Annotated in this window: 66 protein-coding genes and 1 other annotated feature (2 of these 67 cut by a window edge); of the genes, 10 read left to right on the top strand and 56 right to left on the bottom strand. The window is 45.2% G+C overall.

Going from position 1 to position 55839, the window contains the following annotated elements; genetic code table 11:
• Both ispG and L2D08_RS09115 read left to right on the top strand, forming a co-directional pair.
• A protein-coding gene (ispG, locus tag L2D08_RS09120; RefSeq protein WP_242233492.1) for a flavodoxin-dependent (E)-4-hydroxy-3-methylbut-2-enyl-diphosphate synthase crosses the window boundary here: on the top strand, positions 1 to 348 show its 3' end. 747 nt of this gene lie to the left of the window's left edge; only the last 348 of its 1095 coding nucleotides appear in the window; its start codon lies off the left edge, out of view; it ends in the stop codon at positions 346 to 348.
• Between the two features lie 5 nt (positions 349 to 353).
• Complete coding sequence (locus L2D08_RS09115; protein ID WP_242233444.1) at positions 354 to 950, top strand: hypothetical protein; 597 nt, start codon at positions 354 to 356, stop codon at positions 948 to 950.
• Positions 951 to 979: 29 nt separating this feature from the next.
• Here L2D08_RS09115 and L2D08_RS09110 read toward each other — a convergent pair whose 3' ends face one another.
• The 3 genes from L2D08_RS09110 to L2D08_RS09100 are packed head-to-tail and all read right to left on the bottom strand — an operon-like array spanning position 980 to position 3024.
• On the bottom strand, positions 980 to 1396 hold the full coding sequence (locus L2D08_RS09110) for a Fur family transcriptional regulator (protein WP_242233443.1): 417 nt from the start codon (positions 1394 to 1396) through the stop codon (positions 980 to 982).
• Positions 1397 to 1412: 16 nt separating this feature from the next.
• The gene (locus L2D08_RS09105) at positions 1413 to 2243 is read right to left on the bottom strand and encodes a metal ABC transporter permease (RefSeq protein ID WP_242233442.1); all 831 of its coding nucleotides are present in this window, start codon (positions 2241 to 2243) and stop codon (positions 1413 to 1415) included.
• Positions 2244 to 2256: 13 nt separating this feature from the next.
• Positions 2257 to 3024, bottom strand: a complete 768-nt coding sequence (locus L2D08_RS09100; RefSeq protein ID WP_242233441.1) for a metal ABC transporter ATP-binding protein — start codon at positions 3022 to 3024, stop codon at positions 2257 to 2259.
• 105 nt (positions 3025 to 3129) lie between these two features.
• Here L2D08_RS09100 and L2D08_RS09095 point away from each other — a divergent pair, with 105 nt between their 5' ends.
• Positions 3130 to 3396: a DUF2624 family protein gene (locus L2D08_RS09095; protein ID WP_242233440.1), complete on the top strand. Its 267-nt coding sequence runs from the start codon at positions 3130 to 3132 to the stop codon at positions 3394 to 3396.
• On the opposite strand, the gene L2D08_RS09090 is transcribed toward L2D08_RS09095, so the two are convergent.
• Positions 3386 to 4288, bottom strand: a complete 903-nt coding sequence (locus L2D08_RS09090; RefSeq protein WP_242233439.1) for a deoxyribonuclease IV — start codon at positions 4286 to 4288, stop codon at positions 3386 to 3388. The genes L2D08_RS09095 and L2D08_RS09090 overlap by 11 nt on opposite strands.
• 14 nt (positions 4289 to 4302) lie before the next feature.
• Complete coding sequence (locus L2D08_RS09085; RefSeq protein ID WP_242233438.1) at positions 4303 to 5616, bottom strand: DEAD/DEAH box helicase; 1314 nt, start codon at positions 5614 to 5616, stop codon at positions 4303 to 4305.
• A gap of 139 nt (positions 5617 to 5755) precedes the next feature.
• On the opposite strand from L2D08_RS09085, the gene L2D08_RS09080 reads away from it, so the two are divergent.
• The gene (locus L2D08_RS09080) at positions 5756 to 6121 is read left to right on the top strand and encodes a YqfQ family protein (protein ID WP_242233437.1); all 366 of its coding nucleotides are present in this window, start codon (positions 5756 to 5758) and stop codon (positions 6119 to 6121) included.
• Between the two features lie 61 nt (positions 6122 to 6182).
• Positions 6183 to 7139 carry a 4-hydroxy-3-methylbut-2-enyl diphosphate reductase gene (locus L2D08_RS09075; RefSeq protein WP_242233436.1) on the top strand — a complete coding sequence of 319 codons (957 nt, stop codon included), beginning with the start codon at positions 6183 to 6185 and terminating at the stop codon, positions 7137 to 7139.
• Between the two features lie 34 nt (positions 7140 to 7173).
• Here L2D08_RS09075 and L2D08_RS09070 read toward each other — a convergent pair whose 3' ends face one another.
• The 35 genes from L2D08_RS09070 to gpr form a co-directional block, all read right to left on the bottom strand.
• Positions 7174 to 8295, bottom strand: coding sequence for a Nif3-like dinuclear metal center hexameric protein (locus L2D08_RS09070; RefSeq protein WP_242233435.1), 1122 nt, complete (start codon positions 8293 to 8295; stop codon positions 7174 to 7176).
• Positions 8282 to 8989, bottom strand: a complete 708-nt coding sequence (locus L2D08_RS09065) for a tRNA (adenine(22)-N(1))-methyltransferase (RefSeq protein WP_242233434.1) — start codon at positions 8987 to 8989, stop codon at positions 8282 to 8284. The genes L2D08_RS09070 and L2D08_RS09065 overlap by 14 nt, the downstream gene beginning before the upstream one ends.
• Positions 8990 to 9085: 96 nt before the next feature.
• A complete protein-coding gene (gene cccA, locus L2D08_RS09060; protein WP_242233433.1) occupies positions 9086 to 9460 on the bottom strand; it encodes a cytochrome c550 in 375 nt (124 codons plus the stop codon).
• A gap of 134 nt (positions 9461 to 9594) precedes the next feature.
• Positions 9595 to 10128, bottom strand: coding sequence for a hypothetical protein (locus tag L2D08_RS09055; protein WP_242233432.1), 534 nt, complete (start codon positions 10126 to 10128; stop codon positions 9595 to 9597).
• Between the two features lie 99 nt (positions 10129 to 10227).
• Complete coding sequence (rpoD, locus tag L2D08_RS09050; protein WP_242233431.1) at positions 10228 to 11355, bottom strand: RNA polymerase sigma factor RpoD; 1128 nt, start codon at positions 11353 to 11355, stop codon at positions 10228 to 10230.
• Between the two features lie 32 nt (positions 11356 to 11387).
• A complete protein-coding gene (dnaG, locus tag L2D08_RS09045; protein ID WP_242233430.1) occupies positions 11388 to 13205 on the bottom strand; it encodes a DNA primase in 1818 nt (605 codons plus the stop codon).
• Positions 13206 to 13443: 238 nt separating this feature from the next.
• Complete coding sequence (locus L2D08_RS09040) at positions 13444 to 14256, bottom strand: pyruvate, water dikinase regulatory protein (protein WP_242233429.1); 813 nt, start codon at positions 14254 to 14256, stop codon at positions 13444 to 13446.
• A gap of 20 nt (positions 14257 to 14276) precedes the next feature.
• Entirely contained in the window at positions 14277 to 14912 is a 636-nt protein-coding gene (gene ccpN / locus L2D08_RS09035; protein WP_255821899.1) for a transcriptional regulator CcpN, read from the bottom strand.
• Positions 14913 to 15003: 91 nt separating this feature from the next.
• Entirely contained in the window at positions 15004 to 17070 is a 2067-nt protein-coding gene (gene glyS, locus L2D08_RS09030) for a glycine--tRNA ligase subunit beta (RefSeq protein ID WP_242233428.1), read from the bottom strand.
• Entirely contained in the window at positions 17063 to 17953 is an 891-nt protein-coding gene (gene glyQ / locus L2D08_RS09025) for a glycine--tRNA ligase subunit alpha (protein WP_242233427.1), read from the bottom strand. The genes glyS and glyQ overlap by 8 nt, the downstream gene beginning before the upstream one ends.
• 135 nt (positions 17954 to 18088) lie before the next feature.
• Positions 18089 to 18256, bottom strand: a binding site (T-box leader).
• Positions 18257 to 18302: 46 nt separating this feature from the next.
• Entirely contained in the window at positions 18303 to 19076 is a 774-nt protein-coding gene (gene recO / locus L2D08_RS09020) for a DNA repair protein RecO (protein ID WP_242233426.1), read from the bottom strand.
• A 23-nt stretch (positions 19077 to 19099) separates the two neighbouring features.
• A complete protein-coding gene (gene era, locus L2D08_RS09015; protein ID WP_242233425.1) occupies positions 19100 to 20008 on the bottom strand; it encodes a GTPase Era in 909 nt (302 codons plus the stop codon).
• Complete coding sequence (locus L2D08_RS09010; protein ID WP_242233424.1) at positions 19998 to 20399, bottom strand: cytidine deaminase; 402 nt, start codon at positions 20397 to 20399, stop codon at positions 19998 to 20000. Before L2D08_RS09010 ends, era begins: the two co-directional genes overlap by 11 nt.
• A 14-nt stretch (positions 20400 to 20413) precedes the next feature.
• Positions 20414 to 20785 carry a diacylglycerol kinase family protein gene (locus L2D08_RS09005; protein WP_242233490.1) on the bottom strand — a complete coding sequence of 124 codons (372 nt, stop codon included), beginning with the start codon at positions 20783 to 20785 and terminating at the stop codon, positions 20414 to 20416.
• Positions 20769 to 21239 (bottom strand): rRNA maturation RNase YbeY, encoded by a 471-nt coding sequence (gene ybeY, locus L2D08_RS09000; protein WP_242233423.1) that lies wholly within the window; start codon positions 21237 to 21239, stop codon positions 20769 to 20771. The genes L2D08_RS09005 and ybeY overlap by 17 nt, the downstream gene beginning before the upstream one ends.
• Complete coding sequence (locus tag L2D08_RS08995; protein WP_242233422.1) at positions 21223 to 22212, bottom strand: PhoH family protein; 990 nt, start codon at positions 22210 to 22212, stop codon at positions 21223 to 21225. Before L2D08_RS08995 ends, ybeY begins: the two co-directional genes overlap by 17 nt.
• A 25-nt stretch (positions 22213 to 22237) precedes the next feature.
• The gene (locus tag L2D08_RS08990; protein ID WP_242233421.1) at positions 22238 to 23365 is read right to left on the bottom strand and encodes a sporulation protein YqfD; all 1128 of its coding nucleotides are present in this window, start codon (positions 23363 to 23365) and stop codon (positions 22238 to 22240) included.
• Entirely contained in the window at positions 23358 to 23624 is a 267-nt protein-coding gene (locus tag L2D08_RS08985) for a YabP/YqfC family sporulation protein (protein WP_242233420.1), read from the bottom strand. Before L2D08_RS08985 ends, L2D08_RS08990 begins: the two co-directional genes overlap by 8 nt.
• 51 nt (positions 23625 to 23675) lie before the next feature.
• Positions 23676 to 23993 (bottom strand): hypothetical protein, encoded by a 318-nt coding sequence (locus L2D08_RS08980; RefSeq protein ID WP_242233419.1) that lies wholly within the window; start codon positions 23991 to 23993, stop codon positions 23676 to 23678.
• 67 nt (positions 23994 to 24060) lie between these two features.
• Complete coding sequence (gene floA, locus L2D08_RS08975; RefSeq protein WP_242233418.1) at positions 24061 to 25056, bottom strand: flotillin-like protein FloA; 996 nt, start codon at positions 25054 to 25056, stop codon at positions 24061 to 24063.
• Positions 25057 to 25071: 15 nt separating this feature from the next.
• On the bottom strand, positions 25072 to 25776 hold the full coding sequence (locus tag L2D08_RS08970; RefSeq protein ID WP_242233489.1) for an NfeD family protein: 705 nt from the start codon (positions 25774 to 25776) through the stop codon (positions 25072 to 25074).
• A gap of 116 nt (positions 25777 to 25892) precedes the next feature.
• Positions 25893 to 26339: a GatB/YqeY domain-containing protein gene (locus tag L2D08_RS08965; RefSeq protein WP_242233417.1), complete on the bottom strand. Its 447-nt coding sequence runs from the start codon at positions 26337 to 26339 to the stop codon at positions 25893 to 25895.
• Between the two features lie 14 nt (positions 26340 to 26353).
• The gene (gene rpsU, locus L2D08_RS08960) at positions 26354 to 26527 is read right to left on the bottom strand and encodes a 30S ribosomal protein S21 (RefSeq protein WP_018393973.1); all 174 of its coding nucleotides are present in this window, start codon (positions 26525 to 26527) and stop codon (positions 26354 to 26356) included.
• A 109-nt stretch (positions 26528 to 26636) separates the two neighbouring features.
• Complete coding sequence (gene deoC, locus L2D08_RS08955) at positions 26637 to 27320, bottom strand: deoxyribose-phosphate aldolase (protein ID WP_242233416.1); 684 nt, start codon at positions 27318 to 27320, stop codon at positions 26637 to 26639.
• A 109-nt stretch (positions 27321 to 27429) separates the two neighbouring features.
• Positions 27430 to 28761, bottom strand: a complete 1332-nt coding sequence (gene mtaB, locus L2D08_RS08950; RefSeq protein ID WP_242233415.1) for a tRNA (N(6)-L-threonylcarbamoyladenosine(37)-C(2))-methylthiotransferase MtaB — start codon at positions 28759 to 28761, stop codon at positions 27430 to 27432.
• A gap of 5 nt (positions 28762 to 28766) precedes the next feature.
• A complete protein-coding gene (locus tag L2D08_RS08945; RefSeq protein WP_242233414.1) occupies positions 28767 to 29516 on the bottom strand; it encodes a 16S rRNA (uracil(1498)-N(3))-methyltransferase in 750 nt (249 codons plus the stop codon).
• Positions 29517 to 29529: 13 nt separating this feature from the next.
• On the bottom strand, positions 29530 to 30474 hold the full coding sequence (prmA, locus tag L2D08_RS08940; protein ID WP_242233413.1) for a 50S ribosomal protein L11 methyltransferase: 945 nt from the start codon (positions 30472 to 30474) through the stop codon (positions 29530 to 29532).
• A gap of 24 nt (positions 30475 to 30498) precedes the next feature.
• Positions 30499 to 31617 (bottom strand): molecular chaperone DnaJ, encoded by a 1119-nt coding sequence (gene dnaJ, locus L2D08_RS08935; RefSeq protein ID WP_242233412.1) that lies wholly within the window; start codon positions 31615 to 31617, stop codon positions 30499 to 30501.
• A 133-nt stretch (positions 31618 to 31750) separates the two neighbouring features.
• On the bottom strand, positions 31751 to 33586 hold the full coding sequence (gene dnaK / locus L2D08_RS08930) for a molecular chaperone DnaK (protein WP_242233411.1): 1836 nt from the start codon (positions 33584 to 33586) through the stop codon (positions 31751 to 31753).
• Positions 33587 to 33628: 42 nt separating this feature from the next.
• Complete coding sequence (gene grpE / locus L2D08_RS08925) at positions 33629 to 34219, bottom strand: nucleotide exchange factor GrpE (protein WP_255821898.1); 591 nt, start codon at positions 34217 to 34219, stop codon at positions 33629 to 33631.
• Positions 34220 to 34230: 11 nt separating this feature from the next.
• Positions 34231 to 35265, bottom strand: a complete 1035-nt coding sequence (gene hrcA, locus L2D08_RS08920) for a heat-inducible transcriptional repressor HrcA (protein WP_242233409.1) — start codon at positions 35263 to 35265, stop codon at positions 34231 to 34233.
• Between the two features lie 89 nt (positions 35266 to 35354).
• A complete protein-coding gene (gene hemW, locus L2D08_RS08915) occupies positions 35355 to 36491 on the bottom strand; it encodes a radical SAM family heme chaperone HemW (RefSeq protein ID WP_242233408.1) in 1137 nt (378 codons plus the stop codon).
• Positions 36492 to 36719: 228 nt separating this feature from the next.
• Complete coding sequence (lepA, locus tag L2D08_RS08910) at positions 36720 to 38549, bottom strand: translation elongation factor 4 (protein ID WP_242233407.1); 1830 nt, start codon at positions 38547 to 38549, stop codon at positions 36720 to 36722.
• Between the two features lie 91 nt (positions 38550 to 38640).
• Positions 38641 to 39729, bottom strand: coding sequence for a stage II sporulation protein P (spoIIP, locus tag L2D08_RS08905; protein ID WP_242233406.1), 1089 nt, complete (start codon positions 39727 to 39729; stop codon positions 38641 to 38643).
• 59 nt (positions 39730 to 39788) lie between these two features.
• Complete coding sequence (gene gpr / locus L2D08_RS08900) at positions 39789 to 40790, bottom strand: GPR endopeptidase (protein WP_242233405.1); 1002 nt, start codon at positions 40788 to 40790, stop codon at positions 39789 to 39791.
• Between the two features lie 180 nt (positions 40791 to 40970).
• On the opposite strand from gpr, the gene rpsT reads away from it, so the two are divergent.
• Positions 40971 to 41225 (top strand): 30S ribosomal protein S20, encoded by a 255-nt coding sequence (gene rpsT / locus L2D08_RS08895; RefSeq protein ID WP_045851032.1) that lies wholly within the window; start codon positions 40971 to 40973, stop codon positions 41223 to 41225.
• 31 nt (positions 41226 to 41256) lie between these two features.
• On the opposite strand, the gene holA is transcribed toward rpsT, so the two are convergent.
• Entirely contained in the window at positions 41257 to 42276 is a 1020-nt protein-coding gene (gene holA / locus L2D08_RS08890; RefSeq protein WP_242233404.1) for a DNA polymerase III subunit delta, read from the bottom strand.
• A 175-nt stretch (positions 42277 to 42451) separates the two neighbouring features.
• On the opposite strand from holA, the gene L2D08_RS08885 reads away from it, so the two are divergent.
• On the top strand, positions 42452 to 42583 hold the full coding sequence (locus L2D08_RS08885; RefSeq protein WP_242233403.1) for a YqzM family protein: 132 nt from the start codon (positions 42452 to 42454) through the stop codon (positions 42581 to 42583).
• 37 nt (positions 42584 to 42620) lie between these two features.
• Here L2D08_RS08885 and L2D08_RS08880 read toward each other — a convergent pair whose 3' ends face one another.
• From L2D08_RS08880 to L2D08_RS08870, 3 genes are all read right to left on the bottom strand, one after another.
• Positions 42621 to 44900 carry a DNA internalization-related competence protein ComEC/Rec2 gene (locus tag L2D08_RS08880; RefSeq protein WP_242233402.1) on the bottom strand — a complete coding sequence of 760 codons (2280 nt, stop codon included), beginning with the start codon at positions 44898 to 44900 and terminating at the stop codon, positions 42621 to 42623.
• A 13-nt stretch (positions 44901 to 44913) separates the two neighbouring features.
• Positions 44914 to 45330 carry a deoxycytidylate deaminase gene (locus tag L2D08_RS08875; RefSeq protein WP_242233401.1) on the bottom strand — a complete coding sequence of 139 codons (417 nt, stop codon included), beginning with the start codon at positions 45328 to 45330 and terminating at the stop codon, positions 44914 to 44916.
• Positions 45331 to 45416: 86 nt separating this feature from the next.
• Positions 45417 to 46058: a helix-hairpin-helix domain-containing protein gene (locus L2D08_RS08870; RefSeq protein ID WP_242233400.1), complete on the bottom strand. Its 642-nt coding sequence runs from the start codon at positions 46056 to 46058 to the stop codon at positions 45417 to 45419.
• 86 nt (positions 46059 to 46144) lie between these two features.
• On the opposite strand from L2D08_RS08870, the gene comER reads away from it, so the two are divergent.
• Positions 46145 to 46972 carry a late competence protein ComER gene (comER, locus tag L2D08_RS08865; RefSeq protein WP_242233399.1) on the top strand — a complete coding sequence of 276 codons (828 nt, stop codon included), beginning with the start codon at positions 46145 to 46147 and terminating at the stop codon, positions 46970 to 46972.
• Positions 46973 to 47036: 64 nt separating this feature from the next.
• On the opposite strand, the gene L2D08_RS08860 is transcribed toward comER, so the two are convergent.
• Genes L2D08_RS08860 through L2D08_RS08825 form a run of 8 tightly spaced genes read right to left on the bottom strand, consistent with a single transcriptional unit; the run spans position 47037 to position 52006 of the window.
• The gene (locus L2D08_RS08860) at positions 47037 to 47768 is read right to left on the bottom strand and encodes a class I SAM-dependent DNA methyltransferase (RefSeq protein WP_242233398.1); all 732 of its coding nucleotides are present in this window, start codon (positions 47766 to 47768) and stop codon (positions 47037 to 47039) included.
• Entirely contained in the window at positions 47765 to 48115 is a 351-nt protein-coding gene (gene rsfS / locus L2D08_RS08855) for a ribosome silencing factor (RefSeq protein ID WP_242233397.1), read from the bottom strand. The genes L2D08_RS08860 and rsfS overlap by 4 nt, the downstream gene beginning before the upstream one ends.
• Positions 48116 to 48685 (bottom strand): bis(5'-nucleosyl)-tetraphosphatase (symmetrical) YqeK, encoded by a 570-nt coding sequence (gene yqeK / locus L2D08_RS08850; RefSeq protein ID WP_242233396.1) that lies wholly within the window; start codon positions 48683 to 48685, stop codon positions 48116 to 48118.
• On the bottom strand, positions 48675 to 49244 hold the full coding sequence (locus L2D08_RS08845) for a nicotinate-nucleotide adenylyltransferase (RefSeq protein WP_242233395.1): 570 nt from the start codon (positions 49242 to 49244) through the stop codon (positions 48675 to 48677). Before L2D08_RS08845 ends, yqeK begins: the two co-directional genes overlap by 11 nt.
• On the bottom strand, positions 49241 to 49534 hold the full coding sequence (yhbY, locus tag L2D08_RS08840) for a ribosome assembly RNA-binding protein YhbY (RefSeq protein ID WP_242233394.1): 294 nt from the start codon (positions 49532 to 49534) through the stop codon (positions 49241 to 49243). Before yhbY ends, L2D08_RS08845 begins: the two co-directional genes overlap by 4 nt.
• Positions 49528 to 50370, bottom strand: a complete 843-nt coding sequence (gene aroE / locus L2D08_RS08835; protein ID WP_242233393.1) for a shikimate dehydrogenase — start codon at positions 50368 to 50370, stop codon at positions 49528 to 49530. Before aroE ends, yhbY begins: the two co-directional genes overlap by 7 nt.
• A gap of 17 nt (positions 50371 to 50387) precedes the next feature.
• On the bottom strand, positions 50388 to 51485 hold the full coding sequence (gene yqeH / locus L2D08_RS08830) for a ribosome biogenesis GTPase YqeH (protein ID WP_242233392.1): 1098 nt from the start codon (positions 51483 to 51485) through the stop codon (positions 50388 to 50390).
• A complete protein-coding gene (locus tag L2D08_RS08825; RefSeq protein WP_242233391.1) occupies positions 51482 to 52006 on the bottom strand; it encodes a YqeG family HAD IIIA-type phosphatase in 525 nt (174 codons plus the stop codon). Before L2D08_RS08825 ends, yqeH begins: the two co-directional genes overlap by 4 nt.
• Positions 52007 to 52294: 288 nt before the next feature.
• Here L2D08_RS08825 and sda point away from each other — a divergent pair, with 288 nt between their 5' ends.
• Together sda and sigK are read left to right on the top strand one after the other, a co-directional pair.
• Entirely contained in the window at positions 52295 to 52438 is a 144-nt protein-coding gene (sda, locus tag L2D08_RS08820; protein ID WP_242233390.1) for a sporulation histidine kinase inhibitor Sda, read from the top strand.
• Positions 52439 to 52482: 44 nt separating this feature from the next.
• Positions 52483 to 53241 (top strand): RNA polymerase sporulation sigma factor SigK, encoded by a 759-nt coding sequence (gene sigK / locus L2D08_RS08815; RefSeq protein WP_242233389.1) that lies wholly within the window; start codon positions 52483 to 52485, stop codon positions 53239 to 53241.
• 136 nt (positions 53242 to 53377) lie between these two features.
• Here the strand turns inward: sigK and mtnN are convergent, their stop codons facing one another.
• From mtnN to udk, 4 genes are all read right to left on the bottom strand, one after another.
• On the bottom strand, positions 53378 to 54082 hold the full coding sequence (gene mtnN / locus L2D08_RS08810) for a 5'-methylthioadenosine/S-adenosylhomocysteine nucleosidase (RefSeq protein ID WP_242233388.1): 705 nt from the start codon (positions 54080 to 54082) through the stop codon (positions 53378 to 53380).
• A gap of 53 nt (positions 54083 to 54135) precedes the next feature.
• Positions 54136 to 54810: a YrrS family protein gene (locus tag L2D08_RS08805; RefSeq protein ID WP_242233387.1), complete on the bottom strand. Its 675-nt coding sequence runs from the start codon at positions 54808 to 54810 to the stop codon at positions 54136 to 54138.
• A 107-nt stretch (positions 54811 to 54917) separates the two neighbouring features.
• Positions 54918 to 55394 (bottom strand): transcription elongation factor GreA, encoded by a 477-nt coding sequence (gene greA, locus L2D08_RS08800; protein ID WP_242233386.1) that lies wholly within the window; start codon positions 55392 to 55394, stop codon positions 54918 to 54920.
• A 114-nt stretch (positions 55395 to 55508) separates the two neighbouring features.
• Positions 55509 to 55839 carry the 3' portion of a uridine kinase gene (gene udk, locus L2D08_RS08795; protein WP_242233385.1) on the bottom strand. It continues 305 nt past the right edge of the window, so only the last 331 of its 636 coding nucleotides appear in the window; the start codon falls outside the window, past its right edge; the stop codon is at positions 55509 to 55511.

Genomic DNA, 55839 nt, shown 5'->3' with positions numbered 1-55839 from the left:
CTGAAATCATTTGGCCTGGCTGCCAATGCCGCTACACTTATTTCATGCCCAACATGCGGCCGAATTGAAATCGACTTGATTTCGATTGCAAATGAAGTAGAAGAGTATATTTCCAAGATTAAAGCTCCTATTAAAGTCGCGGTACTTGGCTGTGCAGTAAATGGTCCAGGTGAGGCACGCGAAGCGGACATCGGTATTGCGGGCGCCCGCGGTGAAGGCCTCCTGTTCCGCCACGGTAAAACAGTTCGAAAAGTACCGGAAGAAACAATGGTTGAAGAATTGAAAAAAGAAATCGATTTGATTGCGGAAGAGTATCACCGGAAACAAGCGCTTGCGGTCGAGCAGTGATTGCAATGTCACAAAAACGCTTCGGTATAGATATTGACGGTACAGTCACCTGTCCAGCAAGCCTTGTTCCTTTTATTAACGAAGCTTTCTCGCTTAATATTACTCTTGAGGATATCAAACAGTATGATTTATCAGCTGCTTTGAACATTCCGCCAGACAAAATGCGGGATTGGTTTGATCAAACAGAGCCTGCTATTTATGCCGCTTCCCCTTTGGCGGAGGGAGCGGACAGCATTTTAGCAAAATGGCAGAAACGGTTTCACCTGCTTTTTATAAGCGCAAGACGCCAGCATCTTTTTGATGTCACCGAGCAGTGGTTTCAAGATAAGCAAATTTATTATGATCATATTGAATTAATCGGCTCTCACGATAAAGTGGAAGCAGCAAAACGGCACAAGGTGGATATTTTCTTTGAGGATAAACACGACAATGCCGTTACGCTGGCGGAAGAGCTGCATATTCCCGTTGTTTTATTTAACACGCCTTATAACCAAGATCCCGTTCCTGATCATGTCGTTCGCGTGAACAATTGGCATGAAGCGGATTTATGGGTGCAACAGTGGCTTGAGCAAGGCGAAATCCGTCCGCTTATACACACATAAAAAAGCGTGACCAGAAGAAATTCTTTTGGTCACGCTTTTTTCATGCATTTTTCACACTTGCCGTATACTTCAAACTTGTGTCCGGTGATCTCGCAGCCTGCGAGCTCCCTCACTTCGTTCATGGGACACATATCTATTTCTTTTGTTTTTCCGCATTCCATGCAGATAAAGTGATGATGGTGATGATTGTGAGAACAGGCAAAGCGGAAATGACGCTCGCCCGACAGCTCGGTTTCTTCCAATATATTCATTTCAGCAAAAAGAGCCAAATTACGGTAAATCGTATCAAAACTCAGGCCCGGATAGTCATGTTTCATTTCTTCGAGAACATCCTTTGCCGTTAAGTATTTATCCTGTCTTGCAAACAGTGCCAGCATTTCCTCCCGCTTTCCTGTCTGCTTATAGCCTTTTTCTTTCATGATTTCCATCGCTTTTGTTAAATTCATGATGGACCCCTCTTTACTAGTTTTTCTCTTTTTTCCAAAAAATTACTCCTAATAAAATAATAATAGACGTTACAACGATCGTACCGCCCGGTGCCAGGTCAAGATAAAAAGCACTGATTAAGCCGGCAATCACGGAAACTTCTCCAAATAAAACAGACAGCCAGATGGTTTGCTTAAATCCTTTCGCAATCCGCATAGCAGCCGCAACAGGAAGTGTCATTAAAGCCGACACAAGCAAAACACCGACAATTCTCATTGAAACGGCAATCACAAGAGCTGTTAAAATAATAAATGCGAGATGTACGGCCTTAGATGGGATGCCTGAGGCTTTTGCATACTCTTCATCGAACGATAAAACAAACAATTCTTTATACAGTAAGTACACTGTAACGAGAACAATGAGGCTGATTCCGATAACAGCATATAAATCATTTCGGCTCACCGCGCTGACACTGCCGAATAAATAGCTGAACAAATCTGTATTAAACCCGTTTGCAATGGAAATCAGGATAACGCCAAGTCCAATTCCCCCGGACATCATAATCGGGATGGCCAGCTCTTGATAATGTTTATATACGTTTCGCAGCCGTTCCACCAGCAGGGAGCCCCCAACGGAAAATACCATTCCAAAATAAAGCGGGTTTACAGCGGAAAGCACCGGAAAGGTTTGTCCAAGAAGCAGGCCTGCCGCAATGCCTGACAGCGTAACATGGCTTAGCGCATCTGCAATGAGAGACAAACGGCGTACTACTATGAATGCGCCAAGCAGCGGCGCGATAATACCAATAATCGCGCCGGATAAAAACGCATTCTGCAAAAACTCATAGGTGAAAATAGCTTCTATCATAATGGTCTTCCCTTCAGTGATCGTGATGATGATCAAGCAGGCGGATGCCGTGTCCATATAAATCGGACAGTTCTTGCTCATCCAGTTCTACAAATTGCTGCATACTGCCGTGAAAATGCAGATACTTATTTAAGCAGGCTACATGTGTCACTTTGTCAGTAATGGCGCCAATGTCATGCGTGACAAGCAGCAGCGTCATCCCCAGGTCTTGATTCAAATGCGTCAGCATATGGTAAAACGATTCGACATTTTGGCTGTCTACCCCAACTGTTGGCTCGTCCAAAATTAAAACAGATGGATTAGATACGATAGCCCGGGCGATGAATACACGCTGCTGCTGGCCGCCGGATAAATCACCGATATTACGTGTTAAAAAAGACTCCATTCCAACAGCACGAACAGCCTGTTCTACCGCTTCCTTTTCTTTAGAGCCCGGACGGCGGAACAATCCCATTTTTTTAACGAGTCCGCCCATGACGACTTCAAAAACAGTTGCCGGAAAACCAGTATTAAACGAATTCGCTTTTTGCGAAACAAAACCAATCCGGTCCCATTCCTTAAATTTGTCTTGCGGGACACCAAAAAGTTCTACGTAACCCTCTTTGGCTTTTAATAAGCCTAATATAATTTTTAATAATGTTGATTTCCCAGATCCGTTTGGGCCGACCAGGCCGACGAAGGAACCTTTTGGAATCGACAGATTAATCCGCTCGAGAACATTTTCGCGGTCATAACGAAAGTTCACGTCGCGTATATCAATGACAGGCGGTTTTTCCTTCATATATAGAACTCCTTTAAGGTAAGAATGATTACGATTTAAACACTATCCAGTATACAGGATGGCCGCTCTCAAGTAAATGAAGTGACCTTAAGAAAGGAGCCCGGTATGCAGCCTCTTCATCAAATGATCAATCGCCGTGTTCAAACCATCACAAAAGCTGAGCTGATGGAGCAAGCAAGAAAATTCCAAGTTTCCTTGACCGAAAAGCAGGCGGATCAGTTTATCGGCTGGCTCGCCCGCCACGAAGTTGATTTGTTTTCCGAAACAAAAAGGACCGAGCTTTTTCAAGCAGCTGAAAGGATTCTCGGCAAACGAGAAGCCGCAGCGCTTGAAAAAATGCTCCGTCCATATATGCACTTCCTTAAGTTATAACGCCTGCTGCAATTTTTTCCCTTATGCCTTCATCAAATTGCTTGCCTCGAAGCATGGCAATCTCCTGAAGGTATGGGGGTTTTTTTGTATTTTTATCTTCTCCTATATAAGGTGTTTCCAAGATTTTAGGGATATCGGTTAACTGAGGATGATGCACAATATAAGACAGCGCATCAAAGCCAATATAGCCAAAGCCGATATTTTCGTGCCGGTCTTTACCGGCGCCGCGCTCATTTTTGCTGTCATTGATGTGCAGCACTTTAAGGCGGTCCACACCGATCATTCGATCAAATTGATCTAAAACTCCGTCAAAGTCCTCTCGAATTGGATAACCCGCATCATGTGTATGGCACGTATCAAAGCAGACCGATAATTTTTCGTTATGATGGACCATATCCATAATCATCGCGATTTCTTCAAATTGGCGGCCGCATTCCGTTCCTTTTCCAGCCATCGTCTCCAGTGCAATTTGCACGGACTGGTTTTGCTGAAGCACTTCGTTCAAACCTTCCGCAATTTTTTTCAGCCCAGCTTCGGTTCCAGCTCCAACATGGGCGCCTGGATGAAGCACAATCTGGCTCGCACCAATTGCTGTTGACCGTTCGATTTCCATATGAAGAAAATCTACTCCCAGCTCGAATGTTTCCGGCTTGATGGTATTGCCAAGGTTAATAATATAAGGAGCATGAACGACAATTTCGCTGATGCCGTTTTGCTCCATATGGCGGCGCCCGGCCTCGATATTCAAGTCTTCAATCGGCTTTCGGCGTGTGTTCTGTGGGGCGCCTGTATACACCATAAAGGTAGAGGCGCCGTAAGAAATAGCTTCTTCACTAGCACCAAGCAGCATTTTTTTGCCGCTCATTGAAACATGTGATCCTATTTTTAACATCCTTAAACTCCCTGTTACTTTTTATTGCGGGCGTCAATACGGCGCTGGCGTTTTTCAATTTTTGCTACTTCCATTTTCCGTTTCTTTTTATAGCCTGGTTTTACTTTTTGCGGACGGCTTGTGACCGCTCTGACTTTCGGGTTGATCGTATCTTCTTTTTTCTCCCGTTTTTTACGGCGATTACGATCGGCTGTTTCAACGATTTCTCCACCTTTGATATCACCATTCGAAAACGTAATATCGCGTTTTTCCAGTTTTGCGATCGCATCTTCATCAGCCGGAAGATAAACTGTTGCACAAATGCCGGATGCACCGGCACGGGCTGTACGGCCTGCCCGGTGAATGTAAAAGTCAAGATCTGCCGGCAGCTCATAATTGATTACATGACTAACGCCTTCGATATCAATACCGCGGGCAGCAAGGTCTGTTGCGACAATATAACGGTACTCAAGGTCATGAACCTGCTTCATCATTTTTTTCCGTTCACGAGGCGGCAGGTCACCGTGGATACGACCGGTTTTCAAGCCTTTTGCCGCCAGCTTATCCGCTACTTCATCCGCTTTTTGCTTCGTGTTTGTGAAGACAACAGCCAGATACGGATTAAAGGCTTGCAGTAGATCATACACGACGTCTACTTTATCACGGCTCTTTGCCGCTACAAGCAAATGTTCGATGTTAGCGGCAGATGCGCGTTTGGGCTCAATGTGTACGTATTCCGGATTTTCCATGTATTTTTTCAAAAAAGGTTTTAGTTTCTGTGGAATAGTAGCAGAAAAAACAAACATGCCAAGCTCTTCTGGCATACCGGATGCAATTCGATCTACATCATTGATAAAGCCCATATCAAGCATTAAATCAGCTTCATCGACAACAAGCATTTCCGCTTTGTGAACAGAAATCGCATTATCGCCAATAAGGTCAGCAATTCTTCCCGGTGTCCCAACCATGATGTGTGGCGGGTTTTTCAATCGCTCTATATCCCGTTTTTTATCCGTCCCTCCGACAAAATGACGGATAGAAATTTCTTCCTCTGATTCTTTTGCCACTTTTTGGAATGCCTGATAAATTTGCGTGGCTAGTTCGCGCGTTGGAGCTGTAATTACAGCCTGCACTTCTTTTTTGTCGGTTTCGATACGGTTTAAAATAGGCAGTACATATGAATGGGTTTTTCCTGTGCCCGTTTGGGATTGTCCAATTGCGCTTTCCCCTTTTAGGATAAGCGGAATCATATTACGTTGAATTGGCGTAGGCTCTTTGAAGCGCAGTGCTTCGATTCCTTTATAAATAAACGGCTTTAGACCGTATTGTTCAAATGTATAGTTTGCCATATGGCATCAAATTCCTTTCACGTTCAAAGTTTATGCACGTTACGATAATATACTAAAAGCGTCAAGAAAGCAAAAGAAGGTTTACGCACATGATCTTTCCAATATGAATACGATAGAGAAAAAGGAAAGGGTGACTGCGTTGCTGCCTCGATATGCACCGAATGCCAGACGTGGATTTTTTTATACTCCTCCCCCTACCCACCCGCCTGTTCAGCCGCCAATGCCTCCGTTTTTCGGTACAGCCGCAAAGTCGGGACGATGGCTGGAACAAGCCAGACAGGTCATGGCGACTGCTGAACAGATGCGGCCGTTGATTGAACAGTACGGCCCGCTTGTTAAAAACCTTCCGGCTATGTGGAGGCTTTACCGGACTGTACAATCCATGCCGGACCCCGAAAGCGATCCACAGCAAGAAGTAAAAGAAGCGGCAAGCACTCTGCCTCCACAGCGTGAAAAAAAGCGGACAGCTGAGTCTGTGCCCTGGTTTCCGGGCCGGCTTGATTGATCGCTTTGTTTTCCCTGCTTTCTCCTTTATAATAAAGTGAGAAGCTGGAGGAGGATGCTGTATGAAAATAATAAAAATTTCACCACGCGGTTACTGTTACGGTGTTGTTGATGCAATGGTTATTGCCCGTAACGCCGCTCTTGATAAAACATTGCCGCGTCCAATCTATATTTTAGGCATGATTGTACACAACAAACATGTTACAGATGCTTTTGAAGCGGAAGGCATCATTACCTTGGACGGAAAAAACCGAAAAGACATTATTGAGCAGGTATCAGAAGGCACAATCATTTTCACAGCTCACGGTGTGTCGCCGGAAGTACGGGAAATTGCCCGTCAAAAAAACTTAACGACAATCGATGCAACCTGTCCTGATGTTACCGTTACCCATGATTTAATCCGGGCTAAAAAAGCAGAAGGCTATCATGTGATTTACATCGGCAAAAAAGGGCATCCGGAACCGGAAGGCGCCGTTGGTGTGGCACCGGAAATTGTTCACCTTGTGGAAAATGCAGACGATGTTAAGGCGCTGGACATGAAAAATGATAAAATTATCGTTACAAACCAAACAACCATGAGCCAATGGGATGTTATTGATATTATGGATGCGATCAAAGAAAAGTATCCACATGCAGAAATGCATAAGGAAATCTGCCTTGCGACGCAAGTGCGGCAGGAAGCAGTGGCTGATCAAGCCGGTGAAGCAGATGTGCTGATTGTCGTAGGAGATCCGAAAAGCAATAACTCCAATCGACTTGCGCAGGTATCTATTGAAATTGCCGGCACCACTGCATACCGGGTGTCTGATGTTTCTGAAATTAATATTGACTGGCTTAAAGATGCCGAAACAGTGGCTGTCACCGCCGGCGCTTCTACACCAACACCTATCGTAAAAGAAGTGATTCAGTTTTTAGAAGCATTTGACCCCGAAGATGAATCAACCTGGGTACGTGAGCGAAAAGTACCGCTTGAGAAAATTTTGCCTAAAGTAAAAAAATCGACGTTAACCTCACGCTAAAAAAGCAGCTCCTTAAACGGAGCTGCTTTTTTATTTACATAAATTGAAAAGGGTCTGTTTCAACGGCAGAAGCCACAAATTCAACAGTCCATTTTTGTCTGGAGGCCTGCTCGTGAAGAACGGCTGCTACGCCTTTTTTCATCACTTTCTCTACGTTATGCCCCGGATCGACAACTGCGAGGCCTTCAGCATCTGCATCATGCGCAGTATGATAATAAAAATCACCTGTTACGTACACGTCTGCTCCTTTACGCAGCGCCGTCTGCCAGTATTTGTTGCCGTCTCCGCCCAATACGGCTACCTTACGGACAAGACGTGTTTTATCACCGACTACTCTTACGCCTCCAGATTGTAATGACTCCTTCACATGCATAGCAAACTGCTCCAGTGTCATTTCCTGTGGAAGCAGGCCGATACGGCCCAGTCCAAGCTGTTCTCCTTTGTTTTGAAGAGGATAAATATCATAAGCTGCCTCTTCATATGGATGGGCTTTAAGCATGGCACTGAGCACTTTCTTCTCTATGTGAACAGGATAAATCACTTCGATTTTTTCTTCCTGTACTGTTTCTAAGCGGCCGCCGGCTTGGCCGATAAAAGGCTCAGCTTCTTCACCGGGCTGAAAACGCCCTTCTCCTTGTTGAGAAAAAGAACAGTTTTGATAATTTCCAAGCGCTCCAGCGCCTGCTTTTCCAAGTGCCTCTCTTACGGCTTCTGCCTGATCGAGCGGCACAAAAACGGCCAGCTTTCTCAACTCTTCAGCTATGGTCGGCACGAGCACTTCTGTATTCGTTAAGTGAAGAGCGGAAGCCAGCAGGTCATTTACTCCGCCTTTCGCTACATCCAAATTCGTATGAGCAGCGTATACCGCAATATCATGCTTAATCAGCTTTTCAATCACTCTTCCTGCTGTCTGATCCGTTTGAATGGCACCAAGCGGCCGGTAAATAAGCGGATGATGGGCTATAATCAAATCAGTGTTTTCTTCGATCGCTTCATCCACGACGCTTTCAAGAACATCCAGCGCAATCATAACTTTTTTGCACGGCTTGTTTAAGCGGCCGATCTGCAATCCGATTTTGTCTCCTTCCATCGCATAAGATTTCGGTGAAAATCGTTCAAACAGCCCAATAATCTCATGTCCGTTAGGCGTTTTCATCGGCGATCACTTCCTCAATCCACTGTTTTTTTTGTTTTAACTCACTTTTCTTCTTTTCAGTGCCCTCTGTATGCTGGGCATCGGTTAAACGGCTGAGGACATGATTAATTTGATCAAGTTCCCGCTGCCATTTCAGCCGGAATGCGTTGTTTTTCTGCTTTATCAAGAACGGTCCAAAGAGCAATTCCTTCGGCGACAAAGCACGTGACGAGCCGGCTGTAGCGCTGATAACCTCATACAATTGGCCATCTTCTTCTAAAATGGCTTCTTGTTCTATAGTCCAGCCATTTGCATCAAGCCATTCCCGAACTGCATGGCCGGCAATATTCGGCTGCAGAATGAGCTTTGCAACGCCGGCAAGCTTGCTCTTTCCTTCTTCTAAAATCGATGCGATCAGTGGACCTCCCATTCCTGCAATCGTGATGCACTCCACTTCTCCCGCTTCCAGCACAGCGAGTCCGTTTCCTTTACGCACATCAACTTTCTCTGACAACCCTTCTGACAGTACTTGCCGTCTCGCAGACTGAAAAGGGCCTTCCACCACTTCTCCCGCCACAGCCCGGTCTACCAGATTTTTTTTCACCGCATAACAGGGCAGATAAGCATGGTCTGAGCCAATATCCGCGATTGTTCTGGCTGGTGCAATAAACGAAACAACCGTTTCGAGTCTTTTTGATAACTGATTGCTATTCATATATGTTCACCGCTTTTTATTAAAATTCTTTCCTATCTTATCACATTTCAAAAGAAAAAAGGCCTTTGCATACACAAAGGCCTTTGTAGAATGTTATTATTTAATTTCAGCTACCCAGGCTGCCATCGCCTCGGCGTTTTCCTGGGGAACAAGACCTGCCGGCATACTGCCTTTACCGTTTACCACAATATCTTGAATTTCTTCCTGGGAAAGCTTTTCTCCTACTCCAACGAGCGACGGGCCTGCACCGCCTTCATAGTTGCTGCCATGACAGCCAATGCAAGAGGACTCATAGTGGGCCTCCGGATCAAATTTTCCCCCTGCCGCTGTTTCTCCTCCGCCTTCTTCTGCTGTCTTTCCTTCCTCGGCTCTTTCTTTTGCGTTATCAATTCCATCCAACGACAAAAAGAACATTAATCCGAGCCCGAATACCGCAATTAACAAAAATGGAATTAACGGATTACGATTCATGCTGTTTCCCCCTCTCTTTTTATGTAAAAAGAAAACCGAAAAATACAAACACTTATTATTTTACTTGAAAATAAAGGGTACGAAAAGGCTTACTTTAAAGTTTTCCCCTTATGACAGATCATTCAGCTGCCCTTTTAGTTTTGCAGCCAGAAAAAGAGAAGCACGATAAGGCCCAATCCACCGGAAATAGAAAAGTAAAACAGCTTGAGCTTTACACCGGTAAAAATCCAAAGCAGGCAATTTACAGCAAGAAGCCCATATAAAGTATAAGAACGATCATGAAAAATCCGGGTATTTAATTCCAAGGAGAGCAGCAAAAGCAGGACTGCAGCACCTAAAAAAAGCATAGGCGCCAGCACTTTTTGGCGTGAAAAATAAATGGCCAGCAGCAACAGGCTTCCGACAAAACTTGTCAAAATCACTGTTTGCAAAAGAAAAGACAATTCCGTAAAATAGAGAATACATACAGCAACTGGCAATAAAAGCAGTGCAAGCAGTGCGGTTGACATGTGAATTCGCTTCAATCGGGCGCGTCTTCCTGCTTCTGTAAATTCTGTTCCTTGTGTATAAAGCGCTAGTAAATAATCACAATAATGTGGAGGCAGCATTTGATTGTCTTTCCAGAGAAGTATTTCCTGAATAATAATGTCTTTTTTCGTTTGTTTCACCCTGCTTCACACCCCAATACACAATACTATTCGTGACCGGCAAGGATTATCCTGCTTTTTTGCACGAAAAAAGCCGGGAAACCCGGCCTTGAATTTAACTTATTCTAAGAAATCCTTCAAACGTTTGCTGCGGCTTGGATGGCGGAGCTTACGAAGGGCTTTTGCTTCAATTTGGCGAATACGCTCACGCGTTACACCAAATACTTTACCTACTTCTTCAAGTGTCCGTGTCCGTCCATCATCAAGGCCAAAACGAAGGCGAAGAACATTCTCTTCCCGGTCCGTTAAGGTATCGAGCACGTCTTCAAGCTGCTCTTTCAACAATTCATAAGCAGCGTGTTCAGACGGAGAAGTCGCTTCCTGGTCTTCAATAAAGTCGCCAAGATGTGAATCATCTTCTTCCCCAATTGGTGTTTCAAGTGAAACAGGCTCTTGCGCGATCTTTAAAATTTCACGTACTTTTTCAGGTGTTAAATCCATTTCTTCCGCAATTTCTTCTGGTGCCGGTTCGCGGCCTAGATCCTGAAGAAGCTGGCGCTGAACACGAATTAATTTATTAATCGTTTCAACCATATGAACCGGGATCCGAATGGTACGGGCCTGGTCGGCAATGGCACGGGTAATCGCCTGGCGAATCCACCATGTGGCATACGTACTGAATTTAAACCCTTTACGGTAGTCGAACTTCTCAACCGCTTTGATTAAGCCCATATTTCCTTCTTGAATCAAATCAAGGAACAGCATGCCACGGCCTACATAACGTTTGGCAATGCTGACAACAAGGCGCAGGTTCGCTTCTGCTAAACGTCGTTTTGCTTCTTCGTCCCCTTCTTCAATCCGGTGAGCCAGTTCAATTTCTTCCTGGGCAGACAAAAGATCAACACGGCCAATTTCTTTTAAGTACATACGAACGGGATCGTTGATTTTCACACCAGGAGGAACACTTAAGTCGTTTAAATCAAATTCCTCATTTTCTTTTTCAAGCTCCTGGATGTTCGGATCACCGTCATCGTTGCTTTCTTCTTCATCAACGAGTTCTACCCCCTGCTCTGTAAGGGATTCGTAAAACTCATCAATCTGGCCGGAATCCACTTCAAACGAGGCTAATTTGTCCGCTACGTAATTGTATGTTAATTCTCCTCTTTGTTTACCTGTCTCAATAATAAGTTCTTTTGCTTTTTCAAGTGTTAATTCAGCTTCTTTGGAACGTGTTGACTTTTCAGCCATTAGTCCCCCTCCTTCCAACTTCCTGGACAATCTTAGCGGGCGAGTTGTTTTTCAAGCGAAATGATTTCATGCAAAATTCGGGCAGCTCCTACATAATCATGACGTTTTTCTGCCTCAATCCGCTCTCTTTTTTTCTCTTCGATTTCCAAACGGCGATGCTGTTTTTGAATTTCTTTTACATAATCGGAAAGCTCTTCCTCGCCAGGCTCGCCGCTGACTGTTGTTAAGCTGATGTCAACAGCGAGACGCCTGAGCTGGCTGTCTTGCAGTACAGACAAAAAAGATGCCATATCCGGTTCTGTTGTTTGTTCATAATATCCAAGTAAATACGTAAACAGTGCCTGGTGCTCATCTATGGAAAACGAATCTCCTTGAAGCATCATTCGGATTCGTTCTGCGAGCTCAGGATTGGCCAGCATATGAGCCAGCAGTCTTCTTTCAGCTGTTTCATGACGCGGATACTGCCGGATCAACCGTTCCCGCTGTGGAGCATTTCCGGAAACTTCCTCTTTTTGAGGCAGGGCCGGCCGCACCGGACGTTTTTTTAGGAATAATGCTTTTTCCTGTTCCTGCAGCGCCTGCAGAGACAGTGAAAATTCATCAGCCAGCCGGCGTAAGTAATGATCCCGCTCTACTGCTTTTTTTAACCTAGAGATTTCTGTCAGCACTTCTTCAATATAGCGAAACTTTTGTTCATCATCCCGCATATTTTTTCCGCGCTTTAAAAACTCCATTTTAAACGCCATCAGTGTAAGCGAAGAATCCTTTATATAAGCAGAAAAAGCATCTGTACCCTTTTGCCTGATAAATTCATCAGGATCAAGCTGCTCGGGAAGAATCGTGACTTTTACGCCGATATCGTGACTGTCAAGCATATTGGCCGCTTTGTAAGCAGCATTTAAGCCAGCCTTGTCCCCGTCATAACAAATGACCGCTTGATCACAAATGCGCTTTAACTGCCTGATGTGCTCTTCCGTGAGGGCGGTTCCCATAACGGCTACCGATTGATGAAAACCGGCTCTCACCGCTGCAATAACATCGGCAAAACCTTCAAAAAGGATAAATTGTTTTTGCTTCTTGATTGCTGTTCTTGCTGCATGAAAGTGGTACAAAAGGCTGCTCTTATAAAAAATGGGTGTCTCGGGTGAATTTAAATATTTTGGCTGCCCTTCTCCAAGGTCGCGGCCGGAAAATCCGGACACACGCCCCTTTTGATCATGAAGGGGAAACATAATCCTGCCGCGAAACCGATCAAAGTAACGGCCGGTTTCTTCGTTTTTAACCAGCAGGCCAGCCTGTTCCATTCGTTCGACAGAAAAACCGCGTTTTGTAAGAATGTTTAACGCAAATTCAGGCTGCGGCGGTGCCCAGCCGATTTGAAAGCGGTCAATGTCTTCGTCTGTAAATCCGCGCTTGCGCAAATAAAAAAGCGCCTCACTTCCTTCTTCTGTATTCAGAAGCAGGTGCCGGTAAAATTTCGCCATCAGTTCATGCGCTTCATACAGATCGGCATTCTCATCTGTTTTTGTCGTTTCTTCGCTTTCTGATGGGGAAATATCCAGTGTGATCCCTGCACGGTCAGCAAGTCTTGCCGCCGCTTCCTGAAACGGAATCTGGTCGATTTCCATTAAAAAGGTAAACGCGTTCCCTCCAGCGCCGCAGCCGAAACAATGATAAATTTGTTTCTCGGGCGACACTGAGAAAGACGGTGAGTTTTCACCATGAAATGGGCATAAACCGAAGTAATTCCGGCCCTGCTTTTTCAACTGAACATACTCTCCGATTACATCAGCGATCTCAACACCCTGTTTAATTTGCTGAATGGTTTCTTCAGGTATTCTTCTGGACAAATGACATCACCAGCTGTAAAATCGTATTTTGTTATTTATTCTACAAACGTGAGTAGAATCCTTCTTTTCGCACAAAAGTTCGTCGAAAAGAACTTCTTGCTGGGTAAAGACTGCCACCTGAAGGGTTACATAGATAGTTTATTCTTTTGAAGGCAGCTCTAAACCTTTTTGAACATTTTTATCACAATTTTTTATTATAGAACATTTCCATGAAAATGAAAAGTACATAATCGACTGATTATGTACTTTTTCGGCTTCGATAAAGGCTCATAATAATATTCGCTGTTTCTTCCACCGCTTTGTTGGTTACATCGATGACGTCGCAGCCTATTCTCGCCGTAATCTCCTCGAAATACGTCAATTCTTTTTTGATACGTTCTACATCCGCATAGCTGGCGCTGTCGTCCAGTCCTAAAGAAATCAACCGCTCACGACGAATCGAATTCAGCTTTTCCGGACTGATCTTCAAGCCGATGCACTTTTCTTTTGGAATCGTGAATAATTCCTGCGGCGGATCCACTTCCGGCACAATCGGTACATTTGCTACTTTTACCCGTTTATGGGCTAAAAATTGTGAAAGCGGCGTTTTGGATGTGCGCGATACACCGATTAAGATAATATCGGCTTTTAATAATCCGCGTGGATCGCGTCCATCATCGTACTTTACCGCAAATTCAATCGCATCCACCTTTTTGAAATAATCTTCATCCAGGCGCCTTACAAGCCCCGGTTCGAATAATGGCTGCATGGTGTACATTGATTCAAGCTGGTCCATAAGAGGGCCGATTAAGTCAATGACCTCTATATTATTCACATCCGCGGATTTAATCATGTATGCACGAATATCCGGTTTTACAAGCGTGTATACAATAATCCCGCCATCTTCCCTGGCCAGGTTAATGACCTCATCAATGTGGGAGGGGTCCTCTACGTAAGGAAATCGTTTAATGACGGCATGAGGGCCGCTGAACTGGCTTAAAGCTGCTTTCGTAACAAGTTCTGCTGTTTCACCGACGGAATCGGATACAATATAAATGATCGGATCATTCATGCATGGTAGCCGCCTTTCTTTTAATGATCATCTGTCAGGGACACAAGAGCACGGGTAATCGTTGTTTTGGTGACCCGGCCGGTTACTTCCTGCCCTTTATCGGTTTTTTTCACAACAGGCACGCAGTCGATTTGTTTCTCAAGCAGCGTTTTTGCTACATCCAGAAGCAAATCATCCCGCTGACAAACCGCAATGTTAGGCATCCGCGTCATAATAATATTGACGGGAAGAGAGTTTAAATCCTGCTTACCGATGCTGGCTCGAAGCAAATCTTTTCTTGATAGGACACCTGATAAGCAAAAGGATTCATCCACCACAAACAAGGTGCCGACGTCTTCAAGAAACATGGTAACGATCGCATCATAGACGGTTGACTGCTCCTTCACCACGATCGGCACCGCTTGGAAGTCGCGCACATACAGTTTCATTAAACTCTCCGTCATAAGCTGCGGACCGGACTTTCCTGTGTAAAAATAACCGACACGCGGACGCGCATCCAAGAACCCGGCCATTGTTAAAATAGCCAGGTCCGGACGCAGTGTAGCACGGGTCAGGTTAAGCTGGTCCGCTATACTTTCTCCTGTAATCGGACCGTTTTCTTTTACAATTTCAAGAATTTTTTCCTGCCGTTTATTTAGTTCCATCGTCCTCACCATCCCGTCAATATAAATCCCGTTGTTTTATGTCATCTTCTTATTATAACTTATTTTTCCTGATTCAACAGCGGGCACCGCAGGATGGACCGGTTTATTTTACAAGAACAGCCGGCACTTCTGCGAAGTCAAGAATAAAGCGGGCCAGATGCGTCATCATCGCTAAGCGGTTTTGTTTAAGCGCCTCGTCTTCTGCCATGACCATTGTATGATCAAAATAATCTTCAATAGCCGGCTTTAAGGACGCAAGAAGGCTGTAACGGGCTTCCGCTGATGCCGTCTGGTTCCATTCACTTTGTAACGTCTCATATCCTTTATACAATGCTGCTTCCTGGTCGTTTTCAAACAATGATGGATTTACCGTTTGTTCACCGGCTGCTTTTCTTGAAATATTCACAATGCGGCTCAGCGCTTCCATCGTTTCCTTGAAATCCTCATCTTCTTTATGGGCCATTAACACCGCAGCTGTTTCTTCCATGCTCTTCAGCGTTCCTGCTTTTGTTAAAACAGCATCAATAATGTCATACCGAACGCCTTTTTCCTGAAGAATATGCTTGACGCGAAGCGAGAAAAAGGAGCTGATTTCCTCTTGAAGCGTTTCGGCTGTTTTATCACCCACATGGTCTGCAAGCACTTCTTTAATTGCAGCAGCAATCACGTCTTCAAGCGGTACATTCCAGTTCTGCTCCAGCATCGTCTGCACAATACCTGCTGCCTGACGGCGAAGGGCGTATGGATCTTGAGAGCCGGTCGGGATAATTCCAACTGCGAAGCAGGCCGTAATTGTATCAAGCTTATCTGCGATACTGACAAGGGCGCCTGTTTCCGTTGCCGGAACGGCATCATCTGCTGAACGCGGCATATAGTGCTCATTAACCGCCACAGCTACTTCTTCTTTTTCACCTTTTTGACGGGCATATTTTTCACCCATCACGCCTTGCAGCTCTGGAAATTCATACACCATTTGTGTAACAAGGTCAAATTTGCAAATTTCTGCTGCGCGGTCTGCCAACGCTTTTACTTCGTCTGTTGCACCGATTAACTGGGCGAGACTTGCTGTAATACGGCGAATCCGGGACACTTTTTCTGACAGTGTGCCAATTTTTTCATGGTAAACAATTCTTTCCAGCTTTTGAAGAGAATCAGCAATCGGCGTTTTCTGATCTTCTTTGTAAAAGAAGTCGGCATCCGCTAAACGGGCACGCAATACTTTTTCATTGCCGCGTGCGACTTTCTCAATCGCATGAGTGTTGCCGTTGCGGACGGTAATAAAATGAGGCAGCAGCGTACCGTCTGCATCTTTAACCGGGAAGTAACGCTGGTGCTCTTTCATAGATGTAATCAGCACTTCTTCCGGCAAGTCCAGAAACGCTTCATTAAATGAACCAGAAAGCGCCGTAGGATATTCGACGAGGTTATTCACTTCCTCTAAAAGCGATTCATCTACAGGAATGGACCAGTTATTTTGATTTTCCAGCTCTTTCAATTGGGCCAGGATCATGCCGCGGCGTTCTTCAGGATCTGCAACGACAAACTCGCCTTTTAACGTATCCACATATGCTGCCGGCTCTGAAATAAGAGCTGACGTGCCCAGGAACCGGTGCCCTGCCGTTTGATTTCCGGCTTCAACATTTGCTACCTCGAATGAAATGACGTTCTGTCCAAACAAGGCTGCTACCCATTTAATCGGACGCACGTAGCGAATGTCATTGGAGCCCCACCGCATGTTTTTGCCGAATGTTAAAGAAAGCACAACATCCTCAAGGCCTGAAAGAAGCGCGGCTGTTTCCTGCCCTTTGACGAACTTTTTCACATGCGCGTATTCAACACCCTTTATTTCTTTAAAGTAAATATCATCTGTTGTCATACCCTGGCCTTTTGCAAAGCCAATGGCCGCTTTTGACCATTCGCCACCTTCTGTCTGCGCAATTTTTTTAGCCGGGCCTTTTGCTTCTTCATTAATATCTTCCTGTGCTTCCGAGACATTTTTCACAAGGACGGCAAGACGTCTTGGCGTCGAGTATGTTTGAACATCTCCAAAGCTGATGTTTAGCTCTGTTAAAAAAGCGGCTGTTTTATCGCCCAGCTGCTTCATGGACTGCGTTACAAAACGGGCCGGCATTTCCTCCAGGCCGATTTCCAATAAAAGATCTTTACTCATGAGCCGCGTCCCCTTTCCGGTTTAAAATCGGGAAGCCTAATTTTTCCCGCTCTTCATAAAATGTTTTTGCTACCTGACGGGCAAGATTCCGCATCCGTCCAATGTAAGCTGTCCGTTCCGTAACCGAAATGGCTCCTCGGGCATCAAGTACGTTAAAAACGTGCGAACATTTCAACACATAATCGTATGCCGGATGAACAAGCCCCTCGTCCATTTGGCGTTTTGCTTCTTTTTCGTATACGCTGAACAAGTTAAACAGCATATCTGGATCAGACGTTTCAAATGTATATTTTGAATGCTCAAATTCCGGCTGATAAAAAATGTCATGCACGGTAAATCCGTTTGTCCATTCCAGTTCAAAAACATTTTCTTTGTCTTGAATATAAGAAGCCAGACGTTCGATACCATACGTAATTTCAACGGATACCGGCTTGCACTCAAGCCCCCCAACCTGCTGGAAATACGTAAATTGAGTGATTTCCATCCCATCAAGCCATACTTCCCAGCCAAGGCCCGCGCAGCCAAGCGACGGGTTTTCCCAATTATCTTCTACAAAACGGATATCATGTTCAAGCGGATCAATACCAAGCGCTTTTAATGAATCCAAATATAATTCCTGAATATTGTCTGGAGACGGCTTCATAATAACTTGAAATTGATGGTGCTGATACAAACGGTTTGGGTTGTCTCCATAACGCCCATCTGCCGGACGTCGGGACGGCTCTACATAAGCTACATTCCACGGCTCCGGCCCAATAGCCCGCAAAAATGTATAAGGGCTCATCGTACCTGCTCCTTTTTCCACATCGTACGCCTGCATTAAAATGCAGCCTTGATCTGACCAATGCTTCTGGAGCGTTAAAATCATCTCTTGAATATTCACTTTACTTCCTCCTTTTTATTAATAAAGCGCAGGACGTCTCTCGACCTGATCGTATCGAAAGCTGGAAAATCATTTAAAGAAAAAAAGTTATTTTAACAGCAAAAAGCCCGTCCCTATGTAGCACAAAATTGTGTACATAGGGACGGGCTTTTGCCCGCGGTTCCACCCTATTTGCCAAATGGCCGCTTTCTTTAAAATGTGCTCCAGAGTGCCCCTTCAGCCTGTTTCTTTACCTGGCTCACACCGCCCCAGGCTCGCTTGAAAAGAAAAATCACGCTTACTTGTTTCCTTCACTGCACTTGATTATTTGCTTTTGTCTATTAAACGGTAATGCATAACGATCTTTTTGTCAATCATCCGCCTCATCTTTTTTAAAGACACTTTCAAACCGTTCCATTTGTTCCAAGAACCGGCGCGATTTTAAAAACAAGCCGGCATACTCGTCATAATACATGGAAATAGCCGACCGCAGCTCTTTTTTCGTTGATTCCTTCACATCAATGGAGCCAAGGCGGTCCAAGTCGAAAAAGTAAAAAAGCCTCAGCAGACGGATCGCGGCTGGGGAAAGCGGAAGATAGTAAGGATCTTTGTCAAAACAGCGGTGGCAGATTAAGCCGTTTTCCCGAATAGAAAAGCCAAAACGCCCTTCTGTTTCACCGCATACGGCACAGGAAGAAAGCCCAGGCCGGAGTCCGACATGTGCCAGCATTTTCATTTCGAAAATATTGGTCACAATAGCCGGGTCCATCCCTTCGTTGATGTACACCAGACTTTTACGAACGAGCTCAAACAGCGGTGCGCCCCCTTCACCATCCTCGGTTGTTCGGTCGGTCATCTCAACAATGTAGGCCGCATAAGCTGTTTTTACCAGGTCTTCCCGAATATGGCGCATGGAATCAAGCGTTTCTCCCTGCTGCATGGTGCCAAGCCCGCGGCCGCCCTGCACAAGAAAATATCCATGTGTAAACGGCTGGGTAACACCAGAAAGCCGGCTGTTTGTTTTTTTGGCTCCCCGCGCCACTGCCCCTCTTTTTCCTTTTTCACGTGTCAGCATGGTGACAATTTTATTCGTTTCTCCATAATCATTGGTCCGGAGCACGATGCCTTCCCACTTTTCAAGCATGCTGCCCACTCCTTCTCAAGCCCTTAATATTCGTCTTCTTTAAAACCGAAGTCGCGTAAATTTGCCGCTTTGTTGCGCCAGTCTTTTTGTACTTTTACCCAGAGCTCTAAAAATACTTTTGAACCGAGCAAATGCTCAATATCCCGGCGTGAACGCTTGCCGATTTCTTTTAAAAGCGCTCCTTGCTTGCCGATGACAATTCCTTTTTGTGAATCCCGTTCTACAATAATGGTCGCCATCACATCGATCATATCTTTGCCATCACGCTTGGAGATTTTATCAATCACAACCGCAATCGAGTGCGGCACTTCTTCACGAGTTAAATGCAGCACTTTTTCACGAATTAATTCTGAAACAATAAAGCGCTCAGGGTGATCGGTTACTTGATCGGCCGGATAGTACTGCGGGCCTTCCGGCAGTATTTTCCCCACTTGCTCAAGCAACCTGTCTACATTATTTCCTTCAAGCGCTGAAATCGGCACAATCTCAGCAAACGGAAGAAATTCTTTGTATTGCACGATTAATTCCATCAATTTGTCCGGATGAATACGGTCAATCTTATTAATGACAAGAAAAATAGGTGTTTTCACATCTTTCAGCTTGTCGATAATAAATTCATCGCCTCCGCCAAGTCCTTCTTCTGCGTTGATCATAAAAAGAATGAGATCGACTTCCTTTAACGTATTGACAGCGGTTTTCATCATAAAATCCCCAAGCTTATGCTTCGGCTTATGAATCCCCGGCGTATCGATAAACACCATTTGGGCGTTCTCTGTTGTTAAAACGCCCTGCACTTTGTTACGGGTTGTCTGGGGCTTGTCGCTCATAATGGCGATTTTCTGGCCGATTACCCGATTTAAAAAAGTTGATTTACCGACATTCGGGCGGCCGATAATAGCAATAAATCCTGATTTGTATGTGTTATTCTCCATTTAAATCCTCCGGTGAAAAAGCGCCCGGCAAAAGCTCTGCTACGGTCAGTGTCTGCACGTCGCCTTTCAAATTTGTTAAAATAACCGGCATGTCCGGCGGGCAAAGCTCCGCAATCACCTGCCGGCACGCTCCGCACGGCGGCACAGGCCGGTTCGTGTCTGCTACAACAGCAATGGCTGCATACTCGCTTGCGCCTTCAGACCAAGCTTTAAAAATAGCGGTACGTTCAGCGCAGTTCACAACGCCATATGCGGCATTTTCAATATTACATCCGCCAAATATCTGCCCATCTTTTGTCAGCAGTGCAGCGCCTACTTTAAAATTCGAGTAAGGAACGTACGCTCGTTCACGCGCCTGCTTTGCCGCTTCCATAAGCTGTTGTTGATTCATGTTCATTCACCTCATTAAAGTTTCGGAATAAATAAAAGGCAGCCAATGATCATCGCTGCGATGGCAAAAAGCAGAACGGCTCCCGCTGCCAGGTCTTTCGCCATTTTTGCGAGCGGCCTGTATTCTTCCGTGACAAGATCCACTGTTTTTTCAATAGCTGTATTCACCATTTCAAATGACATAACACCTGCTATCGTTAAAAGCAGTACACACCATTCCGTTCGGGTAAGCTCAAAAATAAAACCGGCTGCAGATATCAATATACCTGCAGCAATATGCACGCGCATATTCGGTTCAGATAAAGCGAGCTTCAGCCCATTTCCAGCGAAGCGGAACGAAGAAAAAAGTCTTTTTATGTGAAAAGACCGTTTATCTTTCAAGTCCATACGCATCCAAAATATCTTTTTGGCGGCTGATCATCTCTTTTTCGTCTTGTTCATTCATGTGGTCATACCCAAGAAGATGCAAAAAACCGTGGACCGTTAAAAAGCCAAGCTCCCGTTCAAAGGAGTGGCCGTATTCTTCCGCCTGCTCCTTCGCCCGGTCAATGGAAATAATGATATCGCCTAATATACGGGGCATATCTGTTCCAGTAATGGTCACTTCATCTTCGCCCATTTCTTCAAGAGCAAATGAAATCACGTCAGTCGGGGTGTCCTTGTCCCGATAGTCGCGGTTAATTTCCTGAATCCGCTCGTTGGTTACAAACGTGATAGAAACTTCACTGCCGTCTGGCACAGCTTCCTTCTCAGCTGCCAGCTGAAGCAGTTCTTCAGCAAGCTTTTCTACTCCTTCTTCAAGCTTGTTCGTTTCGTCCAAAAAATCAACGACGAGTGCCATGCTGGCCATCTCCTTTTTCCGCTTTTTCATATGCTGTAATGACTTTTGCCACGAGTGGATGGCGCACAACATCCGTCCCTGTTAAATGAATAAACGAAATGCCAGAAGTGTTTCCAAGTACCTGTTCTGCTGACACAAGACCTGAAGCAGCGCCTTTTGGCAGGTCAATTTGTGTGCGGTCACCTGTGATGACCATTTTAGAGCCGAAACCGAGACGCGTTAAAAACATCTTCATTTGTGCATTCGTTGTATTTTGCGCTTCATCTAAAATAACAAAAGCATCATCAAGCGTACGGCCCCGCATATAAGCAAGCGGCGCCACTTCTATTGTCCCCCGTTCAATCATACGCTCGGTATGTTCTGCACCAAGAACATCATGAAGCGCATCATATAATGGACGCAGGTACGGATCGACTTTTTCCTTTAAGTCTCCTGGCAGAAAGCCAAGGCTCTCGCCTGCCTCAACGGCCGGGCGTGTTAAAATAATTCGTTTCACCTGGCCGTTTTTCAATGCACGCACAGCCATTACAACAGCAAGGTATGTTTTACCGGTTCCAGCAGGCCCGATGCCAAAAACAATGTCCCTGCCGCGAATGGCTTCAATGTAATCCCGCTGGCCCAGCGTTTTAATACGAATAGACTTTCCTTTCGCATTCTTTGTGATTTCTTCTTCATACAGTTCATCTAAATATTCAATTGTGCCATTTTTAGCCATTTGAACAGCATTAATGACATCGCGTTCACTTATATTGATTTGCTTGCGAATGACAGCAAGCAGCTGCTCCACCACTACCCGTGCTTTTTCAACGTTTTCCGCGGTTCCAGATAAATGAACCGCTTCTCCCCGTGTTACCATTGATACGTGGAATTCTTCTTCCATGATCGTTAAATGACGATCAGAAACGCCGAATAATAGAACGGCTTCGTTTTGGTCGCCGAGAGCGACGGCTGCTGACTTCAATTCTTCCTGCATTCAATCATTCTCCTTAGCTGCCACGTTAGTTAATTGCAATATTTTCAAGTACTTGGAAGTGTATAATCACCTTTACTTTACCACTTTCAGACCGCTTCTGTAAAACGTTTTCGCCTACCACTTCTGCTTCTTTAGGAAGTTTAGCCATCAATGTCGCTTTCGCTGCCTGAACAGCTCTTTCTTCTTGTTCCGCTTCCGTTTCTACTGTTCCAGCCGGCTTTAATGCATACTCTGTTTCAGTCCGCACCGAAAAAGGAAGCTGATAAGAAAAAAAGTAAAAAGAATATCGGTTTTCCTCCCTCTGAATAGACCCTTTCAAAGACGAAGGCTTCCATAAGGCATACTCTTTTTCACCAATTGAAAAGAAGATATGTTTTCTATTTTCCCCATTTCTCGTTTTTAATGCGCCACCTCCAAGCGTAACGGTTGCTTTATACCATGTTTCTGCCGTAACGGTCCCGGAAGCTGGCTTTTTTTTTGTTCCCTTAATCAGCCGGTCTCCGGCTTCTACAAAATCACCGCGCTGCACTTCCGACACACCGTACTTAATAAACATATCCTGAATAACACCCGATTTTACAGCCTTTACATGCCGTGTTTTAGCCGTATCGCGCGGAGGCGGATGTTCTGAGGAAACATCCACTACATACACGACTCCTTTTTTTTGAATTAAAAAACGCACTACACCGGGTATATCCTGCACGGCACGCCTGGATATCGCTTCGGTATCTACATCGTTCAGGCGAATCGCTCCTTCACGGATTCCTTCTTTTTTCAAAAAAGCCCGGACGTCTCTTTCCAGTTCGTCATCCGCCCCCTGTATATCGATTCGAATAATCATCGCAGACAGCAAAACCATCACCAGAAAAAAGCAAAGGCTGGCAATGAGGAATGGCGCATAGCGGATGACCCGCTTTTTCAAAAAAGGAAGGCCAGTCCGTTCCTTGAACCGAACGGTGCCTGAAAAGCGTCTTGCTTCCTGCCGAAGCTTGCTTATGTCTTCAAGGCACAGGGTGAATTGAACTTCATTTTGGCGGCTGTACTGAATGTTTTTTAAGGTGACGCCGCGCTGGTGCAGTCTGCCAGGAAATAAAGGGGCCTCTTCTCCTCTGACCAGCACGGTTACAGCGCCTTTTACAAAAAAGTCAGCCAAATCGTTTTTCCTTTAAGCAAACGCTTGTCATTGTTCCTTCAATCACCACTTCAGAGGGCATGAGTTCCAGGACCTCAAGTGATTTCCCCTGTATTTCAAGCACAGCATCCGACAGCTGGATGCGCACAGTCCGGTCAGTAAATTGCTCAAGCTTTTCGGCATTGTAAACCGTTACTTTATTCATGCCAATGACCACTACTCTTGGAATGCGGCCGATAGCATCTTCTGGCAGCCCGGCCATTTTCCCCATCCATTTCATTAAAAGCGCCCCTTTCTTTTTCATATATCTATGAAAAAAAAGGGGCACTCATCACTTTTTACACTTCGACTTTGGCGGACCAAGAACTTCAGACAGGATAATCCCTTTTATCATGTCTTCTCCCGTCCATGTATCAATGACCGAGATCGGCTCTTGTTTTTTTGTTCGGTTTACCCGGGCAGGGCGTGACTCGCTTTTTTCCTCTTTTAGTACCGGCTGCGTATTCGGCTGTTTTAATTCGCCCGGTATTGCTGCCTTCACGTTTGCACGTTGATCTTCTAGACGGCCGGCTAAATCCTTTGCTTTCCGTTCAGCTTTTTGTTTATGAGACTTAGGCGTTTCCTGCTTTTCTTTTTTATTAAAAAGCATTGAGATCAAACCGGCAATAACGGCAATAATGAGTGCTTCTATTGCGACGACCCCCTTTTACATTGGATTAATCCTGATTATGATCTTTTTTCTTTTCCCCAAGACCGCTGATTGCATCACGCATATCTGTATCCGCAGAAAGATTTTGGATATTTAAATAGTCCATCACGCCAATATTACCGGCACGCAATGCTTCTCCCATCGCACGAGGTACATCTGCCTCTGCTTCTACAACTTTTGCCCGCATTTCTTCTACGCGCGCTTTCATTTCCTGCTCCTTCGCTACCGCCATTGCACGGCGTTCTTCTGCTTTTGCCTGAGCAATATTTTTATCGGCTTCTGCCTGTTCTGTCTGCAGTTCGGCACCGATATTTTTGCCGATATCCACATCTGCGATATCAATAGACAAAATTTCAAATGCAGTGCCGGAATCCAGCCCTTTATTTAAAACCGTCTGTGAAATCATATCCGGGTTTTCCAGCACTTTTTTATGATGATCGCTTGAACCAATGGTCGAAACGATTCCTTCACCCACACGGGCTACAATGGTTTCTTCCCCGGCTCCCCCGACAAGGCGGTCAATATTGGCCCGAACTGTAATACGCGCTTTTGCTTTTACTTCGATTCCATTCATAGCAACCCCAGCAATAAAAGGTGTTTCAATCACTTTCGGATTAACACTCATTTGAACGGCTTCCAGTACATCACGGCCGGCGAGGTCAATCGCAGCTGCCCGTTCAAACGTCAGGTCGATATTGGCCCGATGAGCGGCAATCAGCGCATTTACCACACGGTCAACGTTGCCCCCGGCCAAATAATGGCTCTCAAGCTGATTAATGGTTAAGCCAAGGCCCGCTTTAGATGCTTTAATAAGCGGATTCACAACACGGCTTGGTATAACCCGGCGCAGCCGCATACCAACCAATGTAAAGATGCTAATTTTCACACCGGCTGCCAGGGCAGAAATCCAAAGCGCGACCGGCACAAGTGTTAACAAAACACTGAGTAAAATAATGACTCCAACCACAACAGCAATTAAAAGAACAGTATTTCCTACAACCATACAATCCTTCCTCCTTTAGGACTCCATTTCTCTAACAACAACCCGGACACCTTCTGTTTTTACAACAGCTACCTCTACGCCTGCGGGAATGAAAACGCCTTCTGCCACCGCATCAATGCGCTCTCCGTCAATCACAACCGTCCCTGATGGACGCAGAGGTGTTTTCGTTTTACCTGTTTTCCCGATTAAGTCTGTGCGCGTCACATTCGACACATAGCCGCGTTCAGTATTCGTCGAATCACTTAAAATAAACTTTTTTAAAAATTTCATTTCTTTTCCCAACACCTTTACCATCAAAATCAGTACTGCAGTTGCTACTAAAAAGGCGATCAATAGGGAAACGGCCGTCCATAGCATGCTTGCACCGGCAAAAAGTACTCCTGCGGCAAAAAGAAGAAAGCCTAAAAAACCGACAACCCCGCCTGGTAAGATGACTTCGGCCAGAATAAAAAGAACACCAACAATGATAAGCAGAACGGTTGATATCCCGGCATCACCTGACATCATATGGCCTGCTATAAAGATGATTAATGCAAGGGTGGCAGCCATCCCAGGGAGTCCGAAGCCTGGTGTAAACAATTCCAAAATAAAACCTGCCAGCATAACGGATAACAAAATCATGACCGTAATAGGGTGTGTCGCAAACTCAATAAACCGGTCACTCCAGTTAAAGGCCGTTAAAACTGGAAAACCTGCAAGCAGCCCTGTCCAGTTTCTCATGTCACTCAATTTCACCGCCTTTCTGTAGGTTGTTTCTTATTTATACGGAATAAACAGGAAAAAAGTTTCATAAAATAAAATAAAAAAGCTGCCGCCCAATTAAGGACGGCAGCTTTTTAAGAAAGCTTTTGCTGAACAAGACGGTTGACAAGTGATCCATCTGCTTTGCCTTTTACTTTTGGCATAAGCGCAGCCATCACTTTCCCCATGTCTGATTTTGCAGAAGCGCCTGTTTCAGCGATTGTTTCTTCCACAATGGCTGATACTTCTTCTTCTGAAAGCTGTTCGGGCATATATTCGTTCACGTAAGTCAGTTCAGTCTGAATTTTGGCCACAAGATCCTCACGGCCGGCTTTTTCAAACTCGTGGAGGGAGTCTTTGCGCTGTTTCACTTCGCGAGAAAGGACTGTCAGTTCTTCCTCTTCTGTCAGGTCGCGGCCGCCTGCTTTAATACTTTCATTTTGCAATGCAGCTTTGAGCATGCGGATGACTGTCAGCTTTTCTTTCTCTTTGTTCTTCATCGCTTGCTTCATCTCATCATTAAGACGTCCGAGAAGACTCATATAAAAACCTCCTCTTAGAACTTACGTTTACGAGCTGCTTCTGATTTCTTTTTGCGTTTCACGCTTGGTTTTTCATAAAATTCGCGCTTTCTGTACTCCTGCAGGGTGCCAGTTTTAGAAACAGTTTTCTTGAAACGGCGAAGAGCATCTTCAAGCGATTCGTTTTTGCGAACAACAGTTTTTGACATTTCTTTTTCCCTCCCTCCGAACACATTACGATGGAAATTCCATGTACTGCATTATTATAATACATGCATAGTATTCGGTCAAGAAACTTTCTTTACAAAACATTCATAATTAATATCCGGCTTCTCCTTCAACTCCGGTTACAATGGCAATTCCTGAGCTTGCGCCGATTCGTGTTGCTCCTGCTTTCACCATTGTCATAGCATCCTGCTGGGTACGAACGCCTCCTGAAGCTTTTACGCCTACTTTAGGCCCGACGGTTTCACGCATTAAGCGTACATCTTCCTCCGTTGCTCCGCCTGCTGAAAAGCCGGTTGATGTTTTAACATAATCCGCTCCTGCAGCCACTGCGAGCTCGCATGCTGTTTTCTTTTCTTTTTGCGTTAACAGGCTTGTTTCAATAATGACTTTTACAAGCGCTTTTCCCTGCGCAGAAGCCACGACCGCTTTGATATCTTTTTGAACAGTTTCGGTGTCGCCGTCTTTTAAAGCGCCAATATTGATCACCATATCGACTTCTGTCGCTCCGTGCTCAATCGCTGTTTTTGTTTCAAACGCTTTTACTTCCGTCAGCGTAGCGCCAAGCGGAAAGCCGATCACTGTACAAACCTTTACTTCTGATCCCCGCAGGAGTTCAGCCGCCTGCTTGACCCGCGCTGGATTCACACAGACCGATGCAAAGCCGTGCCGGTTTGCTTCCTCACAAAGCTTCGCAATTTCTTCCTGTGTCGCATCTGCTTTTAACAGCGTATGGTCAATTGTTTTAGCAATATTTCCAAATGTATCGGTAATCATCTTCATGATCCCCTTTCGGTTAGTTGTCCGTACCTCTTTAGTTTACCATTATTCCGGGCGGCTTGCGAGAAACAGCCGCAAAAAAGCCGGCCCAGCGGCCGGCTTTGGATTATGCGTGAACTGGTTCAAGAACGCGGACAAACTGTCCTTCGTTGTATGGGTAGCCAGCTTTTGTAATCTTCACTTTTACAATTTTCCCTACCATATCTTCTGTAGCCGGGAAAACCACTTTTAAATAATTGTCGGTATAACCGCTGTAAAGCCCTTCTCCGCCTTCTCCAAACGGTTCTTCAGGAATCACTTCGAGCACTTCGTTTTCAAAGCGGGCTGCGTATTCTTTCGCAAGCTGATCGGAAAGGGCGATCAACTTATGAACACGCTCATTTTTCACTTCTTCATCTACTTGATCTTCCATTCGGGCTGCCGGCGTACCCGTCCGTTTTGAATACGGGAATACATGCAGCTCAGAGAAACCATGTTCCTGAATAAAGTTGTACGTCTCCATAAATTCTTCTTCTGTTTCGCCCGGGAAGCCCACAATAACGTCAGACGTTACAGCAAGCCCTGGAAGTGCTTTTTTCAGCCGGTTTAAGCGATCTGCAAAAGCGGCCATTGTATACTTGCGGCGCATCCGCTTTAATACTGTGTCCGAACCGGACTGAAGCGGAATATGCAGGTGACGGACCACAATATTTGACTGGTCAATCACATCAATCACTTCATCGGTTAACTGACTTGCTTCAATCGAAGAAATACGGATTCGTTTTAATCCAGGCACCTTCGCCTCAAGATCACGAAGAAGCATTGCCAGATTATAATCCTTAAAGTCAGACCCATAACCGCCAGTGTGAATACCTGTTAAAACGATTTCCTGATAGCCGGACTCGACAAGCTGTTTTGCCTGACGAATGACTTCTTCCGGATCACGCGAACGCATTAAGCCGCGTGCCCATGGAATAATACAAAACGTGCAGAAGTTATTGCAGCCTTCTTGAATTTTTAAAGAAGCACGAGTCCGGTCCGTAAATGCCGGCACATCCAGTTCTTCATATACGCGATTCTTCATAATATTTCCTACCGCATTGATCGGCTGTCGCTCCGCTTTAAATTGCTCGATATAATCAAGCATCTTGACACGATCCTGTGTCCCTACAACAATATCTACTCCCGGAATGGCCATAATTTCAGCCGGGGATGTCTGCGCATAGCAGCCAGTTACACAAATAACCGCATCCGGATTTTTGCGCACTGCGCGCCGGATTACCTGCCGGCTTTTTTTATCACCTGTATTGGTAACGGTACACGTATTAATTACATAAACGTCAGACGTTTTTTCAAAATCTGTACGTTCATAGCCTCGCTGCTCAAACAGCTGCCAGATTGCTTCTGTTTCGTAATGGTTTACTTTGCAGCCTAATGTATGAAATGCCACTGTTGGCATGTTGATCACCTCTTTAATTCTAGATAAAACGAAACCGCCGACAGCACATACAAAGGCGCTGTTTCCGCCCGAAGAATTCTTGGGCCAAGGGCACAGGGAATAAATCCTGAATCCTGCAGCTGAGCCGCTTCTTTTTCGGAAAACCCGCCTTCCGGACCGGTGACGACCAGCATTCGCCCGCCTGGCTTCAATAAATGAACAGCCTCATAAAATGCCGTCATTTCTCCGGATTTAGCCGTTTCTTCATAAGCAAAGATTTTCACATCAAACGTGCTTGACTGCTCAATCATCTGCTTCATAGACACAGGTTCTGCTACGCCTGGAATTCGGTTTCGGTGTGACTGTTCCGCCGCTTCTTTAGCAATTTTCTGCCAGCGCTCTGTTTTCTTGGCTCCTTTTTTCGGATCCCACTTTACGATCGAGCGCTCTGCTTCAAATGGAACAAACCCGGCAGCGCCGAGTTCTGTTCCTTTCTGTATAATATAATCGAATTTATCACCTTTCACAAGACCGCAGGCAACTACAACCTCAGCCGGCATTTCCGTTGACTGCTCAATCCATTCCTCTATTCTCGCTTCAACAGAGGTGTCTGTTACAGACGTTAAGACAGCCACCCCTGCTTCGCCTTCCGGGAAGACGGCATAAACACGGTCTCCTTCTTCCATCCGCATAACCCGGCGGATGTGATGCGCATCTTCTTTTGAAAAGTGAATGTTTTCTGCATTCTGCCCACTCGTTAAGAAATATCGCTGCATACTTGCACCTCTGTCATTCCGCTTTTTTACCGACGATGCAGACCCAGTCTTCCATAACTACGGTTTCTTCGATAAATAAACCAGCATCCGTCATCGCCTTGCGAACCTCTTCTTTTTTCTGCCCGATAATACCGGATGCAATAAAGAATCCGCCCGGACGCAGGATTGACGCTACGTCACCGGTAAAGGAAATAATCACTTCCGCTAAAATATTGGAGACAACTACATCGGGCTGGTCGTCAATTCCGTCAATTAAATTGTTTTTTGAAACTGTAACAATGTGTTCTGCATGGTTCAGTGCCACGTTCTGGCGTGCTGCTGATACGGCCACTTCATCTAAATCAAGCGCTGTGACACGAGAAGCTCCCAGCAGAGCGGCACCAATAGCCAGCACCCCTGATCCTGTTCCCACATCCACTACATGGTGGTTTGGTTGCACAAACCGTTCCAGCGCCTGCAGACACATCACGGTTGTTGGGTGCGTTCCTGTACCAAATGCCATGCCCGGGTCCAGCTCAATGATGAGTTCATCGGTTGAAAACGGCTCATACTCTTCCCATGTAGGGACAATCGTAAATTTTTCAGAGATTTTTACCGGATTATAATATTGTTTCCATGCGGTTGCCCAGTCTTCTTCATGTACTTCGCTGACAGATACGCGCAGCTTTCCAGTATCAATTTGATAAGCAGACAAATTTTTAACAGCAGCTGTAATATCATCAACCGTTTCCTGCAGAAAACTGTTTACCGGCAGGTACGCTTTTACAGCCACTCCCTCATCCGGGTAGTCGTTCGGGTTCAGCTCGTACAATTCACCGAAAAGGCCGCCTTCCCGCTTCTTATCAAGCTCGGCACGATCTTCAATGACAACACCGCTCGCCCCTGCCTCATGTAAAATATTCGAAATCGGTTCAACTGCATCATTTACGGTTTCAATGCAAATTTCTGACCACTTCATATATGTCCGCTCCCATCATGCCATTTAATCACGCTTGAGTGCGCGTTTTACTTTATCAAAGAAGCCATCTTCTTCGCTTGGCTGCTCACCGCTTACCTCTGCAAACTCCCGCAGCAGCTGCTTTTGCTTTTCATTTAGTTTTACCGGTGTAATTACTTTTACTAAAACATGCTGATCGCCAGTGCCAAAACCTCTTACGTTGGCTACACCCTTGCCGCGCAGACGGAATCTGGTGCCGCTTTGTGTGCCAGCCGGAATCTTCAGCTTCACTTTACCATGAACTGTCGGCACTTCGATTTCATCACCAAGAGCAGCCTGTACGAATGTGATCGGCATTTCACAGTAAATATCATCGCCGTCCCGTTCGAATAATTCATGTTCGCGCACGCGGAATACAACATACAAATCGCCTGGAGGTCCCCCGTTAATACCGGCTTCTCCCTGCCCGGATAAACGGATTTGCTGGCCTTCATCAATACCAGCAGGCACTTTCACATTGATTTTTTTGTTTTTCGTTACACGGCCGTCTCCACCACATGTAGAACATTTATCTTTAATCATTTTGCCTGTACCGCTGCAATGATGACAAGTACGGCGCGTTGCTACACGGCCAAATGGTGTGTTTTGCTCCACATTTACCTGGCCGGCTCCGCCACAGTGTGAGCATGTTTCAGGAGATGTGCCCGGCTTCGCACCGCTTCCGTGGCACGTTCCGCATTCTTCTTCTTTCGGAATGGTAATATCTTTTTCCACACCGAAAACCGCTTCTTCAAACGTCAAAGTCATTGTATATTGAAGGTCGTCTCCCTGACGGGGCGCATTCGGATCGCGTCTGCGTCCTCCACCACCGAAAAAGGTACTAAAAATATCATCAAAACCGCCGCCAAAGCCGGAGAACCCGCCACCGCCGAATCCGCCCTGCTGCGGGCCTGCGTGGCCAAATTGGTCGTACTGGGCTCTTTTTGACTCATCGCTCAGCACTTCATAAGCTTCCGAAATCTCTTTAAACTTTTCATCCGCGCCCGCTTCTTTATTGATATCCGGATGATATTTTTTAGACAGCTTTCGGTATGCTTTTTTAATTTCGTCTTTTGAAGCCGTTTTACCGACGCCTAATACGTCATAATAATCCCGTTTACTCACCGTTTTCACTCCCGTTTTATTCACATAACCGCTATTTTAACACACATCTGCTCTTCATTGGTAAATTAAATTGCTTCACGAAAAAAGCCAAAGCCGGAAAACCGCTGACTTTGACTTTTTCGTGTGACTTCGCTTAGTTTTTATCTTTTGAATCGTCCACTTCTTCAAATTCGGCATCCACGACACCGTCATCTTTTGCGGCCGCACCTTCAGCCCCTTGCTGTGCTTGAGCCGCTTTTGCTGCTTCTTCATACAGCTTCATAGACAATGCCTGCACAATTTCATTTAATGCATCGCGTTTTGTGCGGATTTCTTCAAGATCGCCTTTTTCAATAGCTTCTTTCAGCGCATCTTTTGCTTCCGTAGCTTTTTGAAGTTCTGCTTCGTCCACTTTGCCTTCAAGCTCTTTTACCGTTTTTTCTGTTGTAAACACAAGCTGGTCTGCTTCGTTGCGAAGTTCTACTTCTTCTTTACGCTGTTTGTCAGCATCCGCGTTTTCTTCCGCTTCTTTTACCATGCGTTCGATTTCTTCATCAGAAAGACCGGATGAAGATTGAATCGTAATCGCCTGTTCTTTTTGTGTGCCAAGATCTTTTGCTTTTACATTTACAATACCGTTTTTATCAATATCAAATGTTACTTCAATTTGCGGTACACCGCGCGGTGCCGGCGGAATGTCTGTCAACTGGAAGCGGCCAAGTGTTTTATTGTCCGCTGACATTGGACGCTCGCCTTGAAGCACATGAATATCAACAGCCGGCTGGTTATCTGCTGCCGTCGAGAATACTTGTGATTTTGATGTCGGGATTGTTGTATTGCGATCGATCAGCTTTGTGAATACGCCGCCCATTGTTTCAATACCAAGCGAAAGCGGTGTAACGTCAAGAAGAACAACGTCTTTTACGTCACCTGTAAGAACGCCGCCCTGGATCGCTGCACCCATTGCAACTACTTCGTCCGGGTTAACGCCTTTATGCGGCTCTTTGCCTGTTTGCTTTTTGATCGCTTCCTGTACAGCCGGAATACGAGTTGATCCACCGACAAGGATTACTTTATCGATATCCGCATTTGTTTTGCCTGCATCTTGAAGTGCCTGACGAACAGGGCCCATCGTACGCTCTACAAGGTTTGATGACAGTTCATCAAATTTTGCACGTGTAAGTGTTGTTTCAAGGTGAAGCGGTCCAGCTTCGCCTGCTGTGATAAATGGAAGAGAGATTTGTGTAGATGTAACACCAGACAAATCTTTTTTCGCTTTTTCAGCAGCATCTTTTAAACGCTGCATTGCCATTTTGTCTTTTGACAAATCAATGCCGTTTTCTTTTTTGAATTCATTTACAAGATAGTCAATGATGACTTCATCAAAGTCGTCGCCGCCCAGACGGTTGTCGCCGGCAGTTGAAAGTACTTCAAATACGCCGTCGCCCAGCTCAAGGATCGAAACGTCAAATGTACCGCCGCCAAGGTCGTATACAAGAATCGTTTGGTCCTGGTCTGTTTTATCCATGCCGTATGCAAGCGCAGCAGCTGTCGGCTCATTGATAATACGCTCTACTTCAAGACCAGCAATTTTACCGGCATCTTTTGTAGCCTGGCGTTCAGCATCATTGAAGTAAGCCGGTACCGTAATAACAGCTTTGTCTACTTTTTCACCAAGGTAATCTTCTGCATAAGCTTTTAAATGTTGTAAAATCATTGCGGAAATCTCTTGTGGTGAATACTCTTTTCCATCAATCGTTTCTTTATGGGTTGTACCCATATGGCGCTTAATCGAAATAATGGTATTCGGGTTTGTAATCGCTTGGCGTTTTGCCACTTCCCCTACCTGGCGCTCGTCATTTTTAAATGCTACAACAGATGGTGTTGTGCGATTGCCTTCTGGATTTGGGATTACTTTTGCTTCGCCGCCTTCAAGGACTGCTACGCAAGAGTTCGTTGTTCCAAGGTCAATACCGATAATTTTACTCATTTTTAAAGTTCCCTCCTGAAATCATTGCTTATCAAAATAAATTTATTGATTTACTTTTACCATTGACGGGCGGATAACCCGATCTTTTAATGTATAGCCTTTTTGCAGCTCAGCTAAAACTGAATTTGGTTCTGCTGATTCATCGCTGTCAGTCATGACTGCTTGATGTACATTCGGATCAAATGGCTTTCCGACTGTTTCGATTGGCTTAACACCTTCGCTCTCAAGCGCTGTAACAAATGTTTTATAAACCATTTCCATTCCTTGAAGAACAGATTTTGTTTCTTCATGTTCTGGAGTGATTTGCAGCGCCCGCTCGAAATTATCAAGCACTGGCAGCAGCTCCGTTACAAGCTTTTGCGCGCGGTATTTTTCCTGTGCTTCCCGGTCCAGGTTTGCCCGGCGACGGAAATTATCGAAATCTGCCCGCAGACGCAGATAACGGTCCTCTGCTTCATCGAGCTGCTTTTGAAGCTGCTCTTCTTTTGATTCTTCTTCTACCTCTTCAATGGTTGTTTGATCCACTTCTACTTCAACGGTACCTTGCTCTTCTGTAGAAGAAACCGCCTCATCGGCTGGTTTTTCTTCCGTCAATGGCTTTTGTTCTTCTGCCACTGATATCACCTCCAACATTTATCATCAATTTATGTTCGCGTATTGTAAAGGCGCGTCAGCACCTTTGTCATGTCATGACTTAAAAAATCCACAAGTGTAATCACACGCGAATACTCCATCCGTTTCGGACCAAGAATGGCAATGGTGCCAACCGGCTCATCCCCAACGGAATAAGATGCCGTAATTAAACTGCAGTCCTCCATTGCCTGCTCCGCGTTTTCCGTTCCGATTCTCACCTGTACACCGGTTTCTGTCGGGCGGATTAACTCATACATATCTTGTTCTTTCTCCATCATGTCCATCACAAGGCGGACTTTTTCCACATCACGAAATTCCGGCTGATTGAAAATATTTGTTTTGCCCCCGATAAACAGCTTGCCGATTGGAGAGCCGCCGGAAGCTTCCGCAAACATATGCAGCACAGCTTCGTAATTGTGAAGATGCCGTCTCATTAATTCCGCTGTTTCTTTGTAAATTTTCCGGTGAAGCTCTGCCAATGGCACACCGGTCAGCCGATCATTTAAAATATTAACCATTTTTTCAATATCTGACGGCTCTATTCCTTCCGGCAGAGTGAAAATTCTATTTTCCACATGTCCCGTGTCGGTCACAATGATAGCAACAGCAGACTGGGTATCAATAGGAATAATTTGCAGGCGCTTAACCCGGTGGTCGTTAAATTTCGGTCCAAGAACGATCGATGTATAATTTGTCAATTCTGACAAAATCGTCGCTGCATTTTGAACGGCTTTTTCAAGCCCTTCCTGCCTGTCGGCAAAAATAGAATGAATCGCTGTCCGTTCGCTGCGCCGCAAAGATCCCGGTGACAGTAAGTGATCTACGTAATACCGGTACCCTTTTTCCGACGGAACACGGCCGGATGAGGTATGCGTTTTTTCCAAAAACCCCATTTCCTCCAAATCCGCCATTTCATTACGAATAGTGGCCGGACTAAAGGAAATTTCCTCTTTCTTGGCAAGATTGCGTGAACCGACTGGCTGCGCCGAACGAATAAAGTCGTCAATGATAATCTGCAAGATGAAAAGTTGGCGGTCTGTCAGCACGTATATCACCTCTGTTAGCACTCTTTGTATTCGAGTGCTAAATCTACATTTAAATTATCAAAATCCTTTTTGTCTGTCAACGAGTACGCTCACATTTGTGCGCCAATTAAAAAAGATTGAAACACTTCATTTCCAAGAAACTTTCCACGATGGGTAAGGCGGATAAAACCTTCTTCCACCTCAAGCAGGCCACGGCTCGTCATTTCCTGGATGGCTTTTTGGAACAGCTGGACAGGGCTCTCCCCGTATTGTTTTTCGAAAGCTGCGATAGAAACACCCTCCATTTTTCGCAATCCGAGAAACATTTCTTCTTCCATTTGTTCCGGCTTCGTTACCCTTTGGGAAGACATACGCGGCTGTTCATTACGCTCAATGGGCTGCATGTATTTTTTGAGCGGGCCAAAATTCGCGTATCGCTCTCCATCTACATACCCGTGCGCACCGGCACCGAATCCATAATATTCTTCATTGTTCCAATACGTAATGTTATGAATACTTTCAAATCCCGGACGGGCAAAATTACTGATTTCATATTGATGAAGCCCCTGCGCTTCCATTTCTCTCATGACGGCTTCGTACATATCCGCTTCCGCTTCTTCCTTTGGAAGCGGGAGGCGGCCTTTGGCCATTAAATTATAAAAAACCGTTTTCGGTTCGATGATCAGTGAATAAGCGGAGTAATGCGGAAGGCCAAGTGCCAGTGCCTGCTTTACTGTATCCACTGCATCATCAACCGTCTGCTCCGGCAGACCATAAATTAAATCAATGCTTAAATGATCGAAGCCTGCCCGTTCAGCATCCCGGACCGTGCGCAGAACATCTTCTTTCGTATGCGTGCGCCCGATCCGTTTTAAATGGGCGTCATTAAAGGACTGAACCCCAATGCTCAGCCGGTTTACGCCGCCTTCTTTTAAAATGCGCAGTTTTTCAGGTGTTAAGTCGCCCGGATTGGCTTCGAATGTATACTCGGCACCCGGCTGTAAAGGAAGCCGCTGTTCAATTGACTCGACCAGCTGAAGAAGCTGTGCCTCATTTAGGGAGGTCGGTGTTCCGCCTCCTACAAAAATCGACTGTAGTCCCTGCTTGACGCCGGCCATCGCCATTTCTTTATCAAGCGCATTTAAATACCCTTCCACTGGCTGGTTTTTCATAAATACTTTATTAAAATCACAATAATGACAAATATGATGGCAAAACGGAATATGAAGATAAGCTGCTTTTGTCATTTTGTTCACGCCCTTCTATACATAAAGGAAGGTGCCCATCATAAGGGCACCTCAGGCTGCTGACAAACGCCCGCTTTCGGCGTCACTTGCCGTGCGTGAATGCTCATGACCCAAAAGGTCACTCCGCTTCTCGAACGGCTTCGTTCCTGGAAAGGCAGACGTTTTCAATCAGCCTGCTTTCTTCCTGTGTCTACGCACTGAGATACCCGTAATCCAGGCACCTTCTTGTTATTTTTGTGGATCATCCATTTTTAAGACAGCCATAAACGCTTCCTGCGGTACTTCAACCGATCCAACCTGCTTCATGCGCTTTTTCCCTTCCTTCTGCTTCTCAAGCAGTTTCCGTTTTCGGGAAATGTCCCCGCCGTAACACTTGGCCAGAACATTTTTACGCATCGCTTTGATCGTGGACCGGGCCACAATCTTGTTGCCGATCGCGGCCTGTACAGGCACCTCAAACTGCTGGCGCGGAATGAGTTCTTTCAGCTTTTCAACGATAATCTTGCCGCGGTCATATGCAAAGTCACGGTGAACAATAAAGCTGAGTGCATCGACCGTTTCTGCGTTGAGAAGAATATCCATCTTCACCAGCTTGGATTGTTTGTAGCCAATTAGCTCGTAATCGAATGAGGCATAGCCTTTCGTACTCGACTTCAGCTGGTCAAAGAAGTCATACACAATTTCAGACAGCGGCATTTCATAAATAACGCTGACGCGGTTTGTATCAAGGTATTGCATATCAATAAAAATGCCGCGTTTACCCTGGGCAAGCTCCATTACTGCTCCGACATAGTCATTCGGCACGATGATTGAGGCTTTTACATACGGTTCTTCAACGTGGGCAATTTTTTGTGGATCCGGCATATCAGATGGATTATCGATCCGAACCTCTTCACCATCTGTCATCGTTACCTGATAAATAACGCTTGGTGCTGTTGTGATCAAGTCAATTTTAAACTCGCGTTCAATCCGTTCCTGAATAATCTCCATATGAAGCAGGCCAAGGAAGCCGCAGCGGAAACCGAAGCCGAGTGCCTGGGATGTTTCCGGCTCATATTGAAGAGCAGAGTCGTTCAACTCAAGCTTTTCAAGCGCTTCACGTAAATCATTGTATTTTGACGAATCGATCGGATAAAGACCGCAGTACACCATTGGATTCAGTTTTCGATAGCCGGCAAGCGGTTCTGTCGCACTGTTTTTCGCCGATGTGATTGTATCCCCGACCTGCGTATCTCCGACATTCTTAATGGCGGCAGCAAGGTAGCCAACATCACCAACCGTCAGCTCCTTTCGCTGTGTCGTTTTTGGGGTAAAAACACCGATTTCAGTTACTTCAAACTCCTTTCCGGTCGCCATCATTTTAATTTTATCGCCGACCTTCACTGTGCCGTCTACAACCCGGATATAAGCAATAACCCCGCGGTATGCATCGTAAAGAGAGTCAAAAATAAGGGCTTTAAGCGGTGCTTCCGGATCCCCGGTTGGCGCCGGCACTTTTTCAACCACCTGTTCTAAAATTTCCTCTATACCAATGCCGGCTTTCGCTGACGCTAGTACCGCTTCTGAGGCATCCAGGCCGATAACATCTTCTACTTCCTGGCGCACACGCTCCGGTTCTGCAGCCGGAAGGTCAATTTTATTAATAACCGGCAAAATTTCAAGGTCATTGTCCAGGGCTAAATAAACGTTAGCGAGCGTTTGTGCTTCAATGCCCTGTGCCGCATCCACCACAAGGATGGCACCTTCGCAGGCTGCAAGACTTCTTGATACTTCGTACGTAAAATCGACGTGTCCTGGCGTATCAATCAAATGAAAGATATAGTCCTGTCCGTCTTTAGCCGTATAGTTCAGCTGTACTGCATTTAGTTTAATCGTAATACCGCGTTCCCGTTCAAGATCCATTGAATCAAGAAGCTGGCTTTTCATTTCACGTGCTGTTAAAGCTTTTGTTTTTTCTAAAATACGGTCAGCGAGCGTTGATTTCCCGTGGTCAATGTGGGCAATGATCGAGAAATTCCGAATGCGCTCCTGCCGTTCTAGTCGTTCGTTGTTGTTCATTTCACTGTTCACTCCTGTTTATCGGCACATAGATACTATTGTGATTATATCAGCGCGTTATGCAATTGACAACGAACATTAAACGAACGGGCTATTCATTTTGTTCCGCTTTAATAAAACGGGCCAAAATATCAGCGACAGCAGCCGCACTTCTTTCCAATTCCTCACGAGTGTTATCGACACCGCCCATTTCAATCAAAATCGCCCGGTTTGAAAGATCCTGGTTGAATTTTCCGTTTGTCTGGCTGCCCGACTTCACGATTACACCGCGCGAAAGACCGGGATAATACTGTTCGAAAAGTTTATGGAGTGATGAAGCAAAACGGGCATTTTCTTCATACCCTGGATGCTCTCCGCCGACGACAAATACGGTTTTTGCCATATCCTGCCCGTTTACGCGGGCTGTTGTAATCGATTTGCCCTGTGAATCGCGATGAACATCAATTAAATAAGACAACGACGGCTCTTCTTTTTGAACAGCCGCAACGACAGTCCGTGATTCCTCATAGGAAGCACTGTATTTTTTTCCTTTTTTCTTTAACAGCGCTCCTATATCCGTTTTATTGACAGAAACCCCGATTCCTTCTTCTTCTAAACTTTTTCCAATCATTGTTCCCACTTCTGTAATGTTCATTGGAGCTTGTCCATTTTTGGGAGTGAATGATTCGGACGTATGCGTAAAGTAAAGAAGCACTTTTTCTTCCCCGGCTGGAGGCGTATTTTCTTTTGGCTCATCCGGTTCTGATTCTTTCGGCACCGGAAGATCATCCGGCTTTTTGGATTCAACCGGTAAATTCGTATAATTCGTTCCTTCCCCGGCAATTAAAATTTGGCTGTCATAAATAGAAAAGCCCGGAAGTTCTTTTCCCAGAAAGGTCCGCGGATCGCGCAGACTAATTCCGGCAGCCGATTGAAAAGCAGCGTCCACCCAGCCGATTGTACCTTGTCCCACTTTTTCATTTGACTGGAAAGCATGATTTTCTAAACGCAGAAGCTGATAAAAAGAAGCGGCCGGAATTTCTGCTGCCGCCCGGCTCATAGATTGGGAGGTAAAATGGTACGAAAACGGCATGACCGTTAAAAACCCCGCCATCCAAAACGGCATGACCACTAGGCAGGCGTATACGGGAACAAGCCAGTATGGTATATGCTTTTTTTTGTGCAAAAGGATTGTCGCCATCCCCTTTTCAGCTCTTATCCCTTTACCTTATGCAGCAAATAAAAAAAGCAGACCATGAATCAGCCTGCAAAAAAAGATCGTGTTTCTTCCGGCGGACGGTCATGAAGAGATTCATTCAATGCACTGGAAACGACCGCTGCCGCTCCTTGAATAAACATATCCGCTTCTTTTGGTGTTACAATCATATTTAAACCTGCCGGGGTCAGCACTTCATGAATTAATTGATGTTTTTCGTTTTCATCCAGCAGACCGATATTTCCTAAAAACGACCGCTTCCATTCTTCATCTCCGCGTCCGCTTTTTTCTTGCAGATTCTCCATGACCATTTCTACTGCGTCACGCGTGACGGTAGCAGCATCAATCACAGTAGGAATGCCGATGGCGATCACCGGGATACCTGCTGTTTCACGACTGATTTCTTTTCGGCGGTTCCCGATCCCGGCTCCCGGCTGAATACCTGTATCCGTCATTTGAATCGTTGCATTCAGTCTTTCAATCGAACGAGCAGCAAGCGCGTCAATGACAATTAAAAAATCCGGCTTCTCCCTCTCAATTAAACCAAGCAGAATATCTCCCGTTTCAATTCCCGTCATGCCCATAACACCGGGAGAAATGGCGCTGACCGGGCGATAGCCGGGCTGAACGTGTTCAGGATGAAGCTTGAATAAATGATTGGTCACGATAAGACGGTCCGTTACACGCGGCCCAAGAGAATCGGGCGTAACGAGTTCATTTCCAAGACCGGCAATTAAACAAGAGGCGTCTTGCTTAATACCCGCTCCCTTTATAAATAAACGAATTTCTTCTGCTACAACCCGGCTGATGGCAGCATGGCGGGCAGAATCGGAGTGGCGCAAGTCCGCTGATTCAACGGTAACATAATGACCCGCTTTTCTTCCGGTTATCTGCTCAGCTTCCTTTGTAATTTCGACCGTTGTCACCTTCGTGCCTTCTTTTTCTTCTTCCTTCATTTCAATTCCAGGGACTTTACTTCCTGTTTGCTGCTCGGCAATCAAAGCGGATTCCAAGGCTAAATCTGTGCGTGGAGACCATTTTTCCATTCAATTCACCCTCCATTTTTTTCTCAGTTTGCCCCTATGTGTAAAAGTTTATTCCTTTACACCGGATTCCTATTGCATTTCTTTTATTCCTTTGCTACAATACTTCTTGTTGTTTAATTCAATAATGATTGATAATCGGGTACGAACAAAAGTTCGATCCATTTTAGGAGGTGACAGTAAATGCCAAATATTAAATCTGCCATCAAACGCACAAAAACTGCTCAAATTCGTTCAGCACGCAACACGCAAGCAAAATCAGCTATGCGCAGCGCGGTGAAAAAGTTCGAAACAGCAGCTGCTAATAATGACGAAAACGCAAAAGAATTGCTTGTACAAGCAGTTAGCAAACTAGATAAAGCTGCAGCAAAAGGCCTTATCCACAAAAACGCTGCGAACCGTCAAAAAAGCCGTCTTATGAAAAAGTTGGCTAACTAATAAAAAAAGTGTCCAATATTGGACACTTTTTTTATTTTGTCTGCATCATCGTCTGCAGCCGGAAGAAAAATAATTCCATAATCATCTTTTTATCCATAGCACTGCTTTTCATCTCATAATCGCTTTCTGCAAGCATTTGTATCACTGCGGCAAGCTGCGCTTCCGAAAAGGCCCGTGCCTGCCCCCCCGCTATTTTTACACGAAACGGATGCACTTTCAGCTGTCCGGCTATTTGCTGCTGGCCGTATCCTTTTTTTAACAGCTCTTTTACTTGATAAATCAGCCGAAACTGCCCCGCTATAACGGCAAGAATTTTTAACGGCTCTTCATTCAGGCGGATTAAATCATAATAAATGCGCAATGCTTCAGACAAATGCCCTGTGACGATGCGGTCTACCAGTCGAAAAATATCACTTTCGAGCGTCCGCGCCGTCAGTGCTGTTACACTTTCTTCGGTAATCTCGTTTCCCTGCCCGGCATGAAGAGCAAGCTTCATAATCTCCATCGACAGGACAGACAAGTTAAATCCGGCAATGGCAAGGAGCTGATGGATCGCTCCATCTTCTATTACCGCTCCTTCTTCCGCGGCTCTGCCCTTAATCCAGCCGGACAGCTCCCGTTCAGCCGGACGTTTTGCTTCCAAAACGCCTGCCTGCTTTTTAATGAGCTTTGTTAATTTTTTTCGTTCATCAAGCTTTTCAAACCTTCCTTGAAAAACAAGAATTGTAAATGGAGCGGGGTCCTGCAGGTATTGTTCAAGCGTTTTTGTATCATGCTCTATTTTTGATTTTTCAGCTGTGAAAAAAATCGGGTTCTGAACAAACACAAGCTTCCTGTCTCCAAGAAACGGCAGAGTTTCCGCTTCTTCAATGGCCGCTTCTACCGGCACTTCTGCCATATCAAAGGAAGTGACGTTTAAATCAGTGTCTTCCCCATCCAGTGCTCCTTTTAAAAGCAGCTGTCGTGCTTCTTCTATAAAATACTGCTCCGGCCCGTACAACAAATAAACGGAACGAAACCGGCCGCTCCTTAACTCTTTTAATACATCCATTTACTCGACTCCATTCTGTTTCTGTTTTCATTGTAGGAAAAACCACCCCGATACGCAAGATAGACTCCATCTTTTCCATCTACAAACTTATCCGCTTCTTAAATGAAATGAAGCTGTCTCGTATAGATTTTTCTGTTTCCATTGTCTATACTTAAAGAAAATGGGAGGGATGGCTGTGAACGATTTCGAAAAAAATGTTCAATCTAAGCGTAATGATGCTGTAGACTCCGCTGTAGGTTTTATCGTTTCATTCGGTTTCTTTGCCACCATGTTCATTCTTGCCACTGTGATTCAGCTGGTTGGTTGATGCACCAAAACCCCGCCCTTTCATAGGGCGGGGTTTTTTATGGAAATGGGAGTACAGTTTCGATTTTCCCATGCCCTCCTTTAAATATATACGTAATGGCACCATGTTTGTCTGTACGGTATATGCGGACTCCTGCTTTTTCCAGCGTATCGGTCACTTCTTTATGCGGATGTCCATAACGATTGTTAAGTCCGGCAGATATCACGGCAAACTGTGGTTGAAGGGCTTGAATAAACGAGGGCCAGGAAGAGGTTTTGCTGCCGTGATGGCCTACTTTTAACCAGTCTGCATGGAAACTGTACTTTTCGATCAATTCGGCTTCTCCCTCTTTTTCAAGATCACCTGTGAACAGCCATGTTTTCCCTCCGATTCTGGCAAAAAGCACAAGCGAGTCGTTGTTTCCTTCATAATCCCGGTCATCCGGCGCTAAAAACTGAAAAACTGCGCTTTTTGTCCTCCAGCTTTCCCCTTCTCCGCCTTCCCGTATCTTCAGGCCGGTTTTGATCATGTCGGCTATGACCGGTTCTCCTCCTGATCCTGGTGAAATAATGATTTCTTTTGCCGAAATAGATTGGAGCACTTCTGCGGCTGCACCGGCATGATCAAAATCTGCGTGGGTGATAATCAGCTTATCCAGCTTGGTGATCCCTTCTCTTTTCAAAAAAGGAACGACCGTATCTTTCCCTACTGAAAACCCGCCATTCCGTTCCTTCCAGACTTCCTGCTCAAACGGCACCTGCCCGCCTGTATCAATTAAATAGTTCCCTTCATTGCGGGGCAATTGAATCAAAATGCTGTCTCCCTGCCCAACATCTAAAAAGGTGATTTTCCCTTCCGGGGAGAAACGGCCGGCCAGGACAAAAACAGCCAGAGCAAAACTGCATATCGCGAGGCTTAGTTTCATGTTTTTTCTCAATTCCCACAATAAAAGAGATGCGAGAGAAGTGACAGTCAAAAGAGCAGCTGCATCCATGCCTGGCTGTCCTGTTACAAGAACCGCAAATGGCAGATTCGCCAGCAGCGCGGCCAATTGATCCATTTTGATCAAACATTCATTGACAAATGAAGCGAAAAAAGAAATAGGCACCAAAAAAGACAAGCAAAACAAAAGAAGAACGGCCGGCATCATAAAAAATGAATAAAATGGGACAAAAAGAAGGTTGGCCAGCGGTGAAATAACGGAGAGTTCTGCGAAATGGAAAAGTAATACCGGCAGGGCGGCAAGCTGAGACAAAACCGAAACAAATAAAGAAAGCTCGATTGCATGCTGCGCTTTTTTTAAAATTACGCCGGTTGATAAAACGAGGGCGAATGTAACGAGGAAGGAAAGCTGAAAACCAGCTTGAAAGATCAAAAATGGGTTCCAAAGGGTCATGATTAAAAAAGCAGCTCCAAGTGCTCCAGCAGCTGATAATTTTCTGCTGTCAGAAGCAGCAAGCAAAATGGCACCTGTCATTAAACAGGAGCGAACAACCGGCGGAGACCCTCCCGCCAACAGAGCATAAAGGGGCAGCGCTGCTAATAAAAGCAGACGTGCCCGCTCACGTGTCATTCCTGCACGGAGCAGCAGATAAAAAAGCAGTCCTGTCAAAAGCGTTACATGCAATCCTGAGATCGACAGAATATGCACGATGCCAAGCCGCTCGTAGTCTTCTTCTGTTTCTTCGGGACCGGATGACCGGTCGCCAACCAGAAGCGCAGCCGCTGTATGGGCAAAGGGTGCTGGAAAACGCTCTTGAATACGCTTAATGGCGGCCATCCGCCAGGCAGCAGGTACATAACGAAGTGACTGGTTTAACACACACTGATCGAGAGAAATGTGTTCAGGTGTGAGAACAAAGAAGGTTCCGCTCGCGGCTAAATAGGTCCGGTAGTCGAATTCACCTGGATTTCTGGCTTCGTTCGGAAGAGATGCCTTCCCTTGAATCCGACAGGTTAATCCTGGAGTGAGCCCCTCTTGTAAAAGCTCTTTTTCTTCTTTCGAGTTCATTCGGTAGACCAAGCTGAGTTTTTCATGAAATTGTGTTTCTTCTACACCTGCTCTTAACCTGTCCCCTTCGATTTGGATATCGTCTGTAAATGAAACGATCCATTTTGTTTCTTTTCCAGTAAAAGCAGACTGGCTGCGCTCTTGCTGAATGGGCACCACGCTCAAAAACAGCATAAATGTCCCGATCATCCAAAAGCGTGTACGCCGGTCCACATTCCAACATAATAATCCTCCTATCGCAGCAGCCAGCAAAGCAGCCTGCCATGGCGCATGCACTGCGAATAAAATGGCTGCAAGGGCTGCCATGCTCATTTGAAGAAGCGGCATACATCACCATCCTTTATTCAGCGGGGACGTGGATGACCTCAATATCTTTTAAAAAGTGGCTGTTCCATTTGTTTGGATAGGCGTTACGATAGATAATCCGCGCTACACCGGCCTGGGCAAGCGTTTTTGCACAGTTTTCACATGGCTCGTGGGTAACGTAAGCAGATGCCCCTTTTAACTTATCACGCTCTGCATGAAGCACTGCATTTAATTCTGCATGCAGACACCGGATACAGCGGCCTTGATCCGATAGTAAGCAGCCTGCGTCCTGGCAATGTTCATGCCCATGAATAGAACCGTTATATCCCGTAGACACAATATGCTTGTCTTTTACAATCACACAGCCAACATGAAGCCGATTGCAGGTTGAACGGGTAGCCACCACCTCCGCAATATTCAAAAAATAATCATCCCAGCTTTTTCGTTCCATTCTCAAAACCTCTTTTCTGTTTCTTCCGGTCTGCGGCCGGTTTATTCTTTCAGTTTATCGAGAGGTCCTTCCATCCGTCAAACCCTTTACTGAATAGTGACAAGAGGAGCCAGCTTTTCAAATATTTTATCACCAATCCCTGCCACGTTTTTCAAATCCTCTACTGCTGTAAAAGCTCCTTCCGTTTCCCGGAAATCAATAATCGCCTGGGCTTTCGACTCACCAACACCCGGAAGCTCCTGCAATAATGCCGAGTCTGCTGTGTTGATATTGATCACAGCAGACTCGGCAGCCTCATCACTGCCGGCTGCAGCTGAAGGTGATGCAGATGCCTGCTGTACGTCCGGCATTTCCTCCCCCTCTGCCGGCACATAGATGACCATTTCATCCTGTACTTTTTGTGCTAAATTAATGGCAGCCGCATCTGCTTTTTCGGTAAGTCCGCCCGCTTTATTGATTGCATCATTCACCCGCTGATCATTTGACAACACGTAAATGCCCGGCATTGAAACGGCCCCTTTCACATCAATGGCTACTTCACTAGGCTGATCTTGCGCTGGATCTGCTTCCTTGGCAGCCGGTTCGTTTTTAGGTGCTTCTAAAAGAGCCGGCTCCGGAGGCAAAGCTTGTGGCTCTTCTTTTGTTAAACCGTAAAGCCAGACGGCGGCTAAAACAGCTCCTGCAGCTGCTGGAACTTTGTATTTTTTAAGCACTTCTTGTTTGTTCATTTCTTCTCTTCTCCTTTCATTTACAGTCATATTTACAAATAACATGCATACAGTGTTTAGATGAATAGGAAAGGGTGAATGCAAGCATGAACATTGGGATAATTGGTACAGGAAGCATTGGCACCGTTTTAACAGAAGCGCTCATGTTTGCTGCTGCTGCTGAGCCGGAAAATATTGTCCTGCACAATCGTACACGGGAAAAAGCCGTGCATTTAAAAGCCTCGTTTCCCGGGATACATGTGTGCCAAACCACTAAAGAGCTTGTTAAAAAAACCCAGTTGATTTTTGTATGCGTCCGGCAGCCCGATCTAAAGCCTCTTCTTGAATCAATCGCACCCTATTTAACGCAGGATCATTGTGTGCTGGCTACTGCAAGTGCGGTTTCAACGAAGCAAATGGAATCGATTATTTCCTGCTCCTGCGGAAAAGTGATCCCCTCTGTCACCAATACAGTGGCTTCTGGCGGTATTTTATACTCTTTTGGGGATTCCTGTGACAACGACTGGCAGCAAAAAGTAACAGGCCTGCTCAATCAGATTGCCAGCGTTGCGCTTGAAACAGATGATAATATTATCCGGGCTGCCTCAGATTTAACTGGATGCGGACCCGCTTTCTTTTCCAAAATGGCTGTCATGTATGCAGATGAAGCCGTCACATACGGATTAACCAAAAGCCAGGCAGAAACGCTGGCGTTCCATATGATGATTGGCTTGGGAGAATTGCTGAAACAAAAGGATTGGACATTGGAGATGCTGACGGAACGCACCGCTGCAAAAGGCGGCGTAACAGGAAGAGGCCTTACGGTTATTGAATCGGAGGCGGGAGAATTGTTTGCATCGCTTTGCAGAATGACACAGCAAAAAGCTGCAGAAGACAGAAAAGAGGCATCTGCCGCGTTTGGCATTATTGACTAAATTCGGCACTCCTTCTCGTTTTCCTTTCTTCTTTACAAAATCTTAACAAAAAAAGAGCAGCTGATCAGCTGCTCTTTCTTGCTTTGATAAAGATCCGTTCTGATTCTGGTGCTGGGGCACCATTTGTAAAATCGGCTGTGATCGCTTCAACATAGAAGCCCGCTTCTTTAAGCCATTGGGCATATGCTTTAGGCTCAAAAGTGCGCTGATAGTGCAATTCATCAAATCGTTCATATTCGCCGTTCTCTGTTTGAACGAAGAACGTTAATTCATGTTCCACACTGTCCAGATGTTCTCCCGGAAATGCATTCCATATAAATGAAACATCTTCGGCGGCATCCGCAAACGTCTGCTCTACAAAAACATGATTCATTTTAAAAGAGGAATGGACATCAAATAGAAACAAACCGTCTTCTTTTAAGTGGCTGAACACCGATTGAAACGTTTGCTTCACATCTTCTTCTGACTGTAAATAGTTAAGCGAGTCGCAAAAAATAACAGCTGTGTCAAATTGACCAATCCCATCAAGCTCACGCATATCCTGCTGGAATAGCGGGATGTTCATTCCATTTGCTTCCGCTTTTTCGCGGGCAATGGCAAGCATATCAACGGAAAGGTCAATCCCTGTTACTTGAAAGCCGGCCCGGGCAAAACGAACGGCCAGTTCTCCTGTTCCGCAGCCGATATCAAGCAGGGATCCCCCTTTTACTTCTCTTTGCAAATATGCTTCCCATTCATCGTACGGTGCATCCTGCATAAGCGCATCGTACACCGAAGCAAACCGGTTATAACTCATGACATCAGCACATCAACGTGCGGCGCATCGCCCCATAGACGTTCAAGATTGTAGTAAACCCGTTCCTCACGATGAAAAACGTGAACGACTACATCGCCGATATCGATCAATACCCAGCGTGCTTCGTCAAACCCTTCCATCCGGCGAATATCAAAGCCAAGTTCTTCTGCTTTCTCTTTTACTTCACGGGCAATTGCCTGTACTTGCTTATCTGAATTCCCATGGCAGATCACGAAGTAATCAGCGACCGGTGAAATACCTTCCATATTAAGGGCTGTAATATTTTCTGCCCGCTTATCATCTGCTGCTTTTGTTACTGCTTGCAGTAATTGCTGTTGTTCTGTCAATTAAACATCGTCTCCATTCTGAATAAGATCATTATACGTATCCATCGTAACCGGGAAAACCGGCTGTTTTTTACTCATTAAAAAGAGAATTGAATTTTTTACAGCCGCCAAAACAGCCGCATTCAAACTCTGCTTTGCAATCGCCCGTACTTCCTCGACACCTGGAAATGCCCTTCCCGGCTCAATATAATCTGCCAGGTAGATGATTTTTTCAAGCAAGGTCATGCCAGGCTTCCCGGTTGTATGCCAGCGGATAGCAGAGAGTATGTCTTCGTCTTCAATTCCTGCTTCTCTGCGCACCAGTACAGCCCCCGCCGGCGCATGCCAAAGCTCGTGGTGAAATGCAAGAAGCCGCTCGTCTTCTCTCTCGTCTATTAAAATCTGCTTCATCTCTTCTTTCGGACGAAACTTTGCATAATCGTGGAAAATAGCGGCCAGCTCCGCTTTGTAGATATCTGCTCCGTAGCGGCCTGCCAGCTCGACAGCTGCTTCTGATACCCCTAGAGTATGCGTGTACCGCTTTTCCGTTAATTGTTTTTCAACAATCTCCAGTGCTCTGCTACGCTCCATATAAGCCGTTCTCCTTTATATACCGAATAACCGTTTCCGGCATAAGATAATGAAGCGTTTTGTTTGACGCTGCTTTTTCCCGGAGAACCGTTGATGACAAATGAATTTCGGGCGTATCAATTAATAGCACCGGGTAAGGCGTTTCTGTTGAATAGCCCGGCCGCTTGACTCCGACAAAGGTGACAAGCCGGCTTAATTCATCAATGTCACGCCATTTCGGTAAATATTCAATCATGTCCGCACCAATTATAAAATAAAATGATGTTTCAGGTTCTCGCTTTATCAATTCCCGCATTGTATCAATCGTATACGATACCCCTGCACGCTGGATTTCAACCGTTTCAACCCGAAAGCCGTCATTCCCTTCAATGGCAAGCTCTGTCATACGGAGACGGTGTTCGTCCTCCACATGACCAGCAAGCTTTTTATGCGGCGGAAGTGAGTTGGGCATAAAACGGATTTCATCTAGGTCGAGCGCATGCAGAGCCTCATTGGCTGCAATTAAATGCCCAACATGCGGCGGGTTAAACGTTCCGCCTAAAATACCCACTTTTTTCATCGCGGCAGAACAATTTTTTTGTTTTCTTTTGATTCTTTATATAATACCACTGTGTGGCCGATCAACTGAACAAGCTCTGCTTTTGCACCCTTGGCCAGTGCTTCTGCCACCTCATGTTTATCATCTTCATTGTTTTGCAAAATACTCACCTTGATTAACTCGCGCACTTCAAGTGCTTCGGCAATTTGCGTTGTCATGTTTTCATTAACGCCCCCTTTACCTACTTGAAAAATTGGGTCTAGATGATGAGCCTCTGCTCGTAAAAATCGTTTTTGTTTTCCTGTCAGCATGATGTTCCTCCAAGTTTATTCTGTACTATTTTTTGCATACGTTTCGTGTCAGGCAGGATGCCTGTCCATTTTTCAAAAGCAAGCGCACCCTGATAAGCAAACATTTTCAAACCGTTTTGCACACGTGCGCCCTGCTTTTTAGCTTCTTTCATGATCATTGTTTCCGCTGGATTGTAAATGATATCCGATACAAACGCATCTGGACGGATATTCTTTACATAAATAGGTGTTTCACTTACTTTCGGCGACATGCCAATGGATGTTGTTTGAATGATAATATCATAATCACCGAGCTGCTCTTCCGCCTGCTCAAGAGATAAAAGAGCCGTTTTAACGGGATACGGACACCGGTTTTTCAGCTCCTCGGCTTTTGCCGGTGTTCGATTGGCAATGTCTACCCGTTCGGCTCCCTGCTGGCCAAGCGTATAGTAAATTGCTCTTGCTGCGCCGCCCGCTCCAATAATCATGATCTTTTTATCGAGTACGGAGCTTCCATATTCCTCATTCAGCCCGCGTACAAACCCTTCTCCATCTGTATTATACCCAATGAAGCGGTTCCCATCTCGCACAACTGTGTTTACTGCACCGATCGCTTCAGCAAGCGGATCTATTTCATCTAATAGCGGCATAATGGCTGTTTTATGAGGTACAGTGACGTTAAAGCCCGAAAGGCCAATGGCCTTCATTCCTGCGACCGCTGTTTTCAGCTCTTCACTTTTAATATGAAAAGGGTGATAGTATGCTTCCATATGAAGCGCCCCAAACGCATCGTTATGCATATCAGGCGACATAGAATGGCCAATTGGATCGCCTATAACCCCGTATAGCTTTTTCACGCGACAACCCCCACTTTTTAAATTAACGACTTGCGCAATGTTACAGCAGCCCCTTTTGGTACGTAAGCTGCTACTTTTGCACCTGGCTCGTTAACGGTAATCCAGCCGAGCCCTGAGAAAACAATGTCTGTTTTCGCTTCTTGAATTGTCCATTCCTGACGAACAAGATCAAGCGGCGCTCCGCCATGCCCCGCTGGCTTCAGCAGCTCCCCGGCATGGTTTTCGTACAAAGCATCTGCTTTTTCGAGCTTCGTACGGTGAATGTCGATTTCATTAGAAAGATGGCATATAAAAGAGCGCCGGCCGCCTGAAAGATAGTCAAAGCGGGCTAATCCGCCAAAAAATAGTGTTTGCTCTTCATTCAACTGAAAAACTTTTGGTTTAATTTCTTTTTTTGGCAGTAAAAACTTTAAGTTTTCTTTATCAACAAAGTGCGCCATTTGATGACGATTGATAATTCCCGGCGTGTCTACAAGCGCATGGCCGTCAGAAAGTGGAATTTCAATCATATCCAATGTCGTACCCGGGAAATGAGACGTCGTAATAATATCTCCTTCTCCTGTAATTTCCTGAATGATTCGGTTAATAAATGTAGACTTTCCGACATTTGTACAGCCGACTACGTACACATCTTTTCCGTTCCGATAATGCTCGATGGCATCCGCCGCATCGCGGATCGCTTTTCCTTCTGAAGCACTTGTTAAAAGTACATCAATCGGTTTTAACCCAAGCTGGCTTGCTTCGTGGCGCATCCAATGAATAACCCGTTCCTTTTTCACGGATTTCGGCAGCAAATCCGATTTATTCCCGATAAGCAGGACGGGGTTTTTACCGGCAAAGCGGTGCAAGCCCGGAAGCCAGCTTCCATTAAAATCGAAGATATCCACGATTTTAACGATTAATGAATCTGTCTCACCGATTGTGTTCAAGATTTTTAAAAAGTCATCGTCGGTCAGTTCTACGTCCTGTACTTCATTATAATGCTTTAAGCGAAAGCACCGTTTGCAGACAACGGTTTCTTTCTCCAGTGCAGCAGCCGGTGCGTAACCAAGCGCAGCCGGGTCTCCTGTTTGAATGACGACTCCACAGCCATCACACGTAATTACTTCGTTCATTGATTTCGTTCCTCCCATTGAATCATTCCTTTACGCTGGAAAAAAGTCATGAGTCTTCTTTCTATTTTCCGATTAATGCGCGTCCAAAATCCATCGGTCGCTGCAATGGGAATGACCAAAATTGTATAAATCCCGCTTCGGTTTCCGCCAAATACATCTGTCAGCAGCTGGTCCCCGATTACGACAGTTTCTTCTTTTCGTACGCTTAAAAGCTTGATGGCTTTTCTGAAAGCACGCCCCATCGGCTTTCTCGCTTCAAAAATAAACGGCAGATCAAGCGGCGTTGAAAACGTGCTGACCCGCTTTTGGTTATTGTTTGATACAATCAGTACTTTAATGCCCGCTTCCCGCATTTTTTGAAACCAAATTAAAAGCTCGGGTGTTGCATCTGGTCTGTCCCAGGCAACGAGTGTATTATCAAGATCGGTTATGATCGCTTTAATTCCTTTTTGTTTCAAGCGCTCTGGCTGGATTTCAAGCACACTTCTTACCTGCTCATTCGGCAAAAATAATTTCAGCACAATGTACACCTCTACTATTCGTTTGCTTCTCCTATCATAGCCGATTTTTCCATATGTGACAAAGTAATATTAAGAACAAAAACTTTTCGACATATTTCTCATTATCCTACTCTGTGGATAACCTTATTCACAAATTAACACAGCTGTTTCAAGGGTTTAATCTAGTTATTCTATTTGTTATCCTCACTTATCCACTATATCCTGTGGAAAAAAGAACAATTGTTCTTAATGGTTTTTTTTGTTAAACTGAAAAAAATAATTAATCAATGACATTGGAGATGACAGACTATGCACTCATTATCCGATCACTTACTTCTTTCTTCTTATAAAAAAGCGGCAAAACTAAAATTAAATGATGACTTTCTAGCTCTGATAGAAAAAGAAATGAAGCGGCGGGAAATTCAGTCGCAAAAAAGAGCCAAAAAGGAATAGCCGTCTCCCCCTCCGAATATGATGCCTATAAAGGAGGGATCATCATGATTGAACTAGCAGCCGCTCTCTCTTTTTTGTTGAAGGAAGCGGTTTTTTTCGTCTCTTATGTAAAGCATAATGCGTTTCCTCAGCCGCTGAGTGCGGAAGAAGAACGAAAGTACCTGGCGCTTCATGAACAGGGAGACCGCAATGCCCGTGCCAAGCTGATCGAGCATAATCTCCGTTTAGTAGCCCATATTGTGAAAAAATTCGAGAAAACCCATCACGATACAGAAGACTTAATTTCTATTGGGACCATCGGCCTGATCAAAGGCATCGAAAGCTACTCCGGGAAAAAAGGAACTAAGCTTGCCACTTATGCGGCAAGATGTATAGAAAATGAGATTCTGATGCACTTCCGCTCCTTAAAGAAAACGAAGAAGGACGTATCACTTTACGATCCAGTCGGCCGCGACAAAGAAGGAAATGAAATCAGTCTTCTTGATTTACTTAAAACGGAAGACGAAGACGTCGCAGGCCGCCTCTCCCTTCAAATGGATATCGAACAAATGAAAAAGTGCCTCTCTGTTCTTGATGAACGAGAATTGTCCGTAATCGCTGCCCGCTATGGCTTAACGAATGATCAAGATAAAACGCAGCGTGAAATTGCGGCCAAAATGAACATTTCTAGAAGTTACGTTTCCCGAATTGAAAAAAGAGCCCTTGCTAAAATGATGCAGGAATTTAAGCGGCTTCAAGCAAAACAAAAAAGGGCTCCAAAAGATCTGGAGCACCCTTCAAATCACTTTTCCTCAATCGATTGAAACAGAGATCATTACGCCTGTCACTGTAGCTAAAAGAAGCCCCATAATCATCATAATCATTTTGTGACATCTCTCCCTTTTCATCCGCCTTGTTTCTTACGAATACTTTATCATAAAAGATGCTTTTTGTATTGGATTATTTCTCCTCTTGAAGCTGCTCAACTATTTTCATCACAAGGTTAGCGGAGTGAAGCCCGGCCTTCGGCAAAAATTGTTCAAACGAAATATTCGATTCTTTTCCTGCAATATCAGAAAGTGCCCGGATGACTACAAACGGCACACTAAACTGGTGAGCCACCTGTGCAATGGCGGCCGCTTCCATTTCAACTGCCTGAAGGCCAGGGAAGATATCGGCAATCGCTTGTACACTTGCTGGATCATTCATAAATGAATCCCCTGTCGCAATCAGTCCTTTTACCGTTTTCAGCTCAGTATCTCCTTCGGATGCTTGAAACGCGATATCAACCAGTTTCTCATCGGCTGTAAAAGCGGCCGGGAGCTGCGGCACCTGTCCGTATTCATAGCCAAAAGCTGTTACGTCTACATCATGGTGGCGGACTTCAGTTGAAATGATTACGTCTCCTACCTGCAGGTCCGGAGACAATCCGCCGGCAGAACCTGTGTTAATTAACACATCCGGCTTGAATTCATGAATTAAAACAGCTGTTGTCATCGCCGCATTTACTTTACCGATCCCCGAGCGTAGCAAAACCGTTTCAACACCGCGCAGCTCGCCGATTGTAAACTCGCTGCCGCCAATGACTTTTACTTCCTTGTTTTTCATTTCACCACGTAAAATGGTTACTTCTTCTTCCATTGCACCAATAATCGCTGCTTTCATTTGCTGCACTCCTTTTTTAATTCCGCAAAAAAACCCGCCGGCAAAGCGGGTTTTTAGCGGCCTTTATCATTTTCTTCAAGCTTTTGTACTTTTGTCGGCTTCCATCCCTCGCCGTCTACCCATTCAATGTACACGCGGTACGCTTCATCCTGGTTTGACTTGGGAGAAACAGTTCCGATCGCTGCTTGAGGCCCATTTCCGCTAATATACCAAACGGTCATGTTTTCTTGTGGAATTCCTGTTGCATAAGATAAGGCTTGTTCCTTTTCCTGCCAGTCAGTTGAGCCCGTTTCGAATGAAGAGGTATGTTCTCCTGATTGAGTCGTACCTACTCCTTCCCAGTTTGGATTGACGATATCTTGTTCCACATTCGGTTCTGTGCCTTCTGAAACCACTACTTCTTCTTTATCTTCTGTTTTGTCTTCAGTTTGCTCTTCCGTCTTTTCTGCTGCTTTCTCTTCTTCAGTCTGCTCGTCTGTTTCAGCCGGTTCCTCTGTCGTTTCAGCGGCCTGTTCTTTTTCTGTTTCTTCATCAGATACGGCAGTGGTTTGTTCCTGCTTTGTTTCCTGCGCTTTTTCTGGCGCTGCTGTTTCTTCGTCATTTCCACCGGCAAAGATGGTAAATCCAACGATTACAATAAGCAGTACCACAACCGCAATGGCTGTATTTAAAATGCGGTTTGTTTTTCTCCGCTTCGTTTTGCGCTCAGCACGCGACGATTGTTCCATTTGCTTCTCCTCCTCATTCCGCTTTCATTTTAACATGTCTCGTTTAACGGATAAATGTTTTTACACAAAAAAGCGCAAAAGGCCTGCGCCTTTTGCGCTTTTTTATGTTAATCAATGGAAACGATTTTTACGTTCATTTCACCAGCCGGTGTTTGAACAATCACTTTGTCGCCCACGCGTTTGCCGATCATGCTTTTGGCAATAGGAGAGTCATTTGAAATTTTCCCTTCAAATGGATCCGCTTCCGCGCTTCCAACAATTGTATAGCTTTCTTCTTCGCCATCAGGAAGTTCAATGAATGTAACCGTTCTGCCAAGCGATACTTCGTCTGCATTCATTTCACTGTCTTCAATAATTCTTGCATTGCGGATCATCGTCTCAATTGTGCCGATCCGGCCTTCTACAAACGCCTGCTCTTCTTTTGCTGAGTCATACTCAGAGTTCTCTGACAGGTCGCCGAAGCTGCGGGCAATTTTAATGCGCTCCACTACCTCTTTACGCTTAACTGTTTTTAAATGTTCAAGCTCTTGTTCCAGTTTTTCTTTACCTTCTCGTGTCATCGGGTATACTTTTTCGTTCGACAACTTCTTCCACTCCTTTAATGTTCACCAAAAAAAGCACTTAAATATGAGCGCGCCCCTTCTGCTTTAGAGAAGGCGCGCGTTTTTCCCATTGTATGCCTGTTTTCTAAAAACATACTATAAAATGTCTTTTTGTTCAAGAATTGTTTGTATTTTTGCAATTAATAAATCAATGGCTACCTTGTTTTCTCCGCCGATTGGGATAATCACATCCGCATATCGCTTCGTTGGCTCGATAAACTGGTTGTGCATCGGCCGCACAACTTCTGTATACTGTTCGATCACGGAATCCAGCGAACGACCCCGCTCTTTTATATCGCGTGTCAGACGGCGGATAAACCGCAAATCTGCGTCCGTGTCTACAAACAGTTTTATGTCCATTAAATCACGCAGGCGCTCATCCTCAAGTACTAGAATGCCTTCTAAAATAATCACGTCATTCGGCTCG

This window comes from Domibacillus sp. PGB-M46 (assembly GCF_022668875.1).
Classification (GTDB): domain Bacteria; phylum Bacillota; class Bacilli; order Bacillales; family Domibacillaceae; genus Domibacillus.
The sequence above is the reverse complement of the archived record's forward strand: the minus strand, read 5'-3'. Positions and strand labels throughout refer to the sequence as shown.

Bases quoted from the DNA above. Each gene is read 5' to 3' on its own strand.
- L2D08_RS09115 (WP_242233444.1), top strand. From the start codon at position 354: ATGTCACAAAAACGCTTCGGTATAGATATTGACGGTACAGTCACCTGT.
- L2D08_RS09110 (WP_242233443.1), bottom strand. From the start codon at position 1,396: ATGAATTTAACAAAAGCGATGGAAATCATGAAAGAAAAAGGCTATAAG.
- L2D08_RS09105 (WP_242233442.1), bottom strand. From the start codon at position 2,243: ATGATAGAAGCTATTTTCACCTATGAGTTTTTGCAGAATGCGTTTTTA.
- L2D08_RS09100 (WP_242233441.1), bottom strand. From the start codon at position 3,024: ATGAAGGAAAAACCGCCTGTCATTGATATACGCGACGTGAACTTTCGT.
- L2D08_RS09095 (WP_242233440.1), top strand. From the start codon at position 3,130: ATGCAGCCTCTTCATCAAATGATCAATCGCCGTGTTCAAACCATCACA.
- L2D08_RS09090 (WP_242233439.1), bottom strand. From the start codon at position 4,288: ATGTTAAAAATAGGATCACATGTTTCAATGAGCGGCAAAAAAATGCTG.
- L2D08_RS09085 (WP_242233438.1), bottom strand. From the start codon at position 5,616: ATGGCAAACTATACATTTGAACAATACGGTCTAAAGCCGTTTATTTAT.
- L2D08_RS09075 (WP_242233436.1), top strand. From the start codon at position 6,183: ATGAAAATAATAAAAATTTCACCACGCGGTTACTGTTACGGTGTTGTT.
- L2D08_RS09070 (WP_242233435.1), bottom strand. From the start codon at position 8,295: ATGAAAACGCCTAACGGACATGAGATTATTGGGCTGTTTGAACGATTT.
- L2D08_RS09065 (WP_242233434.1), bottom strand. From the start codon at position 8,989: ATGAATAGCAATCAGTTATCAAAAAGACTCGAAACGGTTGTTTCGTTT.
- cccA (WP_242233433.1), bottom strand. From the start codon at position 9,460: ATGAATCGTAATCCGTTAATTCCATTTTTGTTAATTGCGGTATTCGGG.
- rpoD (WP_242233431.1), bottom strand. From the start codon at position 11,355: ATGGCTGAAAAGTCAACACGTTCCAAAGAAGCTGAATTAACACTTGAA.
- L2D08_RS09040 (WP_242233429.1), bottom strand. From the start codon at position 14,256: ATGAATGATCCGATCATTTATATTGTATCCGATTCCGTCGGTGAAACA.
- ccpN (WP_255821899.1), bottom strand. From the start codon at position 14,912: ATGGTGAGGACGATGGAACTAAATAAACGGCAGGAAAAAATTCTTGAA.
- glyS (WP_242233428.1), bottom strand. From the start codon at position 17,070: ATGAGTAAAGATCTTTTATTGGAAATCGGCCTGGAGGAAATGCCGGCC.
- recO (WP_242233426.1), bottom strand. From the start codon at position 19,076: ATGCTTGAAAAGTGGGAAGGCATCGTGCTCCGGACCAATGATTATGGA.
- era (WP_242233425.1), bottom strand. From the start codon at position 20,008: ATGGAGAATAACACATACAAATCAGGATTTATTGCTATTATCGGCCGC.
- L2D08_RS09010 (WP_242233424.1), bottom strand. From the start codon at position 20,399: ATGAATCAACAACAGCTTATGGAAGCGGCAAAGCAGGCGCGTGAACGA.
- L2D08_RS09005 (WP_242233490.1), bottom strand. From the start codon at position 20,785: ATGGACTTGAAAGATAAACGGTCTTTTCACATAAAAAGACTTTTTTCT.
- ybeY (WP_242233423.1), bottom strand. From the start codon at position 21,239: ATGGCACTCGTCGTTGATTTTTTGGACGAAACGAACAAGCTTGAAGAA.
- L2D08_RS08995 (WP_242233422.1), bottom strand. From the start codon at position 22,212: ATGCAGGAAGAATTGAAGTCAGCAGCCGTCGCTCTCGGCGACCAAAAC.
- L2D08_RS08985 (WP_242233420.1), bottom strand. From the start codon at position 23,624: ATGAAATGGATGGGGAAAATGGCCGGGCTGCCAGAAGATGCTATCGGC.
- L2D08_RS08980 (WP_242233419.1), bottom strand. From the start codon at position 23,993: ATGCTTTTTAATAAAAAAGAAAAGCAGGAAACGCCTAAGTCTCATAAA.
- floA (WP_242233418.1), bottom strand. From the start codon at position 25,056: ATGGTTGTAGGAAATACTGTTCTTTTAATTGCTGTTGTGGTTGGAGTC.
- L2D08_RS08970 (WP_242233489.1), bottom strand. From the start codon at position 25,776: ATGAGAAACTGGACAGGGCTGCTTGCAGGTTTTCCAGTTTTAACGGCC.
- L2D08_RS08965 (WP_242233417.1), bottom strand. From the start codon at position 26,339: ATGAGTCTTCTCGGACGTCTTAATGATGAGATGAAGCAAGCGATGAAG.
- rpsU (WP_018393973.1), bottom strand. From the start codon at position 26,527: ATGTCAAAAACTGTTGTTCGCAAAAACGAATCGCTTGAAGATGCTCTT.
- deoC (WP_242233416.1), bottom strand. From the start codon at position 27,320: ATGATTACCGATACATTTGGAAATATTGCTAAAACAATTGACCATACG.
- mtaB (WP_242233415.1), bottom strand. From the start codon at position 28,761: ATGCCAACAGTGGCATTTCATACATTAGGCTGCAAAGTAAACCATTAC.
- L2D08_RS08945 (WP_242233414.1), bottom strand. From the start codon at position 29,516: ATGCAGCGATATTTCTTAACGAGTGGGCAGAATGCAGAAAACATTCAC.
- prmA (WP_242233413.1), bottom strand. From the start codon at position 30,474: ATGAAGTGGTCAGAAATTTGCATTGAAACCGTAAATGATGCAGTTGAA.
- dnaK (WP_242233411.1), bottom strand. From the start codon at position 33,586: ATGAGTAAAATTATCGGTATTGACCTTGGAACAACGAACTCTTGCGTA.
- grpE (WP_255821898.1), bottom strand. From the start codon at position 34,219: ATGTTGGAGGTGATATCAGTGGCAGAAGAACAAAAGCCATTGACGGAA.
- hemW (WP_242233408.1), bottom strand. From the start codon at position 36,491: ATGACAAAAGCAGCTTATCTTCATATTCCGTTTTGCCATCATATTTGT.
- lepA (WP_242233407.1), bottom strand. From the start codon at position 38,549: ATGAACAACAACGAACGACTAGAACGGCAGGAGCGCATTCGGAATTTC.
- spoIIP (WP_242233406.1), bottom strand. From the start codon at position 39,729: ATGGCGACAATCCTTTTGCACAAAAAAAAGCATATACCATACTGGCTT.
- gpr (WP_242233405.1), bottom strand. From the start codon at position 40,790: ATGGAAAAATGGTCTCCACGCACAGATTTAGCCTTGGAATCCGCTTTG.
- rpsT (WP_045851032.1), top strand. From the start codon at position 40,971: ATGCCAAATATTAAATCTGCCATCAAACGCACAAAAACTGCTCAAATT.
- holA (WP_242233404.1), bottom strand. From the start codon at position 42,276: ATGGATGTATTAAAAGAGTTAAGGAGCGGCCGGTTTCGTTCCGTTTAT.
- L2D08_RS08880 (WP_242233402.1), bottom strand. From the start codon at position 44,900: ATGCCGCTTCTTCAAATGAGCATGGCAGCCCTTGCAGCCATTTTATTC.
- L2D08_RS08875 (WP_242233401.1), bottom strand. From the start codon at position 45,330: ATGGAACGAAAAAGCTGGGATGATTATTTTTTGAATATTGCGGAGGTG.
- L2D08_RS08870 (WP_242233400.1), bottom strand. From the start codon at position 46,058: ATGAACAAACAAGAAGTGCTTAAAAAATACAAAGTTCCAGCAGCTGCA.
- comER (WP_242233399.1), top strand. From the start codon at position 46,145: ATGAACATTGGGATAATTGGTACAGGAAGCATTGGCACCGTTTTAACA.
- L2D08_RS08860 (WP_242233398.1), bottom strand. From the start codon at position 47,768: ATGAGTTATAACCGGTTTGCTTCGGTGTACGATGCGCTTATGCAGGAT.
- yqeK (WP_242233396.1), bottom strand. From the start codon at position 48,685: ATGGAGCGTAGCAGAGCACTGGAGATTGTTGAAAAACAATTAACGGAA.
- L2D08_RS08845 (WP_242233395.1), bottom strand. From the start codon at position 49,244: ATGAAAAAAGTGGGTATTTTAGGCGGAACGTTTAACCCGCCGCATGTT.
- yhbY (WP_242233394.1), bottom strand. From the start codon at position 49,534: ATGCTGACAGGAAAACAAAAACGATTTTTACGAGCAGAGGCTCATCAT.
- yqeH (WP_242233392.1), bottom strand. From the start codon at position 51,485: ATGAACGAAGTAATTACGTGTGATGGCTGTGGAGTCGTCATTCAAACA.
- sda (WP_242233390.1), top strand. From the start codon at position 52,295: ATGCACTCATTATCCGATCACTTACTTCTTTCTTCTTATAAAAAAGCG.
- sigK (WP_242233389.1), top strand. From the start codon at position 52,483: ATGATTGAACTAGCAGCCGCTCTCTCTTTTTTGTTGAAGGAAGCGGTT.
- mtnN (WP_242233388.1), bottom strand. From the start codon at position 54,082: ATGAAAGCAGCGATTATTGGTGCAATGGAAGAAGAAGTAACCATTTTA.
- L2D08_RS08805 (WP_242233387.1), bottom strand. From the start codon at position 54,810: ATGGAACAATCGTCGCGTGCTGAGCGCAAAACGAAGCGGAGAAAAACA.